At 47.3% G+C, this 57,671-nt stretch carries 51 protein-coding genes and 1 pseudogene (1 of these 52 only partly in view); 8 read left to right on the top strand and 44 right to left on the bottom strand.

All coding sequences use genetic code 11. The features are described 5' to 3' along the window. From NST99_RS10780 to NST99_RS10650, 26 genes and pseudogenes are all read right to left on the bottom strand, one after another. Positions 1 to 225, bottom strand: partial view of an Imm6 family immunity protein gene (locus NST99_RS10780; RefSeq protein ID WP_341091543.1) — the 5' end (the start) only. Its footprint begins 273 nt before the window's first position; 225 of the gene's 498 nt are visible here — the first part of the coding sequence; it begins with the start codon at positions 223 to 225; the stop codon falls past the left edge of the window. Positions 226 to 744: 519 nt separating this feature from the next. Next, positions 745 to 996 (bottom strand): annotated as a pseudogene (locus tag NST99_RS10775) (SMI1/KNR4 family protein); the annotation flags it as partial. Positions 997 to 1,386: 390 nt separating this feature from the next. Then, positions 1,387 to 1,695 (bottom strand): hypothetical protein, encoded by a 309-nt coding sequence (locus tag NST99_RS10770; protein WP_341091542.1) that lies wholly within the window; start codon positions 1,693 to 1,695, stop codon positions 1,387 to 1,389. Positions 1,696 to 2,209: 514 nt separating this feature from the next. Continuing rightward, on the bottom strand, positions 2,210 to 2,659 hold the full coding sequence (locus NST99_RS10765) for an SUKH-3 domain-containing protein (RefSeq protein ID WP_341091541.1): 450 nt from the start codon (positions 2,657 to 2,659) through the stop codon (positions 2,210 to 2,212). A 521-nt stretch (positions 2,660 to 3,180) separates the two neighbouring features. After that, the gene (locus NST99_RS10760; protein WP_341091539.1) at positions 3,181 to 3,558 is read right to left on the bottom strand and encodes a hypothetical protein; all 378 of its coding nucleotides are present in this window, start codon (positions 3,556 to 3,558) and stop codon (positions 3,181 to 3,183) included. 44 nt (positions 3,559 to 3,602) lie between these two features. Further along, positions 3,603 to 4,019, bottom strand: a complete 417-nt coding sequence (locus NST99_RS10755; RefSeq protein ID WP_341091538.1) for a hypothetical protein — start codon at positions 4,017 to 4,019, stop codon at positions 3,603 to 3,605. A gap of 343 nt (positions 4,020 to 4,362) precedes the next feature. Then, positions 4,363 to 4,698, bottom strand: coding sequence for a hypothetical protein (locus NST99_RS10745; protein WP_341091537.1), 336 nt, complete (start codon positions 4,696 to 4,698; stop codon positions 4,363 to 4,365). Positions 4,699 to 4,708: 10 nt separating this feature from the next. Next, the gene (locus NST99_RS10740) at positions 4,709 to 5,452 is read right to left on the bottom strand and encodes a hypothetical protein (RefSeq protein ID WP_341091536.1); all 744 of its coding nucleotides are present in this window, start codon (positions 5,450 to 5,452) and stop codon (positions 4,709 to 4,711) included. A gap of 317 nt (positions 5,453 to 5,769) precedes the next feature. Further along, positions 5,770 to 6,339 (bottom strand): suppressor of fused domain protein, encoded by a 570-nt coding sequence (locus NST99_RS10735; RefSeq protein WP_341091535.1) that lies wholly within the window; start codon positions 6,337 to 6,339, stop codon positions 5,770 to 5,772. Continuing rightward, positions 6,332 to 8,998: a phage baseplate assembly protein V gene (locus NST99_RS10730; RefSeq protein ID WP_341091534.1), complete on the bottom strand. Its 2,667-nt coding sequence runs from the start codon at positions 8,996 to 8,998 to the stop codon at positions 6,332 to 6,334. Before NST99_RS10730 ends, NST99_RS10735 begins: the two co-directional genes overlap by 8 nt. Before the next feature lie 22 nt (positions 8,999 to 9,020). Then, complete coding sequence (locus NST99_RS10725; RefSeq protein WP_052091975.1) at positions 9,021 to 9,506, bottom strand: DUF4280 domain-containing protein; 486 nt, start codon at positions 9,504 to 9,506, stop codon at positions 9,021 to 9,023. A 69-nt stretch (positions 9,507 to 9,575) separates the two neighbouring features. Then, positions 9,576 to 10,136, bottom strand: a complete 561-nt coding sequence (locus NST99_RS10720; RefSeq protein ID WP_341091532.1) for a hypothetical protein — start codon at positions 10,134 to 10,136, stop codon at positions 9,576 to 9,578. Then, positions 10,133 to 11,374 carry a pentapeptide repeat-containing protein gene (locus NST99_RS10715; RefSeq protein WP_341091531.1) on the bottom strand — a complete coding sequence of 414 codons (1,242 nt, stop codon included), beginning with the start codon at positions 11,372 to 11,374 and terminating at the stop codon, positions 10,133 to 10,135. The genes NST99_RS10720 and NST99_RS10715 overlap by 4 nt, the downstream gene beginning before the upstream one ends. 95 nt (positions 11,375 to 11,469) lie before the next feature. Further along, positions 11,470 to 12,894: a hypothetical protein gene (locus NST99_RS10710; protein ID WP_341091530.1), complete on the bottom strand. Its 1,425-nt coding sequence runs from the start codon at positions 12,892 to 12,894 to the stop codon at positions 11,470 to 11,472. Continuing rightward, on the bottom strand, positions 12,887 to 13,522 hold the full coding sequence (locus NST99_RS10705) for a hypothetical protein (protein WP_341091529.1): 636 nt from the start codon (positions 13,520 to 13,522) through the stop codon (positions 12,887 to 12,889). The genes NST99_RS10710 and NST99_RS10705 overlap by 8 nt, the downstream gene beginning before the upstream one ends. A 42-nt stretch (positions 13,523 to 13,564) precedes the next feature. After that, positions 13,565 to 14,341: a DNA and RNA helicase gene (locus NST99_RS10700; protein WP_341091528.1), complete on the bottom strand. Its 777-nt coding sequence runs from the start codon at positions 14,339 to 14,341 to the stop codon at positions 13,565 to 13,567. A 31-nt stretch (positions 14,342 to 14,372) separates the two neighbouring features. Next, the gene (locus tag NST99_RS10695; RefSeq protein ID WP_341091527.1) at positions 14,373 to 17,024 is read right to left on the bottom strand and encodes a molecular chaperone; all 2,652 of its coding nucleotides are present in this window, start codon (positions 17,022 to 17,024) and stop codon (positions 14,373 to 14,375) included. Between the two features lie 62 nt (positions 17,025 to 17,086). After that, on the bottom strand, positions 17,087 to 17,776 hold the full coding sequence (locus NST99_RS10690) for an iron-dependent peroxidase (RefSeq protein ID WP_341091525.1): 690 nt from the start codon (positions 17,774 to 17,776) through the stop codon (positions 17,087 to 17,089). Continuing rightward, positions 17,773 to 19,065, bottom strand: coding sequence for a normocyte-binding protein (locus tag NST99_RS10685; protein WP_341091524.1), 1,293 nt, complete (start codon positions 19,063 to 19,065; stop codon positions 17,773 to 17,775). Before NST99_RS10685 ends, NST99_RS10690 begins: the two co-directional genes overlap by 4 nt. Then, positions 19,062 to 20,801 (bottom strand): PP2C family protein-serine/threonine phosphatase, encoded by a 1,740-nt coding sequence (locus NST99_RS10680; protein WP_341091523.1) that lies wholly within the window; start codon positions 20,799 to 20,801, stop codon positions 19,062 to 19,064. The genes NST99_RS10685 and NST99_RS10680 overlap by 4 nt, the downstream gene beginning before the upstream one ends. Before the next feature lie 118 nt (positions 20,802 to 20,919). Continuing rightward, the gene (locus NST99_RS10675) at positions 20,920 to 21,789 is read right to left on the bottom strand and encodes a PP2C family protein-serine/threonine phosphatase (RefSeq protein WP_076110616.1); all 870 of its coding nucleotides are present in this window, start codon (positions 21,787 to 21,789) and stop codon (positions 20,920 to 20,922) included. Then, the gene (locus NST99_RS10670; RefSeq protein WP_038589064.1) at positions 21,786 to 22,319 is read right to left on the bottom strand and encodes an FHA domain-containing protein; all 534 of its coding nucleotides are present in this window, start codon (positions 22,317 to 22,319) and stop codon (positions 21,786 to 21,788) included. The genes NST99_RS10675 and NST99_RS10670 overlap by 4 nt, the downstream gene beginning before the upstream one ends. 27 nt (positions 22,320 to 22,346) lie before the next feature. Continuing rightward, positions 22,347 to 22,895 (bottom strand): FHA domain-containing protein, encoded by a 549-nt coding sequence (locus NST99_RS10665; RefSeq protein WP_341091520.1) that lies wholly within the window; start codon positions 22,893 to 22,895, stop codon positions 22,347 to 22,349. Between the two features lie 48 nt (positions 22,896 to 22,943). Further along, positions 22,944 to 23,366: a J domain-containing protein gene (locus tag NST99_RS10660; RefSeq protein WP_341091518.1), complete on the bottom strand. Its 423-nt coding sequence runs from the start codon at positions 23,364 to 23,366 to the stop codon at positions 22,944 to 22,946. Between the two features lie 126 nt (positions 23,367 to 23,492). Continuing rightward, entirely contained in the window at positions 23,493 to 23,918 is a 426-nt protein-coding gene (locus NST99_RS10655) for a hypothetical protein (protein WP_038589056.1), read from the bottom strand. A gap of 121 nt (positions 23,919 to 24,039) precedes the next feature. Beyond that, positions 24,040 to 26,208 (bottom strand): transcriptional regulator, encoded by a 2,169-nt coding sequence (locus NST99_RS10650; protein WP_341091517.1) that lies wholly within the window; start codon positions 26,206 to 26,208, stop codon positions 24,040 to 24,042. Between the two features lie 393 nt (positions 26,209 to 26,601). Between NST99_RS10650 and NST99_RS10645 the strand changes: the two genes are divergently transcribed. Continuing rightward, positions 26,602 to 28,635, top strand: a complete 2,034-nt coding sequence (locus NST99_RS10645) for a vWA domain-containing protein (protein WP_341091515.1) — start codon at positions 26,602 to 26,604, stop codon at positions 28,633 to 28,635. A 114-nt stretch (positions 28,636 to 28,749) separates the two neighbouring features. Here the strand turns inward: NST99_RS10645 and NST99_RS10640 are convergent, their stop codons facing one another. After that, positions 28,750 to 29,703: a serine/threonine protein kinase gene (locus tag NST99_RS10640; RefSeq protein ID WP_341091514.1), complete on the bottom strand. Its 954-nt coding sequence runs from the start codon at positions 29,701 to 29,703 to the stop codon at positions 28,750 to 28,752. 447 nt (positions 29,704 to 30,150) lie between these two features. Here NST99_RS10640 and NST99_RS10635 point away from each other — a divergent pair, with 447 nt between their 5' ends. From NST99_RS10635 to NST99_RS10620, 4 genes are read left to right on the top strand one after another with little or no spacing between them, the layout of a single operon-like run. After that, the gene (locus NST99_RS10635) at positions 30,151 to 31,344 is read left to right on the top strand and encodes a serine hydrolase domain-containing protein (RefSeq protein WP_341091513.1); all 1,194 of its coding nucleotides are present in this window, start codon (positions 30,151 to 30,153) and stop codon (positions 31,342 to 31,344) included. Next, complete coding sequence (locus tag NST99_RS10630) at positions 31,344 to 32,162, top strand: ABC transporter permease (protein WP_341091512.1); 819 nt, start codon at positions 31,344 to 31,346, stop codon at positions 32,160 to 32,162. Before NST99_RS10635 ends, NST99_RS10630 begins: the two co-directional genes overlap by 1 nt. Before the next feature lie 28 nt (positions 32,163 to 32,190). Then, positions 32,191 to 32,973 carry an ABC transporter permease gene (locus tag NST99_RS10625; protein ID WP_341091511.1) on the top strand — a complete coding sequence of 261 codons (783 nt, stop codon included), beginning with the start codon at positions 32,191 to 32,193 and terminating at the stop codon, positions 32,971 to 32,973. Next, complete coding sequence (locus NST99_RS10620) at positions 32,970 to 33,974, top strand: ABC transporter ATP-binding protein (RefSeq protein WP_341091510.1); 1,005 nt, start codon at positions 32,970 to 32,972, stop codon at positions 33,972 to 33,974. Before NST99_RS10625 ends, NST99_RS10620 begins: the two co-directional genes overlap by 4 nt. Positions 33,975 to 34,335: 361 nt before the next feature. Here NST99_RS10620 and NST99_RS10615 read toward each other — a convergent pair whose 3' ends face one another. Then, positions 34,336 to 34,923, bottom strand: coding sequence for an RQC-minor-1 family DNA-binding protein (locus NST99_RS10615; RefSeq protein ID WP_341091509.1), 588 nt, complete (start codon positions 34,921 to 34,923; stop codon positions 34,336 to 34,338). 167 nt (positions 34,924 to 35,090) lie between these two features. On the opposite strand from NST99_RS10615, the gene NST99_RS10610 reads away from it, so the two are divergent. Both NST99_RS10610 and NST99_RS10605 read left to right on the top strand, forming a co-directional pair. After that, on the top strand, positions 35,091 to 35,654 hold the full coding sequence (locus NST99_RS10610; protein ID WP_341091507.1) for a hypothetical protein: 564 nt from the start codon (positions 35,091 to 35,093) through the stop codon (positions 35,652 to 35,654). Positions 35,655 to 35,705: 51 nt separating this feature from the next. Continuing rightward, on the top strand, positions 35,706 to 36,971 hold the full coding sequence (locus NST99_RS10605; protein ID WP_341091506.1) for a TerD family protein: 1,266 nt from the start codon (positions 35,706 to 35,708) through the stop codon (positions 36,969 to 36,971). 135 nt (positions 36,972 to 37,106) lie between these two features. Here NST99_RS10605 and NST99_RS10600 read toward each other — a convergent pair whose 3' ends face one another. The 16 genes from NST99_RS10600 to NST99_RS10525 form a co-directional block, all read right to left on the bottom strand. Then, the gene (locus tag NST99_RS10600) at positions 37,107 to 38,948 is read right to left on the bottom strand and encodes a glycoside hydrolase family 127 protein (protein ID WP_341091504.1); all 1,842 of its coding nucleotides are present in this window, start codon (positions 38,946 to 38,948) and stop codon (positions 37,107 to 37,109) included. Between the two features lie 26 nt (positions 38,949 to 38,974). Next, positions 38,975 to 39,805, bottom strand: coding sequence for a carbohydrate ABC transporter permease (locus tag NST99_RS10595; RefSeq protein ID WP_341091503.1), 831 nt, complete (start codon positions 39,803 to 39,805; stop codon positions 38,975 to 38,977). Continuing rightward, a complete protein-coding gene (locus tag NST99_RS10590) occupies positions 39,802 to 40,689 on the bottom strand; it encodes a carbohydrate ABC transporter permease (protein WP_341091501.1) in 888 nt (295 codons plus the stop codon). Before NST99_RS10590 ends, NST99_RS10595 begins: the two co-directional genes overlap by 4 nt. Positions 40,690 to 40,731: 42 nt before the next feature. Further along, positions 40,732 to 42,141, bottom strand: coding sequence for an ABC transporter substrate-binding protein (locus NST99_RS10585; protein WP_341091498.1), 1,410 nt, complete (start codon positions 42,139 to 42,141; stop codon positions 40,732 to 40,734). A gap of 121 nt (positions 42,142 to 42,262) precedes the next feature. Continuing rightward, positions 42,263 to 44,035, bottom strand: coding sequence for a cache domain-containing sensor histidine kinase (locus tag NST99_RS10580; protein WP_341091497.1), 1,773 nt, complete (start codon positions 44,033 to 44,035; stop codon positions 42,263 to 42,265). A gap of 3 nt (positions 44,036 to 44,038) precedes the next feature. After that, positions 44,039 to 45,625, bottom strand: a complete 1,587-nt coding sequence (locus NST99_RS10575; RefSeq protein ID WP_341091495.1) for a response regulator transcription factor — start codon at positions 45,623 to 45,625, stop codon at positions 44,039 to 44,041. A 105-nt stretch (positions 45,626 to 45,730) separates the two neighbouring features. Then, positions 45,731 to 46,813 carry a Gfo/Idh/MocA family protein gene (locus tag NST99_RS10570; RefSeq protein WP_341091494.1) on the bottom strand — a complete coding sequence of 361 codons (1,083 nt, stop codon included), beginning with the start codon at positions 46,811 to 46,813 and terminating at the stop codon, positions 45,731 to 45,733. An 11-nt stretch (positions 46,814 to 46,824) separates the two neighbouring features. Next, positions 46,825 to 47,736 (bottom strand): AraC family transcriptional regulator, encoded by a 912-nt coding sequence (locus NST99_RS10565; protein WP_341091493.1) that lies wholly within the window; start codon positions 47,734 to 47,736, stop codon positions 46,825 to 46,827. Further along, positions 47,733 to 48,737: a Gfo/Idh/MocA family protein gene (locus tag NST99_RS10560; protein ID WP_341091492.1), complete on the bottom strand. Its 1,005-nt coding sequence runs from the start codon at positions 48,735 to 48,737 to the stop codon at positions 47,733 to 47,735. Before NST99_RS10560 ends, NST99_RS10565 begins: the two co-directional genes overlap by 4 nt. A 250-nt stretch (positions 48,738 to 48,987) precedes the next feature. Further along, positions 48,988 to 50,451, bottom strand: a complete 1,464-nt coding sequence (locus NST99_RS10555; protein ID WP_341091491.1) for a glycoside hydrolase family 1 protein — start codon at positions 50,449 to 50,451, stop codon at positions 48,988 to 48,990. Between the two features lie 27 nt (positions 50,452 to 50,478). Continuing rightward, the gene (locus NST99_RS10550; RefSeq protein ID WP_341091490.1) at positions 50,479 to 51,765 is read right to left on the bottom strand and encodes a PTS sugar transporter subunit IIC; all 1,287 of its coding nucleotides are present in this window, start codon (positions 51,763 to 51,765) and stop codon (positions 50,479 to 50,481) included. 3 nt (positions 51,766 to 51,768) lie between these two features. Then, positions 51,769 to 51,900 carry a hypothetical protein gene (locus NST99_RS10545; protein WP_341091488.1) on the bottom strand — a complete coding sequence of 44 codons (132 nt, stop codon included), beginning with the start codon at positions 51,898 to 51,900 and terminating at the stop codon, positions 51,769 to 51,771. Positions 51,901 to 51,976: 76 nt separating this feature from the next. Then, positions 51,977 to 52,765, bottom strand: coding sequence for an SDR family oxidoreductase (locus NST99_RS10540; RefSeq protein WP_341091487.1), 789 nt, complete (start codon positions 52,763 to 52,765; stop codon positions 51,977 to 51,979). Positions 52,766 to 52,789: 24 nt separating this feature from the next. Beyond that, positions 52,790 to 53,953, bottom strand: a complete 1,164-nt coding sequence (locus NST99_RS10535) for an SMP-30/gluconolactonase/LRE family protein (RefSeq protein WP_341091486.1) — start codon at positions 53,951 to 53,953, stop codon at positions 52,790 to 52,792. A gap of 32 nt (positions 53,954 to 53,985) precedes the next feature. Next, positions 53,986 to 54,996 carry a zinc-dependent alcohol dehydrogenase family protein gene (locus NST99_RS10530; protein ID WP_341091485.1) on the bottom strand — a complete coding sequence of 337 codons (1,011 nt, stop codon included), beginning with the start codon at positions 54,994 to 54,996 and terminating at the stop codon, positions 53,986 to 53,988. A gap of 1,173 nt (positions 54,997 to 56,169) precedes the next feature. Continuing rightward, complete coding sequence (locus NST99_RS10525) at positions 56,170 to 57,006, bottom strand: oxidoreductase (RefSeq protein ID WP_341091484.1); 837 nt, start codon at positions 57,004 to 57,006, stop codon at positions 56,170 to 56,172. Between the two features lie 91 nt (positions 57,007 to 57,097). On the opposite strand from NST99_RS10525, the gene NST99_RS10520 reads away from it, so the two are divergent. Continuing rightward, complete coding sequence (locus NST99_RS10520; protein ID WP_074107374.1) at positions 57,098 to 57,490, top strand: MerR family transcriptional regulator; 393 nt, start codon at positions 57,098 to 57,100, stop codon at positions 57,488 to 57,490. Positions 57,491 to 57,671 lie beyond the last annotated feature (181 nt).

Here is a 57,671-nt window from a genome sequence, read left to right as displayed (position 1 = left end):
TTGCATTTGTATAAATAATCCTCCGAACTCTGTGCCATCATCTAATAACTTGTATATTTCATCTCCAGTAGGAATTTTTGTTTCAAACCATTTCCAACATGTATTCAGAGTATTTCGAGCATCCACAAAAAAATCGTTACCACTTAATGATTGAACAATAATCTCACTAAGTCCCAAGTAATATATCGTCTTCTTTTTAATTGGTAATATAGACCAATTATTCAAAGTAAGTGCCTCCCTTTAATCGATTAGTTTTTCAACTTTAAGGGTGAATTCTAATTTACCAGCCAATTTTACTCCTTCTTCAACCTCAGAGGTCACTTTAATAATAATGTTTGGATACTTCTGAGACAACTGCATAAATATGCTTGCCTCAACATTAGGATTAGAAATCCCCTGTATACAGGCTGTACATACACCCTTGATATTAGATTGATGGATATACAATGTCCCTGTATTTCATTTTCCCTATCGGGGCGGCCCATTCTACAGTTGTGAGTAAATTTGAAAAAAAACGCAAGAAAACGAAGATAACAAAAAACAGATCCATTATGGTGGTATCTGACCATAATCGACCTGTTCAATGTAACGGAATAGCGTTATTTAGGTTATAAAATTAAAGCATTTGATGTGCGTACAACCGAAATCGAGAAATCTTCATACGGGTATTACAAGGGTTAGATGTGTTACTGGTTGAATGATAGGTTTGTTCGGCACTGGGTAGCCCCCCACCGATACTCAATCTTAGCAGTTAAAATATTCAACTAAAAAATCATAGAAGGTTGACCAAGTTTCTTTCAACTCACCTTTCTTTAACAACTCATCTCCACCTTCAAAATTCACCTTGTACACTCTATCTGTATTAGTATCGAGGACAAGCACAGCATTTGCTGACATCTCACTAAGAACGAGATACTGTTTTGGAAATTCGTGTTCTTTACGAGAACTCATGGTGTAGGATTCTATAGTATTAGTATCTTCAACAATATCTAACAATTAAGTTTTTTATACATCATTAACCAAATCCTTTCCAATCTTTTAAAGACCAGTTACCAGTTCTAACAAATTCAATGTATCTTTGTGCTTCGTAAATTTCGGCCTTAGTAAACCGATGCTTATCGCGACATCTACTCCCTTGCTTGCCACGGTTTTGATTGCGCCGTAGGCTTTGCTCGCCTGACCTGCCAGATCTATTTTCTGCAGTACTCTCCTGACTTTGTTTCCCAGCTTCCTCCGATCGCTCCCCAGCCTGCAAAGGGCACTGAAGCACCTCCGAAAGGAGGGCACTTGTATAATCCCCGCGCAGCGCATAGATCCCCGCATTCGCCAAATCCGCGATTTCCTCAACGCCCGGGATCAGGCCTGCCACACCCAGCACCGTCTGCCCTATATCCAGCGCTTTACTCTACTGTCTCCGCATTGCAGGAACAGAACTCCCTTCGCTTCGATCTCTATACTTTTCTCGCTGTCCAGTACCAAACCCTGCACGGTCTTCATCTGGATGCCGTTGTTACTCGTGATCAAGATGCCTCCGCCGTCCAGCGTGATGTACAAGCTCCCTTCAGTCGCGATCAGCGACATCTCCACATTGGTCATCCGCATCTCTTTCCCATAGTTCGTTCCCCAACTCTTAATCGCCGGGTCCGTGGTCTTCGGTGACGGACTGCTGCCCCGTCTCGCCGATCGCGAACACAACCGAAACTACTGCTTCTTGAAACAAGTCTTGCTTGTCTCGATGCTTCTTCCTCTTCCAGTTCTACAAATTCAATCTGACAATATAGTGGTCAGACTAACATGCAATTTAGGTTCTATGTCTCTAGCACTGCATTCATCGGAACGGCGTATTCTACAATTGTGAAAGATTTTGAATAATCGGGGCGAAAACGAAAATACAAAAAAACAGGTCAATCATGGTAATATCTAACCATAATTGGCCTGTTTATGTAATGCTATTACGTTACATAGATTATAAAATTAAAACATTGATGTACGTACAAATGAAATAACGAAATCTTTATACAGATTTTACTTGGACTCAGCCGCCCGACTCATTCGGCACTGGATGGGGTCTACTCACCAACAAACTGCGATAGGATACAAGACCAATGTACGGGCGGCTATCTCGCATTTTGCTTTGTTGTATTGTACGATCTTGTTGTTGGAGTTGTAATGACATTACACAAACTATTTTACAGCCCCGTTACGTCAATTACTCTATTTCTTTTCCTGGTTGAACTAAACACAAGTTATCTAATGCTTCATGAATATTATCCCCAAATTTAACTAAATAATAGCCAGATTCTCCATAGACCTTCCCAGATTCAGACATAAACATCATCATGTTATCATTTCTTGCCTGACCGATAGCAATTAAAGATTCCTTTACTCGCATTTCAATTTCATTAAAATCTTCTTTATCATAGTAGTCACCATAAGCTTCCTCTGGGTTTACATAAAAAGAATCTTCATCACCATTTGGACGTGTGAAACTACACCTTAATTTACTAAATTCATAAAGAACATCGAGTACACATGGAAACACTTTATAACCTTTAGATTCCAGAAAGTCAACCACTTCTTGTATATCAACTTTTCTTCCAGGGTACCATCCTGCATCAGATAAGATTTGCTCTGTGATTTCAGATATTTTTTCTCTCAAAATTTACCAACTTTTCACATATTATTATTGTAAATCATTAATAAAATCTAAAAAAGTTCGTTGGCAATTTGAACAAGGAGCTTTGTATTTACCTTGACCAGTAACTGTGCTAATTAATATATTTTCAATTTTGGCACCAGAATGTAAGAGCTGATTAACTGCTTGTATTTCCGCACAATTCTCTACATGCCAGTCTTCGAAACTCTCCTTTATGTCCGAATTTAATATTTGGAGTCGGATTTCTTACAGTTGTTATACCAACTGCAGCGATAGTAACCCCCGGCTTATAGTTGCCCCAACCAGACTCTGTTGTTGGAGTTGTAATGATATTACACAAACTATTATGTAGCGAAATAGCGATATTTAGGTTATCAAATTAAAGCATTTGATATGCGTACAAACAAAATGACGAAATCTTTATACGGGTATTACATGGGTTATAAGTGTTATTGGTTAAATGTTGGGTTCATCCGGCAATGGGTAGCCCCCACCAAAAAAAAACCTGAAAGGCATGAGACCAATCAAGGTTCAAACATTCCGTCATTTAAAAAATCGACGCTTATTCGATCTACCCTGATTTGAACATATTGTTCATCCAGATAACCGTAATCCATTAGAAACTCACTATCAATTTCAAAAGTAATACCGCCTGCATCTAAAGTTCCCCCATCAATATCTAGCTTTCCTTGTAAGGTGTAAGCGAAACTATTGTTCTCCTGGTATATCTCATACTCTTCCAAGTCCAGTTGCTTGATAATAAATTCATCAAGTATGGTCACATCGAGTTCAATCTGATATACTTCTCCAACAATGAGTTCAACCGGACATACATTTGCAAACACAACAATTTGAATTCCGTCAATTTCAAGCGTAACCTCTTCTTCAATTATGGGACTCATCGTAATAACCTTCGCCAAATATTGAATGGGGAAAACCTCCTCTTTTACTCTAACGGGTTAATAATTTTATCATGCTTGTTTCCATTCAATAATTTCCATAAATCTTCTCCACGTTTTACATGATAGGTTGTTATATTCCCGTTATTATTTGTACCAACAAACTCAAATTTTGCTTCATCTTTTTGGTTGTTACCCATAAATTTAACATAACCAGTCCTTGTTTCAACCGTTCCATTCTTTAACTTATATTCGTATTGAACTTTAGTACCACCGTTCATTACATCATTTGCCCCTTGAAGGTACTCATCAGCATTTTTATATGAACCTTTAAACTCTCCACCATGCTTCTCATAATGTCCTTCAAGAAGTGTTCGGTCAGCAAAGTTTGATGAAGTTTTACCCGTCCCCTCAGTTGTAATCTTAAACTTGGGAATAAAGAGGGTGGCAACCGATTCTGCCAATTATCACCACTTTATCAGTTTGCTTGACACTCTGTTCGATTTACCACTCGATACTCTGTCTTATGCTTCATCATGCTGTAGATGATTTTCACAAACCTTCTCATGATGCATATCTGGGCCTGCTTCTTGGTTTTGCCCTCCGCTAGCATGCGTACAAATGAAATGACAAAATCTTTATACAGATATGACTTGAGTTATGTCTCCTTGGACTCGGCCGCTCGACTCATTCGACACTGGGTGGCTTATCAACCCAAATGCAAAAAAGACCACAATACGGAGACTTACTCGCATTGTGGCTTCGTTCGTTGCATTGAAGATCGATATTTAGGCGTGTAAATAATCTTTAATTATCTAGTATTTTGAAATCATGGAAATCTGAAAAAAGTGTTTCTAAATACGCACTGAGATCATATTTTTCACCATTTTGAGGAACTCCTCTCAAAGGCCCTAGTTTTAGCTCAAACCATTCTTCTTCATCAAATCCACTATACCCACTCAATATAACTCTTAAACCTAGAATAAGTTCAGAAATATATATAGCCGGGATTTCTTCGTATATATATTCTTCCTTGCCTTCAAACTTTAAGCCCCCAATTAATCTTTCTGAAATTAACTTGCCTACCTCTTCAAGAGTCTGGCTTGATTGAAAAGCTACTGTTCCTGCTAAGTAAGGTATCATAAGTACACTCCTATTCAATTAAATTAATACCTTTATCGAGAATTTTATTATTAAATTCTTTTTCAGTAAATATTCTGAAAGTAAAAGGTTTTTTAGGTTCGTAACGATATCCCGGTAGAGAATCACGAAACATTTGTTCAAGATTATCTTGTAGTTTACTTAAATCATCGCTCATTTCTCTTGCTGATCTCCAATGCTCCCTTTTAGGAAAAGCCTGCGCTAACTTATCACTAACAATAAATGCATCAATATCAAAATCTGTCGGGTCAAACGGAGCATTCCCCTTATGTGGACCTTTCTGACCTGTTGCCAAGGAACCTCTATATCCCACTTTAGCTTCCGGGTCAATTTCTTTAATTTTCTTCACTGCCGGGCTTAATGTATCCTGAACAGTATCCTTAATGTCTGCTCTTGTTTGAACTTTTGGCGTCCCCCCAGGCATTTTCTTCGCTAAATCATCTTTGCCTGCCTCCATCTCACTCCAGAACTTCTTCTGCTGGCTATTTTGTGGTAGAGGATTATCCGGTTTGCTGAATGAAACATTAGAGGGACCATCCAGTGCTTTTTGTGGACCGGACAAACGGTTTTTTAGCCGAGTCATCGTATCGGATACCTGATCCATTACTTGATCTGCGGTTTTCTTCACTTCTTTTTTGACCTGCTGCTTCCATCCCGTCCACATTTCATCCAGCGCGGACACATTCTTGTGCAACGCTTTTTTCAGCTTGGACGAATTCGTCAGGATGGTATTCATGCCGCTCTTCAGCTTCCCGGCTAGATCGAACGTACTTACATTGCTTGCCAGCTTCTTCGCTTTAGTCAGCACTTTCCCTAGACCGGCATTCAGCGCATCCCCCGCAGGATCCGGTTATTTTATTCTTTTCTACCCATCAACTTATGAAAAAAACCACAATACGGCGGCTAACTCGTATTGTGGCGTTGTTGGAGATATTGTACGTTTTCAAAAATTACATTTTCTTGACAGTCTCGACCTAACATATGTGCAAAAACATTGGTCGATAGGACAGCCACTATAATTAAATAATACCTTCATTCGGAACTAAGTAGCCTTCAAACAATAGATTCTCTACTAACATTAAATGGATCAACATTCTTTTCTTCTAGTAGATCTTCAAATTTCTCCGTTCCATACTTTACAAAATACTCATATTCTGACTGTGAGATAAAAAAAGCTAATAGAATTTTTCCGTCTTTATCTTCACTTTTAGTCGGAACATGACTATATTCTTCTGTGAACGCAAATGGTTCAGTAAAGTAAACTACGTTTTTTTTATACTTTTGAACAAATGATTTCTCAATACTTTCAATGCCGCTAATTGCTATTCCTCGCCCTATTTGTACTTGGTTACCTATACAATAAAATAATGCATTCGCAAGAACATACCCAGCACTGCTAAATGCCCCATCAACTACCAATGAAATCTCAACATTATCGCCTACTACTTCCTCATACTTGCTAAATCCAAGAGTGTTATAAACTAAGCATTCTTCAAATACATTTTCGTATTTCAAAATTTGTATACTTGGCATTTCTTCATTATTTTTGAACACCTCTCGGTCAATTGGTTCACCTAAAAAATGGCTGTAATGGTCGTAGTAAAGTTCTCCATAGTTAATCATCCTTATTTACTCCTTTATGTGTTCCTTCTACTCCTTCATATTTATGACCGATATTACATTCATTACATTGAACCCTTAAACGCGCATTGTACTCATCCAACACTTCCACTCGTGTTGGTGGCACTTCACCAGCTTTCATACTTGCAACTCTTTCCGCCCAGGTATCTGGGTAATGGTCTAAGTCATATCCAATTCTTTTTACGGGGCCATTTTTAGTATTAATAATAATACTATCTGGGATGTCTTTTCCACAAGTAGGACAGATCATTTTTCCTGATGTGTTTTTTGGCGCCTCACTTTCCGCTTTAGCACGAGCGCCTTTTCTAAAACCACCTCTCTTATATAAACTATCTGTGGTAACATCACTCGTCCCACCAGGCATTTTCTTCGCTAAATCCTCTTTGCCTGCCTCCATCTCACTCCAGAACTTCTTCTGCTGGCTATTTTGTGGTAGAGGATTATCCGGTTTGCTGAATGAAACATTAGAGGGACCATCCATTGCTTTTTGTGGACCGGACAGACGGTTTTTCAGCCGGGTCATCGTATCGGATACCTGATCCATTACTTGATCTGCGGTTTTCTTAACTTCATGTTTGACCTGCTGCTTCCATCCCGTCCACATTTCATCCAGCGCGGACACGTTCTTGTGCAACGCTTTTTTCAGCTTGGACGAATTCGTCAGGATGGTATTCATGCCGCTCTTCAGCTTCCCGGCTAGATCGAACGTACTTACGTTGCTTGCCAGCTTCTTCGCTTTAGTCAGCACTTTCCCTAGACCGGCATTCAGCGCATCCCCCGCATTATCCGCTATTTTTCCGATCGCCCTTGCGACATCGGCTCCTTTGTCCGCCACTTTGTTTACGGCTTTGGTCGCCTTCCCCACCACGTTCGCAACCTTCATGAATTTCTCGCTCTTCATGAGTAGCTTCACTCCCGTCGGCCCCCAGCCCGCAAAGGGCACTGAAGCACCTACCGAAAGGCTTGCATTCAAATAATCCCCACGCAGCGCGTAGATCCCCGCATTCGCCAAATCTGCGATTTCTCCTACACCCGGGATCAGGCCCGCCACATCCAGCACTGTCTGGCTTACATCCAGCACCTTACTCCAAAACCCTTTTTTCTTCTTCTTCTTTGGTTGCTCTTCGGGGGCGGCCTCTTCCGGCACGGCCACTTCACTCACAAACGGAGCTTCGTATTGCGGCTCCAGGTCTTCGACCTGCACGGGCATCTTTATGATGCCATTCATCGTTAGGCTGCTTCCCCGCAGGTCCGACATCCCGTCCAGCACCAGACTGCTGTCTCCGCATTGCAGGAACAGAATTTCCTTCGCTTCGATCTCTATACTCTTCTCGCTGTCCAGTACCAAATCCTGCACGGTGTTCATCTGGATACCGCTGTTACTCGTGATCGAGATGCCTCCGTCGTCCAGCGTGATGAACAGGCTACCTTCGGTCGCGATCAGCGACATCTCCGCATCCGTCATCCGCATCTCTTTCCCGAAGTTCGTTCCCCAGCTCTTGGTCGCCGGATCCGCGGTCTTCGGTGACGGACTGCTGCCCCGCCTCACCGATCCCATCGCGAACGCGTCTTGTTCACGCCCGCTTCCGAAATACACCTGTACCGAATCTCCCGCTTGCGGCATGCAGTAGAAACCTCCACCGTCACTCGCATAGACCGCGGAGTACGGCATCCAGCTCGCTTCATTCTCCGCTTGGGTCGCATCCACGTTCAGATGTACTTTTACGGTATCCTTCGTGACCGCCAAGATCTTGCCTTCCAGCGAAGCTCCTGCCAGTTCATCGTTGCGGATTTCATTCTCCCGGATCCCGCTGTGGGGACTGAGGGTATACGTATGTATGAGCATGCCCTGCATTAGCCTGCTCTCTGCTGCTGCTACCCGCAGCTCCTGTCCTTGAAATTGTACGGTATCTCCGAGTCCGAACCAGCGCCGCGTCTCTACCCGGTAAGAGGTGAAGTCTGCTTCTTTTACGTCTGCGGCTCCCACCGACCAGGACATCTTCAGCGCGTGCAAATCTCTTGTTACTGTATAATTCTGATCCTTGAGTTCATGATATCCGCCATCCGGGACACCAAAATACAGCTTCGGCGCATCCGCCGTCACCTCCGGGATCACCACCGCTCCGAACCGGGATGCGATTCGCCGCAGGAACTGCCAATCCGTCTCGCGGTACTGTACCGTCAGCCCTCCCAGCTTCGTGCCGCTGCTCACGTAGTCGATGAGGTCAGACTTTGGGTAGGCTGATAATACCTGACGGATCACGTCCTCACATTCCATCTCGCTATGCTGAAACGAACGAATTCGCGGCTCGATGTCCAGCAGATACGAATAGGAGACGGCCTCCAGTTCCAGGATGTATACCCCCTGAACATCCCGGACGCCAACCTCCTGGATGATCCCCTGAAACAGCTTGCGTATTTCTTGGCCCCGTTCACCGGTCTCGATCAGGGAGATATTCTCCCCGTTTGCGGTCATATCGATTTCCCGGTCCTGTTGTTCTTCGGGAAGAACAGCGGTCAGGAACAAGCGTGCATGTCCGCCTGCCTTCCGCTCCATATGTATGCTCTGGATGCTGTGCACGGGATAGGGCGAATGGCACTTGAGGTTCCATGTGCCTGTTGCGGCTTCCACAATGCCCATTGTCTCACTCCTCTCCTTTACATTACCGGATGGCCCCGCCGAACCCGCTCGTCGTCCCCTCCAGGCTCGATCCCCCAAGCTCCTGACCGTCATCCTCGATCACAATCCGTCCCCCATAAACACACTGGTTCACACATGTGCTGAGCAGCGCGGGATGTCCCTCCACAAGCACATCTGTTTTTCCGTCCATCCACGAAGTCGAAATCCCCGGAACACACGGCGCCTTCTTCCGCCCTTCAATATCGAGTTTCCCGATCTGGACAGCCGGGTTCAATAGGCTGGTACAATTCCCAAATGGCATAATGTGGATCATCGGGTTCTTGTCCTCCACATTCAGCTGTGCTTTTTCTTTCAGGTGGACGCCGTGGCTATAAGGGATTTTCAAGCGATTCAGCTGAGTTCCGCATGTACAGCTTAAGATTGCCCCGGCAACCACGTAGCTCGGCTCTGCCCCTCCTCCATCCTGTTCCACAACATCCGGTCTCGTGATTCCTTTGATTTCTGCCATAGAGATTCCCCTCCTAAATTCAACTGCCTATGTCAGTTGAAATGCTATAATTAACGGCTTCCATTTATCTCATAACATCGGCTCCGCTGTTGTCATCTCTACCCGCTGCATACATAACCCGGTAAAGTCTCTGCGCAAAATGGCTTCCGCAAGTGCGAGGTTGATCAGGAACACATTCTCGTGCAGCCGATTATCCACGGCCTGGACAATCGGCCAGCCGCAGGTCTGTAAGCAGTCCGCATCCACCTTCAGCCGGGTGAGGCGGCCGCTGCTGTCGAACTGGCTGTCTTCGTGCAGACAGGCAAGCTGCGGTGGAACCAGGAACCAATAGGGGTACAGCTGCTCTCGTTCGGCGTCCATTAGTCCGGCCAGCCGGAAGATCAGACGCGGGGCAAAGGTCTGAAGCAGCTGCTTCAGAGGATCAGACCACAGCGGATAAGGCCGCTCAATGAGGTCCACCGCCAACAGCTGGTGACAAGGCTTCAGCTCAAAATGCAGATTGGACCGCTCCAGTTCCAGTAAATCCTCCCCCTTCAGCCATTCCGGACGGATGGCTTCTTTTACACCACGCGGTTCAAGTGCCCCCCGCACACGCATATCCTGTGAGAGCTGGAACCAGTCGCTTCTCATTGTTGATGTTCCTCCTTCAGCCAATCCATAATGGCTTCTTCCGTGAACGGAAGTTCCGGCATTTCCGGACGTTCGCTGAGCAAGCTGCACGCGCCCGTATCCATCTGCGCTCCTATTAAACAGGAGCCTGAGAAATTCGTTCCACGCAGATCAGCTCCCCGGAAATCTGCACCGGTCAGATCGCACCATCCAAGGATGGCTCCGGTAAGCTTCGCCCCCGTGAATCTAGCCCCCCGCAGCTTGGCCAGAACAAATTCAGCCTCGCTTAAGTCAGCTCCGGCAAAGGATATTTCATGGAAGCCCGGAATCTCCCACTTCCCCGGATCAGGAAGCCCGCAGGCCGCCTCCGCCCGATGAAATAACGCCCCCACCAGACGACAATTCTTGAAGCTTGCACCGTGCAGCCATCCCTGATTCCATTCCGTATCCGTCAAATCGCAGCCTTCCCAGACCGTACCCACCAGATTGCTCTCTGCGAAGCTGCTACCGCCAAAAGTGCTCTCGCGAAAGGCAGAATAACGAAAATCCATTTCACTGTAATCTCCGCCTGTCAGATCCAGCCGCTCCAGTGCGCCGTATCCGTAAGCACCTTCGATCCGCTCAGCCAGCCATTTCCGAATCTCGGTCTCATCCGCAGGGTCGCTGTCCTTGCGGTAGACAGACTCGCTGATATCGAGATACTCGCCTACACGCACTTCAACTATTCCGCATTGCTCCAGCTTACGAAACCCCTCGGTAAGCATCGCCTCCGGCATCGCCCAGCGGAGCAGTGCAATAACATATTGATGCCCATGCTGCGATTCACGCAGCAGCAGCTTCTCCAGTTCGGGACGGCTGATACCTCCGGCATACGGGGAACCCGGGCGTTGTCTTTCCTCCTCCAGCAGCAGCTGGAGCTCATCCAGGTAGCCGAATGCCCAAGAAGCATCATATTCACCCGCCACAGAAGCGGGGTCAAACAGCCACGTCTCATCCGAAGCCTCTACCAGATAAACTCCGCGTCCTTCCTGCAGCCGGGTCCGGAGCATCGAATAGGTGAAATGTCCGATGGCACCCTTCTCTCCTATGCTCTGCAGCTCCGCCACCTCCCGGCACAGCTTGTCAAAGTGGCGGATGAACGCCTCCTTTAACGGCTTGCGGTTGGCCTGATACAGCTGCTCCCAATGCAGCAGTACCCGGTTACGGACCGGCCCCACAATTTCTTCCATAAACATCTCCAGCACAGCAGTCTGAGCCAACAGTTTCCCCTCCTGTTATCGCTTGCTCCAGTTTTTGTTTTTCTTCCCAAAGGAACTAAACCGTTGTTCATAGGATGTTATCTGCATATCTTTACTTAGTTCGTACGTACTTCAGTTCCGCTTAAAGCGGTCGTGCCGTCCATCTTCAGGCTGCTGCCCTTGCAGGTCAGGCTGAGCTGATCTTTGGCGGAAATGACGATGCTTTTATCCGCGTTAATCATAATATCTTCCTTAGCATTGAGCTTAATCAGCTGGCTGCTGATAATCTCGATCCCGCCGCCCTCACTAAGCCGGATGAAGATCTTTCCGTCCTTTCCGGTCACAATTACCTCATCCGGGGTCATCTTCAGCTCTTTGCCGGCCGGTGTGCGGAAGAACTTGTGGTCAGGGTTGCTTAACTTGTTGCTCTCACCTTCTTCGGCATTCTGCCGCACCGAGCTGGTTGCTACACCTTCTTCCTCCTTGTTCCCCGGAAAATACACCCGGACATGATCGCCCTTCTCCGGCATGACGTACCAGCCGCTGTTGCCTTCTGCCGTGTACACAGATGAATATGGAAAGTCATGCGCTTCTCCCGCCTGCTGCTCCGAATCGATATAGAGGTGGATTTTGAGCTTATCCTTGTTGATCCCGATCACTTGACCTTGCAGCGAAACTCCGATGATTTTGTCATTATAAAAGGTGTTCTGGCGAAGTCCATGACGCGAGCTTAAAATATAGCGGTGACGAAGCAGGCCCTTCTTCATTTCAGTGTAAGCTTCGTATACATACAGCAGCTTGCCTTTGAATTCGATCGCATTGCCCAGATCCAGTACCCGGCCCGTCTCGACCTCATAATATATGAAATCATCCTCGCCTACCTTGGCTGACGTATTCTGAGTAGTGTAACGGAATTTGTCCATTCTTTTACGAACCCGGTAGTTAAAATCCTGCAGCTTGCCTTTCGAGGAGGTATCGAACACGCCAAAATAAAACTTAGGACTATCAAAGACCGATGCAGGCATCAGACCGGTACGCAGACGTGAAGCGATCCGCTTCAAAAACTGCCAGTCTGTCTCTTCATACTGGAGCGTGAACTTGCCGATAGCCGCTCCATCCGTTGCCGCGTCCATGATATCAATATTTGAATAACCCTCCGCGATCTGATCCAGAAGCTGCGGGTAAGTCATGCTGTGGTTCTGGAAGGAACGGCTTTTCTTGCGAATGTCCAGCTCATGGGTATGGGAGACCCCCTCCACTTCAAGGATGTGGACCCCGCGGTTCACCGACACACTCAAATTCAGAATAAGTCCGCTGAACAGCACCCAGCTGCCGCCTTCTTCATTCACCTGCGTGATCTCCACCACTGTATTTGATGAGCTTAACCGGACATAGCTGTCCTTCTTCTCTTCATCCACAATGCCGGTGAATTTCACATAGGTGTGCTCATTCATTTGCTTCGTAATGGTTAACTCCTGCAGACTGACCAGTTCAAAAGGGCTAACCCGCAGATTATCGTAAGACAAAGCTGGTTCACTCATGAGACTCGTCTCCTTCTTCCTGTGGAATGAACTGAATGGATTTCATCATGGCCAGTGCAATCGGCTTCCAGTCCTCAAGCTCCTCGTCCGTACAGTTAAAAGTACACATCAGCGCCCGATCCTCAAGTGAAGCGAACAGAATCAGATTATACAGATTGGCATTAACCGCCGGGGTTAAAAATTCACAAGTAGCGACCGGCTTGCCGTTAATGCTGAACTCATGGTCTCCATACCATTTCGTCAGCTTCTGCGTCCGGCGCAGCATCTGGATCATGGTCTTCTTGAAATCGGATAGCTCGTCCTCCGGCAGCGGGTTCTTGGTGTGATTGACGGCAATGTTAATTCTGGCATTGGAAGTCGTATATATAACGCCGGGTCGATGCTCAGAAGGATATTTCCGCTTTGCCATCTCTTTACTCATGAGCTTAAAGGTCTGCGGGAGCAGCATACGCATCGCACCGTCCAGCAGCTCCGTTTCCACAAAGGTGTGCGGCTCGTCTCCAATCTGCACCACGGGTGCGGTTAAATCCGGTCCAGCCTCTTCCGGAATCACTCCGTAATTATCCGCAGGCTGTCCGCCTGTATTGCCGTTAAGCATGGACACAATCTTCTCATCCCAATGCTCCATCTTCACCCCATCCTTCCAATAGTCGATTGATGCGCAGTCGTTCTACTCCACCAGCATCCGCTGCATACCCCCGTGAGCTTGCCCCTTATGACCCTGTCCCCCGCGTGCATTTGAGAGAATCCGGTCCAGATAGCGGTGAATCTGCAGGCTCGGATAATCCCGGTATTCCTGTCCCAGCCGGTTCGCAATATAATGCAGGATAACACTCCGGGTGATGACACCTTCATTCATACACAGCATGGCGAACATCACATCATGCGGATCCGGCGTACCGGTACGCATAAGGCGCTGAGCATAGTCCTGAAGCACAGCCGGAGGAAGGGTGCTGGCACCGGGAGCCGCATAGGGAACCTGCAGCACCTGGAGCGTATTGTATTCTGTGGCCAGATCCGCGAAGCTCTGGTAATCCTTGCGCAATCTGGCCCCTTCCTTCAGCTTGAAGCGGGCGAGCTCCATCTCATGGGAACCGCTCCCGGACGCCGCATCTTCCAGTGCAAGCGAGGTCTGCCCCAGAGACAGGTCATGACCTGTCTCCAGCTCGGTGAACCGGAGCTTCAGAACAGTTTCTTGACCTGTGGCCTTATAAGCAATTTCCGCCGGCTCCGTCATCATATAGAGCCGCCTCTCATGCAGCAGTATGCCGGGGCTTACCGATAACCGTTCGGCGTGTACCTCCACCTCTGCCCCAGACACAATTCCATCAGCATAATCCCTGTAGTACATCTCCCAAAACTGCCGGGGGAAATCACGCAGATCCTCAAGCATACGGGTCTTTAGAATCCGCCCTTTATGAAACTCAGGGTAAGTATAGGTGAACATTTGCGGCGCTCCTTTCCCAGACTTGCCTTTTTTACTTCAGTCCATCAAAAAAGTCTAGTTCCGAGGATTCATTCTCATAGGCGAACAGTCTTTTGTGACCCAGCAGCAATTGCTCATCACGGCGGGCCACAGGCAGGACATGGAAACCCCAATGCGAATGATCCGCGAACACGAAGAACTTTGTCTCCCCGTTCATAATGGAATCCGTATCGTCCTGCGGAATCTTCGTACCAAAGCGGGACTGGATGTCCTCATAGACCACCTGCTCGTAATTCTCCTTACGATTGACGTATACGCATTTTTGCCGCAGGGTCCCGTCGCTGCCGCTTACATACAGCTCGACCTCGGCCGTCTCGAACGGCCGGGAAATGCTGCCGGGCAGACCGTCACTCCGCTCGAGACTGTTAATCAATACCTTCTGCCGGAGGTTGTGGGTATACGCGCTGACCGTATAAGGAATGACCGCCGCCTCATGGGTGATTTCCGCCTGAATTGCCCCCGTCTTTCTGGCACTGAGATAGCGGATCGCTCCCCGCAGGCATGCCAGCTTCAGATCAGGAACACGGCCTTCCGCCGGTTTCTGGCGGAATTCTATACTGCGCCCAGGTACGAACTCCTTCAGCGCTTCCCGGAAGACATCAATCCGGCAGGACTGGCCCGTCAGCTTAATCATCGAATACTGGCCAAGCCTTCCCTCCCGGTAGAACTCCTCCAGGAACTTGCGGACCACATCATAAATATCCGCCTTGATGAGCTGGGTGATCTCCTTGATGTTAAAGACCACATCCGGAAATTCAAATTCATCACGGAGTTCGCCGTTCCGCACCACGGACAGGAACCAGCGCTCCATCGTGGTAATCTGCAAATCGCTGTCCTGTCCGTCCTCAATGGCGGAGTGGAATCGGTTGCGTAGCATGCCGGTCTTGCGGAAGAATTGCTGCTTCATCTCTTCAGCAATCTCCCAGAGGAAATGGAAATTTCCGCGGACCCGCAAATATTCGTCCCGTGAACGATGCTCCCGGTGGGCGTAGGCCGTAGGAATAATCTGCTCCGCCTCCAAATACCGGCGGTCGAGCTCCGCATATACACTCTGGACTCCCGCTTCATCGACCTGGCGGAACACATCTGCCCCCGGTGCTGCAATCAGGCTGTCAATATCGGTTGCGGCCCGCCGTCCGGAGTAATAATCCGCGAAGACAATCTTCATGAACTGCATAATTCTGTAAGTGATATTATTGCCGCCGAAATTGGTATCCCCATTCTCGTAGGTGGTGTGGATGTCCAGCTTGTAAGCAATCTGTCCGTCTTCCACAGTAAAGCGGCAGGAGGAAAGGTCGGTTGTGCCCCCGCCGCAATCAATTACCAGAGCTTGATACGGCACGCCCTCCATAAAGGCATTGCGTTCGATACCGTCGGCAATCGTGTTGTAGAGCACTGACATTCCTTCATCGAGGGAATGCTCGCTCTCAATTTCATATTCGGGCAGAATCTCGCTGAACATCTCAAGGAACTGGGCCTTCATCTTCACAGGAGCGGACAGATGCAGCCGTTTGAACCTGCATTTGAACTGGTGCTCCGCCGTCAGAATTACATGTTCAAGGTAGGCGCGCACAATATCCAGACGCGTCACTACAGCTGCATTGCCCTGGGCATCTACTACTTCCTCCTGTTTACTGTAATCGCTAATCCAACGCTTGATGCCGCGGAAGACACTGGCCCGGCTGCTATAGCCCCCCCTGCGCATGCTCTTCAGCGCTTCATATCCGAATTCGTACAGGATATTGCCGGGTTCCGAGCAATCAGCGATGCTGACTGCTGTCGGGAGCACTTCAATCCAGTCCGTATTCTTAAAGGTTGTATCCGGAAAAGTCACATAATTAATCTCCTCCAGGCGGACACGTCCGTTCAGCAGGTCCTGGCTGCTGGGTTCCTGAATATAGCCTCTATGCAAATAAGCACCCGCCGTCGTATTGGAGGTGCCAAAATCGATGGCAAGCACGGCTTGCGTCTGTTCCAGCTCACGGATGTCGAGATGGGCTAGCGGAATTTTGGTATATTGAATGTTAACAGGCGGCAGCGGCTTGTCTGAATAATAAATCTTGTACAAATACTCCGAGTCACGCTTGCGGAAAAACAATAGACTGTACTGGCGGTTCCTGCTTCTCTCCCATCTCGCTCCACTGTCGGCGGTTAAGTAGAAGGTGCCCGGCACGGCTTCATCCTGCTCCAGATTAAGAATCCCGCACAGCTCCATACTTTCGTTCACCAGCAGCACATTAGAGTCCGTAAGTCCTCCTGCTGCAGTAACGATATAGCGGTCCAGCCTGTCCACCTTAAGGCCTTCGTACAGAATCAGACGGGCGGGAACACTAATCCCGCCATCACTGCTTAGCGGCGAGGTCATATGGCGGTGGATCGCCTGCTGAATCCGTTCGAACCCGCCCTTATGCACACGGCCGATACACAGTACATCATCCGCTCCCAGAAATTTCAGGATAATCCGGATCAACTCTTCACGGTCCGTCTGCGGACCCAGCCCTTCTACCATCCGTTCTTTGTAACAAATGTTGCGAAGCTGAAAGGTCGTCATGTCCATAAGCTCTGCCCGCGTATACCGGGTGGTTCCCCGAATGCGTTCACGGCCCGCAGCGTCAGGATGCAACCTGTATGTATAACCGTTCATGTTCGTAACCTCCTAGGCGGCTGCTCCCGCAGCATCTGAATCTGCCCTCTCTTCTTGCTCCTTTAATACAAGGCAATGCAATCCTGAACCATCGTGTGATCCACGTCGATAATGCCGAAATGGCGTTTCCAGTAAATCTCCGTTTCGAAGCGTACCGGTAAAAAAAGCTCCAAAATCAGTTCCAGCTTCTCCCTTGTCTCCGGGCGCTCTTCCTCACCGATATAGAGCAGCAATTCGTCTTTATCCTCACAATTCGCATACAAGGTGGAACGCGGGAACATCCGGACCAGCAGCTCCCGCAGGAGATGCACCGCTTCGCCGGTATCGAACAGCCGCAGAACATGCCCGGCGATGACCTCCTGCTCTTCCCGTCCAAACAGCTTCAGCCGCTGCCGGATACGTTCTCCGAAAACTCCCTCCTGCATCTCCCGCAGTGTGAAGCGGATTTGATATTCCCGTTTGTTCATCCCCTGCATCAGGTCCAGTTCAGCCAGGAAATGAATGATCAGATCGAATAAAGTCTCACGCAGTTCGGAATCCTCAGTGTTATTAGGGTCGAACAAGTCTCTGAAAATATCGTAAAAACGATAGTACGGGTTCACCTCAACCTCCTGCTCCACAGCTGCCGCATTGAGATCGGCATGGCTCAGCTCCATATAAGGTGAATACACCTTCGCCGGAACAAAGTGAATGTCACTCCGCTTCATTCCCGACCGCCCCGACCGAACCAGGAGATCCCAAATATAGTTCATACCCAGGCTCCTTCACAGCGATACTCCGGAAAGACCAGCTGAACTTCAGAGACGAGGAAGCTGAGCACATCGTCACTTAGATAGGATCCGGCAAGTGACCGATCCCTGGCCACAGCTCTGAACAGAAGGCGCATCCGGTACTTATCCGTCTGTACGCGGACCTGGTCGCTGACGAAGCTGTTCAGTTCATAAGTCAGCGGAATCTCCTGTCCCGGCGGCAGAATCTTGACATCCTCCAGTTCTACCTCCCGTGAAACCTCAAATGCCCCGGTCAAACGGGCAATGCCCCCTTTGGATCGAACCGGACTGCCGGACTGCCGGACATATCTGCCGATATACCCCTCTTGTCTGCGGTTCGACAAAAGTGGATAATGCATCCGGCCAATTCCGGAATTCATGGGCCTCGTCACCTTCAGCATGGTCCAGGAATCCGATTTATCCAGCGGAGATACAACTGTAATCTCTTCCTCCGAGCGTTTAATATAACGGATATTTGCTTCCTCGCCATCTACAAGATATCCGTGTTCTGTGCCTGTTCTTCTTAGCGGCAGCACATGCTCGTAATTCACCCGGTCAGCCGCCGGAACGGGAAAGCCGCCGATCTTCATCTCCATTCTCTGAATATTCCAGATCGGCACCAGATTCATATGTTTATACGGTTCCAATTCCTCCAACTGTATGGAAATCTGCTTCACCGTCTCCTGGTTGTCCCACTCCGAACCGCAGGATATCAGGATGCAGTCCATAAATTTGTAGGCATAAGGGATGTGGACTGTTTTCCACGGCAGGCTGTTTTTACGGAATATCCGGTACAGTTCTTCAATGCGTTCGGTGTACATTGAGCTCTGCTTCAGCCGGACTGTTATCTCATACCGGCCTCCGCTGGTGATCATCTCACCCTTGAACTGGCGCTTGCTCCGGGTAAGCGAGCGAATCTGTGAGGTATCGCACTGGAGGAACAGCGTACATAACTTCATTTCCTCCTGCTTCGATAAGGCAGCCGCAACTTCCGCCAGATTGATAAACTGCGGCTCTGAATCGCCTGGGACCATGGGGTACAGGAATTCATGCAGTGGATCAAGCTCTTCGCGGGGACAGAGTGACGCATACACATCATGCCGCACCTCCTCCGGCTCCAGTTCATTGAAGACGCGCTCCTCAATCTGCCGGTTCAGCGTCTCTTGATATTCCACCAGATTCAGAAATAAACCGGTCATTACATCCTTCAGCATCCGGCGCTGCTCCAGATCCTCCATCTTGTTCAGACGGTCACGAATGATATCTTTCATGGCTGCACCTCCTCTTCAGCGGATTTCTGGACCGTTTCCTCTTTCGGCAGCACGCCATCTACGCCGCTGCCCGGTTCTGTGCCCGCTGCACCTTTTGCGGCACTTTCCTCTAAACCCTTACCAGCTTCATTATTACTTGAATTTCCTGTGATATTTCCGTTGTTATCTGTACTTTCATCTGGAGTCACCAGAGGCAAACCCATACTTCCCGTAAGGTCTGCAGCTCCGGCAGCATTCGGATCTACAGCAGGTACAGGCGGGTTCAATTTCTCTTCCAGCTTGGAGATCTTCCGCTCCATTGCCAGTACCCGTTCCAGCATATCAATACTCTGATAGACCTCTTGTGCAGCTGCGTAAGCATCGAGCGCCCCGCTGTAATCAGCGGCTTCATTGTAACGGTCGCCCTTTGCTTCCAGCTTATCGGCCTGGAGCTGACTTACTTGCCGTTCCACATCCGATTTTTTGGCTTCCGCCGTTTCCAGCTTGGTTGTAATTTCGGCAAGCGCTTCTTTATAGGCGTTCTCTGTGGCGGAGGACCGCGCCCGCAGGTACAGCGTAATGGCGCCGCTGGAGTCCCCGTTCTGGAATTTGAGATCTGCTTCCCGAAGCCAGTCCTGTACCTTCTGGAAGGCAGTCATCTGTCCCAGTCTGTCTTCAATCGCCTGCCGCTTGAAGATACTGTACGGCTCCGAAAGTTCCAGCGCTTTGGTATAACTCGCTTTGGCTTTTACAATATCCCCCTCCTTGAGGTGGGCTTCGCCGTCAACCAGCTTTTGCGCAGCCGCCATTTTGTCTGTCAGCAGCTTTTTATGAATCCGGTCCTTGAGCTTGATCGAGTTGTTGCGGCCCAGACTATAGTCGGATACTGCCTTGCCATACTCCTGCTCTGTAACATACACGTCAGCACTCTGTTCATACTGGAGCATATCGGCAGCTAATTCGGCCTTCTTAGCCGCACTTTTGACCTTATAGAAGATCCCGGCGCCACCTACCAGAAGCACCGTCAATAGAATAATAAGAATGCGTTTGATCCATTTCTTGCGGTTCTTCGGCTCTTCCTGATAGGTCTTATTAGCGTAGATACATGCTGCCGTATAATTGTCTATCCGCATCCGCTGTTTGCTGAGCATGACTTCCTCAAGCGTATCCGCCAGCATGACCGGATCATTAGCCGCCTGGACAGAATCAATCATCTCCGCATCCTCGACAGCCTGCCACAACCCGGAGGTGCACATCACCAGCACATCGCCATCTGCCAGCGGAATCTTCCCGGAGACATAAGGCTTCAGCTTGCCCGGCATCCCGGCATATTGCAGCAGATTGCCACGCTCATCATTCGTATCGATCTTGTCCTCGGCAATTTGTCCTTCGTCTGCCATCTGCTGGGCAAGGCTGTGGTCCCGGCTTTTCAAGATCAGGCGCTCCCCGCGAAAATGATAAAGTCTCGCATTCCCGGCCGATGCCCATACCATCTTCGTATAATCCGTCACCACAATTAGTATACTGGCCTTCAGACGGACTCTTCGGCTCTCATAATGCAGCCACTCATGGGCAATCCGGATGTAATCGGTCAAACGCCGCCGGGAGAGGGTGGGTTTCTCCAAAAAGCTCTCCAGAATCGTCTGCACAATCATTTCGGCACTGTGAGCCTCTTCATCTGAATCCAATCCGTCGGCAATGATATAACAGGCCTTATCCTCCAGCTCAACGCACCCGAAAAAATCCCGGTTAGTCATAAAAGAACCCGATTCGGAGACGAAACTCATTAAAAAATCGCTGTTCTCCTTCCTCATGCGTATCCCCATTTCCCGTATTGATGATTTATGCTATGTACCCGGCGGGACATCTCCTGTTCTACCAACGCCTCTCCACAATAATGACTGTAGCGTTATCCTGATGTACAAGCCTTTTCTCCTCTATCAAATCAATCATGGCCTGAGCAGCATCATAGGGTGACAGCGGCCGGGACAGTATCGTCTCCATTTCCATTTCCGTGAGCGTGTTGTATACCCCGTCGCTGCACAGCATAATCTTGTCCCCCTTATACAGCTGAAAAGGTTCTTCTGCCAGCTCCATGCTCCTGAAATTCTCGGACCCGAGATAATTGACCAGAGTCTTGCGCTGCGGATTGCCTAGCGCCTCCGACTCGGTAATCTCACCGGACAGATACTGTTCCTGCAGTGTGTTCTCCAGCGTATGCTTATGGTTAACCGGAATCAGAATACCGCCGCGGTATACGAACAACAGGCTGTCCCCTACCGCCCCCCAGTAGAGCATACTACTGCGGATCAGCGCCGCTACCAGCGTGGTCCCTCCCTGCACTCCGTGCAACTGGTTCATGATCTCTCCATTGGCGTTCATTGCCGCATCACCGAAGAATTCCGGCGGATCGGGGAAGCGCTCCAGTTCCCGAAATTCTTTAACAAAAGTATGGACGGCCGCCGTACTGGCCACCCTTCCCCCGCTTAAACCGCTGATTCCATCCGCAAGCACAGCTAGCAATCCAAAAGGCATATTGACCGTCGCAAAATAGTCATCCTGCTCTTCACGCGCACCGATCGTCTGGCCGTTCCCGATTCCGTCCCCGGAACCGGTGCCAGCCTTCGGCATCTTTTGAATACGATGCCTGAACATAATCAGCGGCCAGATCAGCAATATCCAGACAACAATCATCCAGTATGGGGTCAATGCACTATCATCCAGCAGTTGCTTCAGCGTATTCATTGCTGCTGCTCCCATTCAAAGTGAACACCGCACAGGGGAACAAAAATAAACTTGCTTCGTCCCAGCTGAATAACATCATAAGCAGCCAGCTCTACCGGGGAATATACCGCCTCGTTATTGTGATAGGCAAGTCCGGAAGCATCACCGGGCAGCAAGTAGAAATTGCGTTTCTTCGGATCATAGACAATCACCGCATGATTGCGTCTGGAGATCGTATTGTCACCCAGAATGCGCACATGCATCTCTTCCGAGCGGCCGATAAAATTCTTCTCCGCCATAATCCGGTAGTCCTGTCCCATTTGTGCCCCTTCAATACAGACCAGCCAACCCGTCACCGGTTCAATTCCGGTAGCCTCTCCCAAATACGGCATCGTTCTGTCATCTTCGGAAGGACGGGACGCCATAGCAATGGCTGCTCCCTTGCTGCCGGACGGAGCCGGGCTCTCCACGGTAAGATTACAGTAAGGACACGTGTTGCCGTGTCTTCTTGTGCTGAACATATGTCCGTTAGCGCATCTTGTCAGACTCATTCGCTCTCATACCCCCGCATGTGTTGTTCATTTCACCAGAATCCTCGTGTTGGCAATATAAATTAAGTCCCCCGCCTCAAGCAGGCTGGGTTCCTCGATTTCCAATTTAACTGCTTTGCTCTGATTGCTTTTCCGTATACCCACACCGCTGGAGGATTCAATATCCTCTATGTACCATTTGCCGGATGCTTTGTTCAGCACAGCATGCTGGGCGCTGATCAGAGAAGCATAAGGTGTATCTGACAGATCTATATCCGCTTCACCGTGCCTTGAGCTTTTGCCGATCAGAACACTTGTCTCGCCTTCTATGTACCATTCCTTTACACTTTCACCGTCTTCACTCAGCAGCACCAGCTTTACAACCTTGCTGCCGGGTTTGACCTTATTCTGCACCTTGATCTTCTTGGGTCTTGTTCTGACTGCAATTATGACTACTGACAACAAAAGGATTGCTGCCGCAACCACCTGTGCCCCCCTAACCTTTGCAACCACAAATATGTAATAGAATATTACAGCCGAGATGGCTGTTATCAATAGATCCAGCACCAGGGTCCAGACCGACCTTCCTTGTTTCACTCCCATAACCTCCGCCTTACCGGGCTACGCCCCAGAATGACTGCCGGATCACTTCTTTCGGATTCCAAAATAGCGCTCAAACAGCTCCGATGACTCCATACTTTTTGCTGGCTCAGAGCGTTTGGGGATGCTCCGGTCACTCTCCTTTTTCGGCTGGAAACCAAAAAAACGTTCGAACTGCTCTTCCATATTTCCCGGATCAAAACTGACCCGCTCCTTGCCTGCGGATGGCTTCTCCGGCGGCTCTCCGGATGCCCGGGTTGTACGCGACTGCGACTGATAAGCCGTCCTTGACTCTTCATTACCTAGTACCTTATAGGCCTCATGAACCTGCTTAAACCGCTCGGCGGCCTGCGGATCTCCTCCGTTCGTATCGGGATGATACTTTTTGGCCAGCTTCCGGTAAGCTTGCTTCACTTCGGCGGATGATGCATTTGGGGCAATACCAAGCACTTCATAATAATCTGTCAAACGCCTCACCGCTTCCCGTTACGATTTAGAGATAAATAAACATTAAGAGGCGCATAAAGGCCCCTTAATGTTCTGAACATCAGGGCAGACACAGCCAGCCCGATGTCCCAGTCCGATTACCTAATATTAGGCCGAGAATCCGCCATCGATTTTGGTAAGTTCGGTTTTGTCTTTCTTTTGTTTGATGTACAGTGTGAACTCACCAACACCTTCGGTGTCCCCGTAACGTTCTGTGTAATCCACAACGAATGCGTTAGGGAAATGGATCTTGCGCACTACTTGGTCTGCTGCAATAACTTCAAGCGTTACCTTGCGGTAGCAGTCCGCTTTTTCAGCAGGAACAATAGACCAGAGCGCCAGCTTGATGGTGTCATCTGCATTATCGCCGTCAGTAGCCGTGATAATTTTACCAGTGATGCGCAGGGTTGCTCCAACATCGGTCGATCTTGCGTTTGAATCATCCGGAGTGTCCGTGTCGTACACAACAGAACGAATATTGTCCATTCCCAGTTCGATTGTTTCTGCACCTTCAACTTTTAAAATAAAACCCATAAATAAAAAACCTCCTCGAAAAATAGTGTTGAAATATGTATAAAGGCTAGCTCGGATGAACAAGCCTCTGATACCTTAATAAGTTCTGTAATATAATCTTTTATCGTTGTTATATGAATGTTTAAGCCTTAACAGTGCTGGTTCCCTTGGTTATCATGACCTCAAGATTCTTCACATTGCCGTTGAAGACCAGATCTATATGGCACAGGTTACTCTTCTCGTCGATAATATAGCTCATATCATCGCCTTCTTGAATGATCGAGTTAACCGATCCGCGTTTGCCCAACCAGCGGCTCTTCTGGCTGCTCGGATTGTTGCTGAAGAACTTCACTATGTTCTCATGCTTGAAATCTCCGGTCTGGAAGCGCAGGAAACGTTCGATATAGGTACTCACCTGTGTTTTGTAAATGGAATCATATCCGTCCTCTGACATAGCCATACTTCTCGATTTATATACGGTAATACGTTTGATATCCGTATCCTGAAGCTGTGCGTTCTCAGAGGAGAAAATAAATCCGAAGTTCTTGCGGTTAATGGAGTCCTTGATTGTATTCGTGAACCCCGAGATTTCCTTGGTCATCGTTGTTACGGAGCGCAGACTGTTGTCTCCCGCTTCGATATCGAAGCGTACTCCCGGAAATTCCCGGTTTACATTCTTAAAGTTGCTTCTCAGATATTCAGGACATTGATAAGCAGCTACAATACCAGCGGCAACATAAGCGGCTCCGATATAGACACCCTCGATCCAAAGCTTCAGAATGTCTTCTTTATCCTTGGACAATTCCACACCGTTCTCGGTCTGCAGCATTCTGCTGTCAATGATAACTCCGGACTTCTCCTTAGGAATCACCGTGAAATTCGGTGCACTCGGGATCGCAAATTCACTGTATTCCTTCCGTGTCAATCCTGCACATTTGTCAATGTACTTGTCGATTCCGGCAGTAGCCATACTGCTGAATGTAGTGTCCTCGCCGGACTCGAAGCTGAAGAACAACTGCACCTTGTAGTCCTTGATGACTTGGAGCAGCATTGTAAGTGATTCCATGCTGTTGCCATCCTGCTTGACCACTTTGTCGTTTCCGCGAAAACGTTCCCGGCTAACTTTGACCTTGCCGGTTGTCTCTAGCTCAACGGAAGGAACAATCCCGTACCAGATCGTATCGGAGAATTCATTTTTCGAGTTCACTGTGTTCAAATATGTCTCCAGCCGCGGGATATTGCTGCTCTTCACGAGCATATCCAGCTTGCTGTTGGCAATCAGCATCGAAGGCTGCATCCCTTTGTTTTTAACCGCATACTGGTCGAAGAACATCTTAACACCCAGTATTTTTTCCACTAACGGCTTAACCGTCTTGACGAAATCATCTTTGGCATTCTTATAGAATTCCAGGTATGTATTGTAATTCTGTACTTCCAGTGCGGCGTTGACTTCAGCCCGGACCGCCGGAAGCGGACAGAATGTGCGTACTACCAGGTCCTGCACATAAGTAGACGGAGATTCTGACAAAGAGCCGTAATCTTCAGCAAATACCTGTGTGAGGTCTGTATTCGTGCTTTCATCCAGAAGCATGAGGTCGGTACTGTCACTCTTGGGAGCCTCGATGATCTTCAGTTCACCGCTCTCGCCGATGGTAAGCTGGCCTACTTGAATCAATTCGGAAGATGTATCCTCCTGCGCCCGGCCGAGCAGCAGCCGAGTCTTGATATCCTCGATGGCCAGCGGCAGCATAGCCATGACATTGTTATAGTTGCGGCTGGCTTCCTCGAACATAATATTCAGTTTATCGCCGACATCCAGTTTTTTGGGATCTCCGTCATCCAGCTTGTCGTACTGGCCGTACATGTAGTGAATCTCTTTGCGGACCTGGCGGATATCATCCATAACCTTCTTTGGAGAGATCATGTCCAGCAAATTTTCAAATTTGAAATCAACATTCGTAATCCCTTGGCTTCTTTTCGTATCGATCAGTGTGAACAACATTCGCAGGAAGTCATTGCTCTGATCAATCTTAATCTCCGAAATGGTATCATCCGGAATGCCTTCAGGCTTCTTAAGCGTATACATTACTTTCTGGTTCGCCGCATTAAAAAAGGAGTAAATGCTCGGTGAAAACTTGTCGAGGAACTCATCAAAATTGTGCACAAGCAGATGCTCATTAATCTCTTTGATCTTATCGTCACTCAAGCTGTCGATACCTTTTACATCCCCGACGATGGTGATCAAATCGAGCTTTTCCGGGTTGATTTCCTCAAAAAGCAAGGTTCGGTTCGTTTGATTGATAATGTCCATTCAGGCAGCATCCCATGTTAAAAAAGGCTCATGAGGATGCCTTCCCCCCTCCATTATTTTCTGTTACCCGGCATGCATTCGTGAGTCTTTGGTTACACCATTCGACTAAATACTGCCATTTGAAGCGATATTTTTTAGATTCATGGGACCCATCTTAACCAGTAAAGATAATTTTTGTCAATATAAAGGCATATAGTTCCATTTAATCATTTTTATGACTAACTAGACTAAAAGGACTATTTTGTAATTTTTCCTTATTTTCCCTCAATGAGCCACCGATGATAACCTTATCCCAGCATTTTATGGAGCTGCATCAATAACTTTAGGCCTAAACAGATACAAGGGGGGATTCCGCAGCTTATGTACTTTAGATCACTCAGGAAAATTGTAGTAGTGATAATACTGATTTCAGGTTGCTTGGCAGGAAACGGCGGGACTTCCAGCTACGCATCATCCGGCAAGAACAATTCCGCTTCGGCAGGAGGTCTGGATGCCATGTTTGTGCTGGATGTCAGCTACTCCATGAATCAGACGGACAAGGACCGGATAGCCGATGAAGTTATCCGCATGTTCATGGATATGAGCGGGGGGCAAAAAACCAGGCTGGGCTTCGTGGCCTACAACGACCGGATCACCTCTTCTGTCCCGCTCACGGATATTACGTCTTCCGGCGCACGACAGCAATTACGGAGCAAGATCGACAGCTTGAAGCGGACTGGCTACACAGATCTTGGCCTTGGACTGCGGCGCGGCGCTGAACTGCTGGCGAAATCCCGGGCAAACGGTAGACAACCCTTCCTCATCCTTCTCTCCGACGGAGAGACCGATATTGGGAACAACTCCGGTAGACGGACTTTTGCTGATTCTGCAAATGATGTGGACAAAGTTATTAACATGGCCCGAAAGTCAGGATACCCGATTTACACCGTTGGCCTTAATAATGGAGGCAAGGTCAATTCAAGTGAATTGGAGCGGATCTCAAGTGAGACGGGCGGTACCTCTTTTATTACCGGAAGTGCAGACGATTTGCCTGAAATATTTAACCAGATCTTTGCCAGTCAGATTCAATCCGTACTTACATCCGTAGCAGCCGTTACAGCAAATGGCTCCCTTCAGGAAATCACAGTGGAGATTCCAAACTCCAGCATGGCTGACGCCAATATTATCATGTTGTCGGAGCATCCGGTAACGGAGGCCCAGCTCTATTACAAATCAAGCAATGTAAGCTTCATTCAATCGGATAAATACTCGCTGATGAAAATCGTCAAGCCGGTTAAAGGCAATTTCGTGCTGAAATTCCGCGGACATGCCGGTGATCTTGTCAAAATCAATCTGCTTGGAAATTACAATATGCGTGCCGAAGCCGCTATATCCGGCGGACAAAAGGTGCTCAAAGGACAAGCTACCGTCTTCGAGGCTGCACTATACGGAATAAACGACCGTTCTAAAGTTCAGGATACCGATATTTACAATCGGCTAAAAGCAGAACTGATCGTAACACCCAAAGAAGGCAAAGTTGAACGGATTCCACTAACCAATACGGGAAGCGGCTTTAAGGGCACCTACATATTTCCTAAATCAAATACATACCAATACCATATCCGTGTAGACGGTTCGGATTTCTACAGAGAAGGCAAGACTGCAGTCATCGAGATTAACAATCTGCCGCCGGTCGCTTTGAATAAATCCATTGATTTATCCAAGGATGACGGAGCTGTTAAGCTTGACTTAACCAGCTACTTCGAAGATCCTAATAAGGATTCGCTTACTTATACCGTGGATACAGAACAAGGAGATCGGAGCCTGGCTCAAGCAGACATCAAAGATGGACAACTCTTATTGTCTTCGCTGCATTCAGGAAAGTCCTATCTCTCAGTAACAGCCACAGATGATGAAGGCGCCAAAGTAACCGCCCGAATCCCTGTACATATCACTTCCATGGTGGAAAAGATGCTGCGTATTGGCGTACTCTCCGTACTGTTGCTGATCGCTGTTGGACTGCTGTACTGGTTCGTGCTGCGGCCAAAGCCAGTATTTCGCGGCAGACTGGAAGGTTATTTCCTAAGTACTGCAAGCGGTACGGATATTCCTGTGACCCACTGGCCGATGACCTCGTTTCAACAGCGCAGAATGAATCTGGCTGAATTGCTTAACATGATGGAGATCCGGGAACATGTTCCGGAGGCAGGGAATATCTGGTTCAAAGCCGGCAAGAATGAAACCTTGATCGTCCGGCATGATTCCCGCTGCACCGTCGTACATGGGCGAACCCCTGTGGAGCGTGGCAAGCAGGAAGTCCTTGAATACAACGACCGGCTCTATATTACGTTCGAAGATGGTCTGACGGAGATTGAGATTCGTTATAAGGCCATTAAGCCAAAAACTAATATTTATGTAGGCCAGCAGAGGGATTCGGAAGTTATATAAGCTGTGGAGAATAACCGGGGATTCCGTGCGAGAGCTGCTTCCAGACAAAAGAAAAGTGACCCTCAAGTCAGGATCACTACCGGTTACCGTATGGGACAACCTTTAGAGGTTGTCCTATTTCTTTCCGGACGACAGATCCATCGCTGCCTTCCCAAGTACTGCTGTACCTTTCCACTTCCATAGAAAAGACTGAACTTGCAGTGCCCTCCTGAACTTGGCGAGTGACGGGCAACGCTGTTCCTGGCGCATGGCCAGTCCCCAATGAACGGTTCGCGACAGCCAGCGGCTGACTTCCGGATTCTTGGTCCTAACCGCAGGAATTTGTTCATCGAACAAGCGCAGCTTCACATCGGCAGGTGCTTCACCACAGAAGCAATAATGTAATAACGCAGCCAGACTGAATATATCAGACATCTCATTATGAGGTGACAATTCAGAGTAAAGCTCCAAGGGAGAGTAGCATGCTGATGTAAAGATTGTCTGCTTCTCCCCTTCCTTAAGCGGAAGCCGGACTGCAGACCCAAAATCAATAAGCTTCGGAGTGCCATCTTCCATAATCATAATATTGGAGGGCTTAATATCCCGGTGAATAATGCCTTGAGTATGTATGTATTCCAGCGTCTCCACCAACGGTAGTAAGGTATGATTGATGAATAACGCGCGGTCAACCGCTCCACGTGCACTCAGCCACTTATCCAGAGATGTTCCCTGGCAGTATTCCATAACAATATATCCTGTCCCGTTAGCTTCCAGATGAGCAAGATACTTCAGAAGATGAGGATGCTTCAATTCAGAAAGAAGCTCCGCCTCTTGCATAAACGAATGCAGAAGCTCATCATATTTGTCCAGACTATTCCCCAATCGAATTTCAACCGTACGCTTATCAGCTTTTCGCCGGGCCAGCACCGCCGGATAAAACTCCTTAATTGCGACTGGTTTTCCCGTCTCCTTTTCCCTTCCCAAATAGACGATTCCAAGCTCACTGCGTGATATTACTTTTTTGATCTGATAGACGCCATTCAGCAATGTGTTACGCGGCAAGGCAGAAGCATTTGATTTTCCGTCCACAGCCAGCCCTCTCTTTTGTTAGAATTCTATTAGACTGCATGCAAATCGAGTGAATATGAATATTGCATTATTCGTATATGATGTTTATCGACCGCTGTTGCTCAATTTTTTAATCAGTCACCAAAAAAATATAAAAATGTTGTCAAAAATCTCTACCGGACAAGTCACATATATATTTATACCTTTTTATATGCCATTCTTGCAATCTTTTTCTCCTTTGTTAATATCATCCTTTATTAAGATTCATACACAACACATCACCCGGGCAAGTATGGTTATATACAAATTCGCCATTGTAACATCCAATGTCTGGAAATATACTTAAGTGGTATCGTGCTGAAAGCTATTACCATGCAGAGCGGCACGAATAAGCGAGTTCCTGTGAAAGCGCTTAGATAGATTAGGTATCCTTGCATGGTGCTAATAATTTCAAGGAGGCATATATGTATGCTGTTTACGCCAGGCATTACCGACTGTTCACCGGCAGAGGTAGGTTATGATACTTCGAGAATCGGGGTTTTGCACAACCACTTCCAGAACCTGATTGATCAAAATAAAATCCAGGCCGCAGCTTACTGCGTCTCAAGGTATGGAAAGACATTTATGCACGGTGCTATGGGACCGCTTTCGTTCCGGGAAGACAGGGCCGAGCCGCTTTTACCGACAACTGTTCATAATATCGCATCCATTACTAAAGCCGTTACCTCAGTAGCAATGGCCAAGCTTGTGGAGGACGGTATTCTCCGGTTTGACCTTCCTGTCAGCACGTTCCTGGAGCAGTTTAACGTGGACCCTTTTAACAAAATCGATATTTACAGCCTTCTGACCCATACCTCGGGCCTGTTTCCCGACTGTGCGGGCAGCTTAGTTCCCTATCATAAATCTTATTGGCAATTAATCGGTGAATATTTCGAAAAGTATAACCCTGAGAATGGGGATCCGGACTGGATCACAGCCGCGCTGAGCTGCGGGGTCAATAAAAAAGTCGGCGAGGAATGGCAGTACTGCTCATTTGGCTTCTGCCTGCTCGGAGAAATCATCAAGAAAGTGACTGGCGTAACCGCGGAACAGTACATAGAAGAGCAAATCCTGAAGCCTCTTGGCATGAAGGATACTGTTTGGGAACTGACGCCGGAGCTAGCCGGACGCGCCATTATAAGAAACGAGAGACGTGAGAAGCGGCTGAACGATCTAATTAACGGTAATCTGCCTGAAGTCTCTCCAGAGGAAAAGCTGTGGGATACAGTCTCCAGCACCGGCGGAGGCCTGGCCTCTACGCCAGCCGACCTCATCCGGTTCGCCAACATGCTCCTCAGCATGGGAACACTGGGTGATACCCGTATCGTCGGCCGTAAAGCGGTTGAGAAGATCACGACCCGCACCCTGTACGGGGTTCCCGATTATTGCTGGGATAACGATGTCAAAGACCGGAGCTATGGCATTGGACTGGATATGAGGAGAGGCCCCGCCTTCCTCTACTCTCCAACCAGCTATTTTCATGAAGGCGCTGGAGCCTGCTGCATGGCCATCGACCCTACAGAGCAGCTTGCCGCTGTATGGTTTGTGCCTTTTACCGGTGATAATTGGTACGCAGAGGGCCTATTTAATGTAACTAATATCATTTGGTCTGGACTCACCTGATGAATAGCCTGCAACGCAAATGGCTTATTTGCCGGACGGTGGCGGAGGTAACTTACAAGGAATGGAGTGCCTACCGCACTCATTCCATGGTGTCCATTATCGTCGGTCCTGTATATTTTATGGTGCAATATTATATCTGGACGGCGGTATATGGAGATCATGCTTCGCTCGGCGGTATCGGACTCCCCCAAATGATCCGCTATTTCGGCGCTACTGCGCTTATCGGTTACCTGGTCATGGATTTTGCCGATTGGAACTTATCCATGCTTGTGCGCACCGGTAAGTTTCTTACCTTTCATTTGCGCCCGATTCATCACCGTTCTTTCGCTTTGTTTCAGAAGATCGGGCATCGGTCTCTCGGTTTCCTGTTTGAATTTTTACCCTGCCTATTGATCTTCATTTTTATTTTTGGAGTTGATATGCGGCCGGCAAGCTTTCCATGGATGCTTCTGTCGGTGCTGCTTGCCTTTCTAATGATTTTTTATGTGAACTACATGATCGGCCTGACTTCATTTTGGCTTGTCCAGTCAGCTGGAATACGAAGCGCTTTTATGCTGGTGTCGGGTATTTTTTCGGGTGCGCTTATTCCGCTTGATTTTTTTCCGCACTGGCTTCAGGTGATCCAGTTCTTCCTGCCGTTCCAGTACATGGCCTACCTGCCTGCAATGGTTTTTACCGGCCATTACTCCCTTGGAGGCGTTGAGCTTTCCATTGAGCAAGCCGTGGGCATACAGGCGGCGGCCTTGTTCGTTACGTTCGGATTAAACGAGCTTGTTCGCCGTCTGGCCATGAAGCAGTTTACTGCTGTCGGCGCGTGAATGCCCCCATGAAAGGACAGTTTTTTACATGAAACGGTATCTGGATATTTACAGGCAGTGCATGTATTCTGCTTTGCAGTCGGCTGTGGCCTATCGTATGAATTTCATTATCAGCAGTCTGATCACCCTGGCCGGCAACATTCTGTTTCCGCTGGTGACCCTGCTTATTTACCGGGCGGGCACCAGCTTTCCCGGTTGGAGCTTGTTTGAGGTGTTGTTGATCCAGTCTGTATTCACCATGTCCAGCGGCCTTTCTAGCCTTATTTTCGGCGGCGTTCTCTGGACCACAATGTCGCATGTCCGTGAGGGAAGCTTCGAGGTTATTCTTATGAAACCGCTGAATCCGCTGTTTTTTATTGTTGCCACAACATTTTCTACCGAAAGTGTTGGCCTGTTTCTGGGCGGGGTTTCGCTATTCATATTCTCCGCTATGCATGTCGGCACCATTCCGGTCCTATTCTGGCTCCAATTTGCCGGGATGTTTATCGCAGGGACGGCGGTCCTGGCAGGACTATCTCTAATGATGGCCGCTATGTCCTTCAAATGGGTGGGCAACTCGAGAATTTCCGAACTTGCTGACAGTGTGCTGCACATTGGAAAATATCCGCTGCCCATATTTCCGAAGGCTGTACAAGCTTTGGCCACGATGATAATTCCTGTGGGAATGGTAGGCTTCTTCCCTGCTTCCGCTCTCCTAGGACGGGTGCATGCCAGCGATTTCGCTGCTGTTCTGCCCTGCTTTTTATTTCTGGCGGCAGGAGTATGGATTTACCGGCATATGATCAGATTGTACGAGGGGGTAGGCGGATGATGCCGGTTATTGATGTGAAGCATTTGACTAAAACGTATAAAACCTATAAGCGGGGCGCAGGTATGGGTCAGACCTTTAAGAGCTTCTTCCAGCGTGAAGAGGTCGTGGTCAACGCCGTCAACGATATCAGCTTTGCCATTGGGCAGGGGGAAATCTGCGGTATTCTGGGTCCCAATGGGGCGGGGAAATCAACGGCGATCAAAATGCTCTGCGGTGCGCTGTTTCCCACAAGCGGTGAAATTCAAGTTCTTGGTTATTCGCCTGCCCGGGACAGGAAGCGCTATGTCGGCAAAATCGGAGCCGTATTCGGTCAGAAATCCCAATTGATCTGGGACATTCCGCCTATCGACAGCTTCAACATGAACAAGGCAATCTACGGAATCGCCAATCAGGACTTTAAACGCCGTCTGGAAGAGCTGACGGGGATGCTGGATATTGCACATGTGATTGAAAAGCCCACACGAGTGCTGTCCCTTGGCGAACGAATGAAATGCGAATTCGTCATGGCTATGCTGCACCGGCCGGAGGTTTTGTTTCTGGATGAGCCGACCATCGGGCTTGATGTGATCGCCAAGGTCAAAATCCGCGAATTCATTCACCAGATGAACAAGAAGCATAATATGACGTGTATTCTGACCACCCATGATCTTGAGGATGTGGAGGAGCTTGCCCACCGGGTCATTGTCATTAACCACGGGGAAAAGGTTTTTGATGAATCGCTTCAGCAGCTGAAGCTTTTTCTGGGGGATAAGAAACGGGTCAGTTTTACTTTTGCAGAGTCTGTGCACAAAACCATCTTCGACAATGCCTACACCAAGGTGGTCGAGCGCCCGTCAGACTTTCAAATTACGCTTGAAGTGGATACGGCACTTATTTCAATCAGCGATTTTATTGAAGAAATCTCCAGGAAGCACCGCTTCTCCGACATTTCGGTCAAGGAACTGCCGATCCAGCAGGTGGTCATGAATATTTATGAGAATGCGGGTGGGGTGCCCGGCTAGCGGTTTGACTCCTGCTGGATCATATTACTGTAAGGTATGGTGAAGGAGTCGTGTGAATTACTACGGACCTAGGAGCCTTTATTTCCACCATAAACACTGTTTTGTCTACCTTCCGGACTCAGATGCAGCTAATTGCTGACCTTCCGCGTGAAACATGCCTGATGGAGGGGAATAAGTGCAGCACGGTCCGTTAGCATTGCTAAATGTGTCAATTAGAGAAAATAAAGGCTGTGGGGTCCGAAGTTCAGGAGAAGGAATTCAGGGACTCGATAACCTATCGCAGAAGCTGGTGTTTGGGGCTTAGGGTTGGATCAGGCGGGCGCGAAATAGTACCAACCCATTGCTTTTTCTTCCTCGCACATCACTTAATCTGGCCTTCTTTTAGCAAATACTGTACAGCACTTTGGAGTTCTGCCTGCACCTTCTTGTATTCTATGGCTTGCCAGGTTCTAAGCAGGGGCACAAAACGGGCATTGCCTGTCCCTTTGATCTTCTCAATCAGTAGAAGGATCATTCCGCGATTGCGATCCTTAAGCGTTTCTACATAAGAATAGTCATGCCCGTCCAGCAATGAGCCAAGCTTGAGCAGTAACTCCTCAGCATATGTTTCACGTTCTATAGCCCACCCTTTTTCCGAAAAAACTATCAACGGCAATCTGTCGCTATATTCGATTTCCAGATACCCTTTGCGGATCATCCAGTCGATTCGATGCATAATATCCTCCAGCTTCAATTCATGATAAAAGCCATAGACGGGAGATAGCTGAAGCTCATGCTTTAGCACACTCTTGTCTTTAGAGCCTTTCAGAATTTTGGCGAGCAGGTTCCTCCCTCCAGTCATAATTAGTTCATCAGCAGCACGAAGGATGGCTTTGATCTCTTGGTCTGCCAGAGTGCGAATATCTCCAGAATCCAACTGAACTTTGACTTTCGGGCTTTTTTTGCCCATCACCTCTCCTCCTACCCATTGGGATGTACATGTACTTTTATACATTACCAAATCTCTAAATCCGTTGTAAATAATAAAGGGGAAAATCCGCTCTCCCAAGATTCCCCATATTCTGCTATGCTAATATAATTACAAAGAACAAAGAAGCAGGAGGCGCAAGTAGAACAATGGATGCATTTCAATATGAGCTTACTTCAGAGACTGCTATCAATCTGAAATATGAATATGGAGGTGAATACTTCACGTTCAGCCTGTACCGGGATGACAGGGGATGGGTTCTTCACCCTTTTGATGGTATGCTGCTGGGGAATCAGGCGATGTGCGCTCTTGTCGTACAAGAGTTGTTCAAGCACAAGCCTTTTCAGGTAATGCTGGCGAAAGAAAGTATTCTCTTTTCCGATATACGTTCTACCGTTAACCTCGAGAATGTTAACACTCCGATTGCTGCACGCAATGAGCGGGAGTCACACGATAGCCCGGCCGATGACATGATGGATTTTGTTGAGCAGCACACGGTTGAAGAGGTCATTGATTACGAGTGTGGGCTTATCGGAAGCCGCATTTCGTTTTATAAGGAAATCCTGCAGCGTATGTTCATGGACAATCTGGGTCCTTCGGATCCGGAGTTCCAAAAGGTGCAGGATATTGTACGTATTTACGAACATTCCTTGGAGAAGCTATCCAGTCTGAACGGCCCGAATCTCGACGCCGGAAGACGTGGCAGATTCTAACCTGCTCAGGTATTGATCCAGCGCTACTAATCTTTTGAAAGGCTGATTCTAATGACATTTGATCTGATTAAGGGACAAAAATGTAATTTAACGAAAGACGAGCCTTTACTTACCCGTATTATAGTAGGAATGGGCTGGCATAATACCAGATCTGAGGTTGAGGTTGATTTTTCTGCTTTTTTGCTTACGCCGGCCCAGACAGTCTCTAAAGATGACGATCTTATTTTTTATGGCAACCCTTCTGCTGCGAATCAATCCGTAGCTGTATTACTGTCCGATAAAAGAGCCTACGCGGGGTTAACCGATAACACCCAAATCGCTGTTGAGCTTCGGCAAATTCCTACGGACTACGAACGGATTGCATTTGCGCTAACGATTTATGAGGGTGAAAAGCGGCAGCAAAACTTCTCGCTACTGGACGATGCGTATTTACGGATTATCAACGCCGCTGATGGAACAGAACTTATCCGCTACAGGCTAGGTAAAGCTTTTTCTGTAGAGACCGCCATTGTCGCCGGAGAAATCTATAGATACAATAATGAATGGAAGTTCAGCGCTGTGGGTTCCGGATATGCAGGAGGCTTAGCTGCCTTATGCGAAAGTTATGGAATAAAGGTTAATAACATAGTGCCGTCAGTTCTACCCTCTAGCCCAGTAATTCAATCGCAGCAGTCACCCATTCCTCTCCCAGAGCTGCGGTCACGGCCTAAGGCCCCTCCTCTAGATCTCAATACCATCTTGCTTAAGAAACGCGGGGAGATGATCAATCTCCAGAAAGGGACGGAATCCCTGGGCGAGGTACTGATTAATCTCAACTGGTATCAAAAAAAATCATCGGGCTGGTTCGGCAGTAAAGGCATCGATCTTGACCTTGGTTGTCTGTTTGAATTAAAAAATGGCATTAAAGGCTCTGTCCAAGCACTCGGAGAATCCTTCGGAAGCTTGAACAGACCGCCTTATATCTCCCTAGACGGGGATGACCGCACCGGATCCATTGTCACGGGCGAGAATCTGCGGATTAATGGCCATTATCTTTCCGAAATCAGCAGAATTGTTATCTTTGCTTTCATCTATGAGGGAATTACGAACTGGTCGGAGGCTGACGCTGTTGTAACCATCAATCAGCAGAGCGGACCAGAGATCGAGGTCCGGCTGGATGAGCATAACAACAATAAGGGGATGTGTGCCATCGCCATGATTCGTAATCACAATGATGAGACATTCAGCGTGGAGAGACTCGTAGATTATTTCGCCGGGCACCAGGAATTGGATCAGTATTATAACTGGAATCTAAGATGGGAAGCCGGTAGCAAATAGCGGCATTCGGAATCGTTGGAGGGAAAGTTATATATACGTCATTCCTTCCGATTATCCGTTTATCGGAAGGAATGAACCTTAACGGAAGACTATGATTGAAGTATGCCCTTCAATGAAGATCAACTCCTCTTTCTCTTAAAAGCTATACAGCCCCTTATCTTCCGCTTTCCGTATCCAAACCTGCATGTATCCTGATTCCCTGTTGTCCCAGGCATAATAAGGGATGAATTGACAAGGTCTACCTTCCCCATCCTTGCCTTTCAGAACGGCAACGCCGCCGAGCAGTTCCGGTTGATGCTCCACCAGTAACGTCTCATGGGCAGAAAATGAATACCCATCATAGGAAAGCCGGGAATTATCCAACTGCTCCAGGCAATACACGATAGGACCTCGCTGAATGGCAACCCGGCCTTGATTGTCCAGCACCTCCGGCCTCGCCTGAATGATTTCTACAGGCATATCCAGTTCAAGTTCAATCGTATCGTTCTGTGACCAAGCTCGATGAATAGCGATATAACCCTGCTCAGTCAACGCCTCAACTCCCGGCAAGGATTTACCTCCAACCTTAACCTTATAACCCCTGCACCAGCCAGGTATCCGCAAATAAATGCTGAAACAATCACTTTTATCCGCTTCCACCGTAAGCTCAATTTTACCGTTCCAAGGATATTGAGTGGTTTGCTTGAGCTTAACGCCCAGCCCACTCTCCATTACGATCTCTGCTTCACCATTCATATATTGATTGACTGCAATGCCCTGACCGGTCTGAGCATATGAATATTGACCAATAGACGGGAGGAACCGTGCCAAATTCGTCGGACAGCACGAGGTGTCAAACCAAGGCACCCGGTGGTGATCGCCCTTCGAAGCCAGTGGATTAACATAGAAAAACTTGTCTCCGGTCAACGATATTCCTGCCAAAGCGCCATTGTACATTTCCCGCTCCACCACATCCGCATATTTGGCATCTCCAAACAACAGATTCATGCGATGATTCCAGAAAACCATGGCGATAGCGGCACAGGTCTCACAATAAGCGGATTCATTCGGCAAATCATAATCATGTGTAAATCCTTCATTATGGCCGGATGGACCAATCCCCCCAGTCACATACATATTGCGCTCTACCGTATGTGACCATACTCTATGCAGGGCATCAACAAAATCAGGTTCCCCCGACACGTGAACCACGTCCGCCATAGCGGTATATAAATACATCGCCCGGACAGCATGACCAGTCACCCGCTGGATGTCTCTGACCGGAACATCGTCTTGGCAATACGCAGGGCCCCACTCCTTAGTGTCCCATATTTCTCCAACTCCATATCCATGTCCACGTTCCTCAAGCAACCACAAGGAGAGCTTCCAATATCGTTGTTCCCGGGTAACACGGTAGAGCTTTACAAGAGCAAGCTCAATTTCCTCATGGCCTTCCACCCAATGGCGTTTGCCTGGACCAAACAGACTGTCATAATGATCCGCCAATTTACAAGCGACATCAAGAAGCTTAGGCTTGCCGGTTGCCTCAAAATAAGCAACCGCTGCCTCGATTAAATGCCCTCCATTGTACATCTCATGCTTCTCCATATCCGTCCATTTGGACTCGGGTGCTTCAAGCGTATAATAAGTGCTCAAATAACCGTCCGGTTCCTGGGCGGAGGCTATAAGGTCAATAATCCGGTCCGCTTGCGCTTCCAGCTCCGTATCCGGCTCCGACATAAGCGAATAGGCAATACCTTCGATGACCTTATAGACATCGGAATCATTGAAATAAATGCCTTCAAAAGTCCCTTCTATTAAGCCTCCCGCTTTGGCGAAATTCGATATACGCCCTGTCTCCTCACATTTCGTGAGGCAGGCAGGCAGCGTAACCTTTTTCAACACCTCCAGACGCGGACGCCAGAAAACATCCTCAATGGTTACATTCGTGAACGGCACACCCTGCCAATTACTTAGATGTGTTTTAATTTTTGTCATTATGAGGTATCCTCACTTTCCTGTCATTACCCCTTCAGACCTGATAATGTAATCCCCTCAAGGAAATATCGTTGTCCGATTAGAAATACGATTACACAAGGCAAGACAACTGCTGCTGAAGCCGCCATAAGCAAATCCCACTGCGCAGTGTACGAACCTTGAAACATTTGCAGCCCAAGCGCCAAGGTAAAGAGATGATCACTTTTTAAATAAATCAGGGGGCCCATGAAATCATTCCAGGAAGCCAGGAAGCTGAACAGTGCAACTACGATAACCGCCGAACGGCTTAACGGAAGTATAATTCTCGTGTATATTTGTAAATAGGTAGCTCCATCCACGAATGCCGCTTCATCAAAGTCCCGTGGGATCGTCAAGTAAAACTGGCGCAATAAAAAAATGTTGAAAATTCCCCCACCGAAATAAGCAGGCACGATTAATGGATAATACGTATCGTAGAAACCAAACATTTTCCAGCCAAGAAAGCTTGGAATGATTGTTACGGCAGCAGGCAGCATCATACTGGACATAAGAATAGCGAATACTGTATCCCTGCCCTTCCACACGATCCGTGAAAATCCGAAGGCTGCTATGCTGCTCGTTAAGACTGTACCTACAAGAACACTAGCTACAATAATAATCGTGTTGGTGAAAAAAGTATCGAACGGCAGCACAGTAAGGGCTTTATGGAAATTATCCCAATGAAACGGCCTCGGAATCCATTCCGGCGGCATCGTAAAGATTTGCGATAAATCCATGAGCGAGCTGCGGATTAACCAGACGAACGGTACGATAAACAAAAGGGAGATGAATATAAGCGCTGCATAACCAGATCCAAGGGAAAGCTTTGACTGTCTCAAGTACGCTCCCCTCCTTCGTAATACACCCATGACTTCGAGGTTTTAAATACAATAACCGTAAAGAACATGATGACGATGAACAGGATCCACGCCAGAGCAGATGCATACCCCATTTCGGTATCTCTAAAGCCTGTACGCCAGAGGTAAAATACATAGAACAAGCTTTTGTTATTCGGTCCACCTTCAGTTAAAATATAAGCTTCGTTAAATACCTGGAAGGATCCGATGATGGTCATGATGGTATTAAAAAATATCGTCGGTGTAACCATTGGAATCGTAATATGGCGCAGCTTGCTATACCAGCCTCCACCATCCACATCAATCGCTTCGTAGTACTGTTTGGAAATACCTGATAGGCCTGCCAGAAAAATAATCACCGTACTTCCAATTCCCCATAATGTGGTTAGTACAACAGACGGGATAACACTATTCTCCGCATATAACCAGTTGCTGGTTGGTAAATGAAGCCAGCTGAGCACGGAATTGATCAGTCCCAGGTCGGGATTCAGCAGCCACATCCAGATCATCGCCGATGCCACGGCTGGCACAATGCTGGGAAGATAGATAATCGTCCTAAATATGGCTCTGCCCCGAACGTTCATGTTCAGCAGCAAGGCAATACAAAAAGAAAGAATAATAACGGCTGGCACCCGAAGAATAACGAAATAGAAAGTAACCCCTAACGATTTGAAGAACAGCTCATCTTCACCTGAGAACATTCTCGAATAATTCTGAAAACCAATAAAGGAAGTTTGCTCCTTAAATACGTTATAATCCGTCAAGCTAAGCACCAGACTTGCAATCATGGGACCCAGTGTAAAAATAATAAACCCGAGTATAGCCGGAGACGTAAATAATAGTCCGTAAAACAGTCCCTTTCGCATAGCTGCCTCCAATCTTCTATAATCCGAACGCCGTCTCTTCGATTATTGTGCGATATCCCGGCGTCCTTGAACTTGTTCTTGTGCTTTGGCTGCTATGGAGTCCATTGCTTCTTGCGCGGTCTGTTGACCAAGCCATACTTTATCCAAGGCCGGATTCACGATATCCATTATTTTATTGAAATTTTTCACATAACCCGTTGGTGTCTGATGACTTTTCGTCAATAGCACATCTATAATAGCTTCTTTATAAGCCGAAGGTCTTGCATCCAGGTTCTCCGTCCATTTAGCCAACAATGCCGGGTCCGTATACCAATCCTTGTAGGATGGCATCCATGTGCCTGCAGTGATCATATCAATAGAAGACTCTGGATCAAGCAACGCCTTTAACAACTCCCAAGCCTCCTGCGGATGTTTGGTTGACTTAAAGATAGAGAACATTCCCGCAACAACGGTAGTTACTGGCTCTTTCAAGACTGGCAGTACCCCTACATTAAAGTTAAACTTCGATTGCGCCAAGGCTGCGCTTGCCCATTGCCCGTCTATAGCCATCGCTACCTTTTTGGTTTGAAGCGCTACATTCGTCGCCGGTATATTTTTGGCTTGCACGGGTGATGGCGAAACATGGTGTACATTCATTAAATCAGATACCTTCTGCAACGCCTCGACAGCTTCCGGCTGGTTAAGCGCAAACGTCTTCCCATCCTCCGAGATAAAATCTCCGCCGTTGGAGTATATAAAGTTGCTGTAGGCTCCCCACCAAGTGGAAGCATTAACACCATATTGCTTTATATTTTTAGAATCAAAATCAGCATCCTTTGCCGTTCTGCCTTTCGTATCCACAGTCAGTTGTTTAGCAACATCTACAAATTCATCCCATGTCCATGCTTCCGAGGCTTTAGCAGGCGGAGGTGAAATCCCCGCTTCCTTAAAGATATCTTCGTTATAAAAAAGACCAAAGGATTCGGGGCCTGGTCCTATACCAATCACATTACCAGGCTCAAGAGAATACATAATATTGGGCACCAGTTTGTCTACGTTGATATCCGGGTCTGAATCCAGAAATTCCTGAAGGTTATAGAATTTCCCTTGTTCAGCTAATGGAAAAGCAATGGTACCCGATTCCATCATGGCAACATCGGGTACATCATTCCCCGCTACCATTGTTGTCAGCTTCGTATCATAATCTGTTGCAATATGCTGAAGATCAACTTTGACATTTGGAAACTTCGCTTCAAACTTCTTAATCGCTACCTTGTAAGCAGCTACTTCATCGGGTGAACCCCATTCTGACAGGCGAAGGGTAATGGGATCTTGTGATTCTGCATCGCCGGATGCTGAGGGTGCCGCGTTACTATTGCTGCCGGTATCGGATTTCGAGCATGCAGATAAAATGGTAACCAGCATCAACAACAGAGCCGTGAGCACAAATTGCGATTTCTTTTGTCGTGTCATTTCTCAAACCCCTTTCAATTTCAATCCCGCTTGGTTCATAGCTGCAGTCTATGATGCTTATATTATAAGGTCCGTAATAGCGCTTACATAACCCGAACCTTTTTAGATTAGTGGATTATTATTAGGTATTCAGGGGTAAGGTGATCACTATCATGGTTCCTTTTCCCGGCAAGGAATTAATGGCAACACCATAGCTGTCGCCATAAGTCATTTGAATACGTGCAATGGTATTCTTAATGCCTATCGAAGTGGATTCCTTATATAAAATCTCATGGATCGTGGCATTACTCATGCCTCTACCATTATCTTCAATAACATAAGTACGTTTTCCGCTGTCGATCCAGCCACGGATACTGATCACCCCCCCTGCTTCTGTCTGATCAAAGCCATGCATGATAGCGTTTTCAACAAAGGGTTGAAATAGAAGTCTGGGCATTTTGTACTCGTAAAGCTCCGGTTCAATTGCATAATGTACAGTGAACTTGTCCTCGAAACGAACGGACATAATATAGAAGTAGTTGTTCATCCACTTGATTTCCTCTGACAAATGAACAGCACTCCAGTCTTTCCGTGAAGTATAATGCAGCATATTGGATAAACTGACCAGCATTTTGCTTAATTCCTTCTGATTGTTTTCAATAGCCGTCCAGTTCATTACGTTGAGCGTATTATACAGAAAGTGAGGATTCATTTGCATACTCAGCGCTAGAATCTCGGCTTCCTGTTCTTTTAATTTAATCTCGTAATTTTCTATAACCAATAGCCGAATCCGGTCGTTCATCTTATTAAAGCGCTGAAGAAGTATGCCAAACTCATCATTTGTTTCAACATCAACTTGCTTTTGAAAATCCCCTCCACCTACGGATCTCATGGCAGCAAGCAGCTTCTTAATGGGCTTGGTAATCCTGCCTGCAATAAAAAAAGCACAAATGAGCGCCACAAGTCCCATAATAGCGGCAAGGAGGACAATAGATGTCTGGATGCTTTGCAACAAACTGCCAACCAGTGAGGACTCCGGCATCCATACAATGGATATCCAGCCTGTCACCTCCGAACGGTCGAAGCAGACGATTACAGCTTGGCCCTTCAGTGTCATTCTTCGTGCACCGCTGCTTTCCAGCTCCAGTTCCTCTACCCATGAGTCTGAGAAGGTTTGTGTGATTTTCCCTGGTTGACTGCCCGAAACGATTTTTTGATCCTCATCCAGCACCAGGAAGTCCGAGCCTTCGGGGATACTTTCGTCATATAGAGATTTCAAAGCTTCCGCTTTAAAGCTAATTGCTAAAACGGGCCGTTCCACCTGAACATCCATCTTCTCGAGTGTCGTATTGCTCAGCAGAGAGAAATCAAGCAGTCTGGTCGCAGAAAATAAATGGCGGAAATCCAGATTGCCGGACTCTAAGTAGGGCTGATTAAACATATCAACAAAATTATATGTAGGGTACCATACCAATTTCCCACCTGCCTGCTGTGCCTTGTGGTATATATCCGATTGAGTAGGATCTCCTTGCGGCAGCAACTGGCCGAAAGTAAAATAGGAAGTCCATAACTGATAAGCATACACATCCTCATTGTTGGAAAAATATTTACTTAGTATGGCAGTTACCTGACGGTCTGCTTCAAACAGCTCTACTTCGTTCTGGGGATCCATTTGGTTAAAAATTCTGAATAAATCCTTATCTATGAACATTGCCTGGCTGTTCTGATCAATGATCTGCAGCTTAATGTCCATAATCTCATTATTTTTCCTGACAATCTCATACACATTTTTCTGGGCTTGTTCCGTCACGACCTGCAGGCTGGTCCGATAGAAAAGAGACCCCAAAATAAGGAGTGGAATTCCGATCAGAAAGATATAGCTGACAAACAACCGGGCTCGAAAGGTCATCTTCATTCCTCATATCTCCTCTGTAGACGTGAAGTGTTTAAACGCTTCGGGTGAGATGCCATTGTATTTCTTAAACACCCTGCAGAAATATTTGGTATCCTGATAACCACACTCTGCGGAGATTTCATATATTCTGAGCTTGTTCGCGGACAGCAGCAATTGAGCCCGCCTCATTCTGGCTTCCGCCACATGATCGGAGAATGTTTTTCCCGTACGGTTTTTAATCAACGTACTAAAATAGGAGGTATTAAAAGAAAAGTGTGCGGCTGCTCGTTCAAGAGACAAATCTTCCTTCAGATTCTCCTGAATCCAACTCAAGCAGCCCGTAACGATAATTTCGTTTTTATCCAGCCGTGCCTGTTGTAATGCATAATGAACCTTCTGTAAAGTAACCTCTACCAGCGCAATCAATTCTGTATAAGATCCACAAGCTTGAATTTCCATAATCGCCGTTTTCGTTAGAAGATCCCCAAGCTGGCGGTCAACGATATTTCCCGCCCTGCTTTTAACCTTCATAAGCAGCAGCGAGGCATTTTCTTTTAAAATAATCGGCTCTGTATGCCCATCATCTGAAAGCGCTCTGAGCGCTCCAATACACATTTCTATAGCCATGTCCGCATCATTTCCCTGCAGAGCTTCAAAGAGTTTATCCATGTCAAGTGTCATTAGATGCTGGGACAGCCGCAGCTCATCCTGAAACAGAATCCCTTTCCAGCAGTCATGAAAGTTAAACTTATTTACGGTTTGGGCTGCCCTGTAAGCTTGCGGTGCTTCTTCCAATAATGATTTACATTCCAGTCCTATCCCGTGGGTAAGCTGACCTGTATTCTCCCATTCTGAGGATAGAGCGGAAGCGATGGCACGAATTTCATTTCTTTTCTCCGGGGTAAGGGTGGCTTTACGGATAATTGTGACGGCTTGGACTCCATTCTCCAGAAGTACATTCAAAGGAATCGTAACAGCTTCCCCCGCTGCCATCCATCCTTGCTCCAGGCTTCGCAGGAAGCAAGCGCTTTCAATATTACCATGACGGTCGGGGCGGATTCTGAGCTCTGAGAAAATAACCACTCCGCCACCCTGCAGCCAATCATACGTATCCAGTTCATCCCGCTCAAGATTCGTTAAGCTTCCGTTTAGCCAGGTTAAATATAAGCGGTTTCTATAAGCGGAGGAGGTATGGTGAAGGCGCAACTTCAACTCCTCTGCTTCCAGGTTCAGCATCGATTCTGTGAGCAGCTCCTGCTCTATACGCCGCAATACATCCTCTATCTTCTCTGCCTCTACAGGTTTTAATAGATAGTCATATGCACCATGTCTAACGGCAATCTGGGCATACTCAAACAGATTATAAGCTGACACCATCACAACCTTCGTTTGAAGTTCTTCTTTTTTGAGCTGCTGCAAAAATGTAAGCCCGTCCATATTGGGCATACGGATATCTGTCAGCACGACATCCGGACGTTCCAATCTGACAAGCTCTAACGCGCTGGACCCGTCTTTTGCAACCAGGACTCGAACGTTAGGACGCAGATTGTTGATTAGATTCGCCATTCCTCGAAGGTGTCTGGGTTCATCATCAGCGACCACTATTTTCATCCCATTCAGCCCCCTGTTCAATTTGGTGAAATGTTTCATTTATTGTAACGGAAAAAAGCGCCTTCATGTAATAAGGCGCCAAAATTCCGCTCAGGCTTATTGACTTTAATCGAAGTAAACAGCTTTCCCTGTGCGTGCAGATTCATAAAGTGCCTCCAAAATCAAGGAAACTACATACGCCTGCTCAGGTCTTACGAGCGGTTCCTTATCCTGCTCAACCGCTTCAATCCACTTTCGCATCTCCAGGTCAGGCGCACTTACCTGAGTGCCATCGTAGAATGCTACTCCGCCTGCGTTCAGCTCAATCTCATTTTTATATAAGCGGCCATGCTGTTCTCCGTTAATCCGCAGGCCCTCTTTCATATCCGCGCCGGCTTCCGTTCCGCTCAAGCTGCATTTTGCCTCATCCACCTCCAGCGAGTTCAGGGCCCAGCTGGATTCCAGCATGATTGTTGCACCATTCTCCATAACAATCATTCCAAACGCCGAATCCTCTACTTTAAATTTAGCAGGATCCCAGGGTCCCCAGGCATTTGCAGCATTCTCCCGTTGGGACAGCTCATGATATTTGGTTCCCAAAACGACCTTAGGCTGGTAATTGTCCATCATCCATAAGGTCAGATCAAGCGCATGGGTTCCTATATCGATGAGCGGTCCTCCACCCTGCTTCTCCTCATCAAGAAAAACGCCCCAGGTAGGTACTGCTCTTCTTCTGATGGCATGTGCCTTAGCGTAATAAATATGGCCTAATTCTCCTGCTTCGCAGAGCTTTTTCAGAAATAGACTATCCTCTCTGAAACGGTTGTTATATCCTACCGTTAGTTTTTTCCCGGTTCGCTTGGCTGCATCAACCATTCTTTTGGCCTCTGCTGCTGTCTTGGCCATCGGCTTCTCACACATGACATGCTTGCCGGCTTCTAGCGCAGCGACAGAGATTTCCGCATGAGACTCATTGGGAGTAAGCACATGAATAATATCAAGTGTGTCATCTTTAAGTAACGTTTGATAATTGGTGTAGACTTTTGCGTCTTTGCTTCCATATTGTTGTGCTGCTGCTTCAGCCCGCTCCTGAACGATATCGCAAAACGCAACCATTTCAATATTGTTCAGCTTGCTTAAACTTGGCAGGTGCTTCCCGTTCGCGATTCCGCCACACCCGATTATGCCTATTCGATACACTTTACTCATACCTATCATCCTCACTTTATCGTATGTTTCCCGTTTCTATAGGTCGCGGGAGTTATTCCTAACCGCTTGCGAAACACATTATGCAAATAGTTAGCATTCGTAAAACCTTCAGACTGTGCAATCTGTTCAATCGGCTGGTTGCCCTCCGACAGCTTGCGGCAGACACCTTCCAAACGGATATTCTCAAGAATCTGGGAGAAGGATTGATCAGGATTGACCTTATTAAAAATCCGCTGCAGCTGTCTGGAGCTGATATTCAGCTTTTCTGCAACATTGTCCAGCGTGACAGCCCCGGAATAATTAGCCCTGATATACTGAATAGCGTATTCATATCTGTAGCTCAGCATATCCCGCACCGGCGCTTCCGCTCTAACCCCTTCCGGATCATACGCTCTTGCTGTTTTTAACAAAATACTGATTACAAACTGTTTGATGGCTGTATAATATCCGGTGAACTTATCCTCACAAGCTTCATAGGCTTCCAGAAAGCAATTCATGGCATGATGCCGGTCATGGATCGGAATGAGGGGGAGTTTCCGCAGTTTGTCGATACATTCTTCCGCTTCTGCCGCCTCCCACGGGTCCACTTCCGCTCTGCTTTTCTGTCTAATATCAATATGGAGGCAAAGTTCGTCCATGGCTTCTTCCGGGTCAGCCTCCTGGAAATGCATCACACCCGGCCCCGTTAAATAAAGCATCCCCTGCGATAATGGGTACTCCTGCTCAGCTAGAATCACTTTTCCTTTACCTTTAGGAATAAAATGAAACTCAAACTCTGCATGATTATGGAAATCTATGATTTTTCCGGCCGGGAATGAGGTTAAATGGAACCTGAGTACAACAATCTCATAATGTCCCCATTGAACTGTAATATCGAGTCTCTCCAGCAAATCCGGCTTTTGAGACATCGTTTGGTAGATCATGCCCTTACATCTGCTAACGGGATGACCCGTCCTTCTTTTGCCGAGCGATTGGCAGCTTCCATTAATCTGGTCAGTTCTATGGCAGTCTGAATATTATTATCCGCAAAAGTATCACTCTGTATATGATTGACCCATTGATGAAAGGCACTGTCGTGATTATCTTTTATTGGAATCTCCGTCCAGCTAGCCGTGGTACCCTCAGGTTTATTCGTCTTAAGAAGTAATTTATCCTCCGGCGTTCCGAAGAGCAGCGTTCCTTCTGTTCCGTGAACCTCGATGGTAAACGGCGAATGGCTGTTCACAAATCCGGCCTCTACCACACCGATCGCCCCCGAGGTTGTAAACAGGGTTGCTACTGCATTGTCCTCCACGTCTTTCCCTGTGATATATCCAAAATTGGCACTTACACCCGTCACATCCTGACCTAAAAATAGGCGGGTTAAATACATAGGATGGCATCCCAAGTCGATCAAAGCGCCTCCTAAGCATTGTTCCTTATTATAAAAGTGCTCAGGCAGCCAGCCGGCAATGGCCCCATTGTGGGATAAGCGAACTCTGACATACGTTATCTCTCCCAGTAGCCCCCCGCTAATCAACTCCATAATGGACAAAGTGTACCCGTCGTTCAATCGCGGCAAGGACACGGTAATTATCACTTGATTCCGATTTACCTCGGTAATAATATCATCCACTTCCTGCACTGTCGGAGTGATAACCTTCTCGGTAAAGATATGTTTGCCTGCTTTGGCGGCGGCCACTATTACCTCCTTATGAATGTTTGTCGGCGCATCCACGATGACAGCGTTAACATCCTCCTGGGCCAGCATATCATCGAGAGACTCGAAGTAAGGAACCTTCAACGTTTCAGCCGCTTCTTGTCCTCTTATCACGTCTTCGTCCCATACTGCAGCGATAAACGTATCCTCATGCGCCTGCGCTTGCTTAACATAGTCCCAAGCATGCACATGCCAAAAGCTGACTAGACCAATGCCAATGCTCATTTTCCATAACCTCCAACATATAGTATTCTGACATCCCACTATAAGGTAACATATCTGAGCCGCTTTTTTTAATAGGAAAACACGACAAGTTATATATAATATTACGACATAGTCCAAATTATTATCTAGTAAAGCTTACTGTGACCAACGTGTGACTACGGCCCTTTTTCACGAAAAAAACACAGCACAAAAACGCCCCCGGACATTTCTGCCCAGAAACGATTTTTGTGTCTTTGCCAGACTTTCCAATTTAAAGATTTGCAAGATCGGTCCCTCTGGAGGCGATGACTTTCTTGTACCAATAGAAGCTTTTTTTGCGTATGCGTTCCAGGGAGCCGTTACCTTCATCGTCCTGATCGACGTAGATATAGCCGTAGCGTTTTCGCATCTCTGACGTGGAAGCTGAAATCAGATCAATGCAGCCCCAGCTTGTGTAGCCCAATAGTTCCACGCCGTCGGCAATGGCCTCGGCCATCTGCTCGATATGCTGAGCCAGATATTCGATGCGGTAATCGTCCTTGATTGTACCGTCCGCTTCAATAACATCTGCAGCACCGAGACCGTTCTCCACAACAAACAGCGGGATCTGGTAACGGTCGTGCATCTCCTTAAGGACAACCCGCAGACCGGTCGGATCAATCTGCCAGCCCCAATCCGAGGTCTTCAGGAACGGATTCACCAGCCCCGACGACAGATTGCCCTCTGTCCGCTCTGTGATACTCTCGTCCGTACTGACCGTTGAAGACATGTAGTAGCTAAAGGAAAGGAAATCAACCAGGTTACCCTTCAGAACAGCTTCGTCCCCCGGCTCCATCTCAATGTTTACTTCATAATCAGCCAGATGCCGTTTGATGTATGACGGATAATACCCCCTGACCTGAACATCGGAACAGAACTGGGCCATTTGGTTCTCTCCCTGTGCCTTCAGCACATCCCCGGGATGGCAGGAATACGGATAGATCAGTTTGCGGGCCAGCATGCAGCCTACCTGGAACTCCGGATTAATCTCCCTTGCACGCTTGATAGACAGAGCACTGGCAATGAACTGGTGATGCAGCGCCTGAAACGCAGCCTGCTTCTCATTCTCTTTACCTTCGGTCAGCACACCTCCCCCCAGAAACGGAAAGCGGATTACTGCGTTGATTTCGTTAAAGGTCAGCCAGTACTTCACCTTGTTTTTATAGCGCAGGAAGACCGTGTCCGCATAACGGACGAACAGCCCGACCAGTTCGCGTGACTCCCACCCGTTGTAACGGGTAACAAGTTCCACTGGCATCTCGTAGTGCGAGAGCGTAACCAGTGGCTCAATGCCATATCTGTTCAACTCATCAAAAACATCATCATAGAAGCGTAATCCCGCTTCATTCGGCTCTTTCTCATCCCCGTTTGGAAATATACGGGGCCAGGAGATCGACATCCGGAACACTTTAAAACCCATTTCTGCGAATAAGGCAATGTCTTCTTTGTAACGGTGATAGAAATCGATCCCTCTGCGTTTGGGGTAATTCCCCTCCTTCGTATCCGAGATAGCGGCAGTAAGCTCCGCTCTGGAGATGCTGAGAGCATGCTCAAGAGCTTTGCGCTGTCCCGGCGGAACGTATTTGACCACATCTGCGGTAGACAACCCTTTGCCGTCCTCGCAATACGCACCTTCAACCTGGTTGGCTGCAACCGCTCCGCCCCACAGGAAATTCTCCGAAAACTGGTTAGGCATCGGATAAGCCTCCCTTATTCATTTAATTTACTGCGGCCGCCGTCTTAGACTCAGCCTGCTGCTCCAGCTCATAGGCTTCGAAATCGGCTTTTTTGAAGATGGATAATAAATTGCAAAGCTTACCCCGATCATTACCAGTTGGAACGCGGATACGCGCCAGCCTCCGTTCATCCAGCCATTAACCAGCACCGGAATACCAAGCGGCACTTGAATACCGTGCAGAACCGGCAGAATTCCGATCGAAGTCAAAAGAATAGCCAATCCGCTGCTCACCAGTGGGGTTAGAATAAACGGAATCATGAAACGCACGTTAAGCACCAGCGGCATCCCGAAGATGACCGGCTCGTTAACTCCAATAATACTTGGAATAATTGCAAGCTTGCCCAGCGTTCTATACCGGGTAGACTTGGCGAACAGCATGGCAATAATCAGGCCAAGCGTTGCACCCGCACCACCAATCAGCACATAGACCGGGAAGAACGGCGAACCGATAATATGAGTGCCTTCTACACCTCTTTGGTAAGCATCCAGATTCTCAAGTCCAAGCGCTACCCAGATCGGTCCTACTACGGAGTAAACCACCAATGTACCGTGAACACCGAAGAACCACAGCAAATGGATTAAGAAAATACAGATCAGCATTGCCCACCACGTACCACCGAGACTCGTTAGCGGCAATTGGATAATGAAAAAGACAAACTCATGCATATTTCCATATTTCGTCGCTCCGAAAATCGCTGTCAGGATCAGCATCACGAAAACAATAATGAAGCCGGGAGTCAATGCGGCAAAGGATTTCTCAACAGTAGGCGGAACACCCTTTGGCATCTTGATATAGATTTTTTTCTCCAGCAGGTAAGTATACAGTTTGCCGACAATGAGGGCTACAATAATGGCTACGAACAGCCCCTTGGCTCCCAGCCAGGAGTAACCAAAGGCTTTGGTGGCGCCATCGTCCAGGAGCCCCTTTGGAGTAACCAGCAGAAAGCTCATCAGTGCGAGAATTCCTGCCGAGAATCCCTGTTGTTTAAGCTGTACCGCAAAATTGTAAGCGATGGAGAACACTGCATACAGAGCGACTAAATCGGTTGTTATCGAAGCCGGAATCGCAGTGTACGTCTTCAGGCCGGAACTTTCCAGGAAGTTCTGGTAAGGCTCCAGCTTCAAAGCATTAATCAGGGAAAATATCGCACCCAGGATCAATATCGGCATCAAAGCCATCAGCCCGTTGGAAATAGCACTGATATAATTATTTTTCTGAATCTTGGTACTGGCTTTCTGGATTTTGCCCCTCCATTCTGCGCCGCTTGCCATGAACTAAGCCCCCTTCTCCATAAGTTCAATTGCTGTATCCAGCACTTTATCCCCATCCATCATGCCATAAGCCATCATGCCATAAGCCATCATCTCAATTGTCGTTACCGGGATACTAGGATATTCGGCAGCCAAATCTCCTTCGGCGAAAAAAACAAAAGATCCGTTGCCAAATTTGGCACGGATCTTTTATTACTATTTGGACATCGTTTTATTTGAACCGCTGGGCTTGCCTTGAAGGCATAATGGTTAGTTCCGGAATGCTGACATGCTCAGGCTGCTCCAATGCATAAAGTGCTGCCTCTGCAACATCATCGGGATGTAACGGCAGAACTTTCGAAGCAAATGCCCTTATCTCATCCTCGGAATACCCGGCCACCTGAGAAAATTCCGTTGCCACCGCCCCGGGCAGAATCGTCGTAACGCGAATCCCCTGATCGATTGTCTCCAAACGTAATGCAGACGCTATGGCGTTAACGCCGTATTTGGTAGCGCTGTATGGACCTCCTCCGGCAATCACTTCCTTGCCTGCAATGGAGGAGATGATGATGACATCTCCCTTACCCTGACCCAGCATTGGCGGAAGCCCGTAGTGCAGCGTTAACATTAGACCGTGTACATTCGTCTTGTACAGCTCCTCCCATCTTTCCAGATCCACTTCTACCAATGGACTTCGATACCCGAATCCGGCATTGGCAACTATAATATCGAGACGGCCCCAGCGGTTAATCGTTTCATTGACCACATGCTGTACTTCTTCAGCCTTTTGAATATCAGCAGGTACCGCCATAACCTCGTATAATCCCTCTTTATGCAATTCCTGAACCAGCTCATCCAATCGATCCTGCCGGCGTGCCACTACAGTCACATGGGCGCCGCGTTTTACCAGTTTCCTGGCGATCGATGCCCCGATTCCGCTGCTGGCGCCTGTCACCAAGGCCACTTTACCGGTCAGACTCTCCTTCTCATTCCAAGATAGCTCCAAATCATCCAGATTCATTTTGCACCCTCCCAGATTCCAATCTTATTTTGTTAAAAGCACACGATGAACACCCTTGCTGCCTCCAGGTGCCGTTCCAATATATAAATAACCATTATGGCTTGCAGCCGTAGTTACACCATACAGTTTGCCTTCCGGATCATGCCAGCTTCCGATTAGCTCTCCCTGCGGACTGAACTCCGCAGCAAGCCCATGCTTCGCCGGTGCACTTGCGCCGTTAAGCAGCGACTGCGGCACTTTAGCCATGGTACTGGCCAGCCAAGGGTTGCTATGCATCTGATCTACAAAAGAAAGGCGAGTCGTGAAGATACCGACCCAGAAATGACCTTGGTCATCACGCGTAATGTTGTCTGGAAAGCCTGCGAGATTGTCTGCGAAAATATCCGATGTACCCTTCTTCGGTCCTTTGATCCAGTATCTGGTCAACTGATAATGATACGATTCTGCCACAAGCACAAAATCTTCATCCGCAGACAAGGCAACCCCGTTTGCAAAATAGAGACCTTCTAACAGAACGGTCGTCTTCTTGGTCATTGGATCGTACTTCAGCAAACGTCCATGCGGCTTGTTCTCGGCCATTTCTTTGAAGGTCACTCTACCATAATTAGAAGTATCGGAGAAATAAATGGAGCCGTCCTTGGCAATATCAAGCTCATTAGCTAAATAGATCGGCTTGCCGTCCACTTGATCGGCCAATACCTCTATGCTCCCGGATGGGTTTATAGACAGCAGTCCCCTCTGGACATCCGTAACGATCAAATCGCCTTTGGCATCGAATATAAGTCCATTAGGCGTTCCCTGGGTGTCTGCAAACAGTTGTGCTTTTTGCGGATTGCCCTCTGCATCGAAAGGAACCCTGTAAATTTTCCCGTCTGAATCTCCTGTATATAGCTGGCCTTCTTTATCGAATGTAATGAATTCCGGGAATTGAGGGGCATCAGTAACTAGCTGAGCCGAACTGAGTTTGTTGTTCTGTTGCCACGGACCCGCTTCCTCAAAAGAGGGAGCCGTCGGTGCGGACCATTTTAACGGTTTGACCGGTGAAGGATAAAGTAAGAAAACGAGTAATCCTACAACGAGCACCGCGAGCAGTGATAGAACCCATCTGGATATCCTAGCACGCAGTGAGCGTTTAGGACGATTCACACCTTCAGTAAGTTTAACGGAGTTAACTGGTTTATTGGGCATTAGAGTGCCTCCTGTATCATTTTTGAGTGATTTTAGATTTGGACTACGATTTTACCAAAATATTGCTTTCCTTCAGCCAAGAGCGCGAATGCTTCTGCAATTCGCTCTAGAGGGAATACACGGTCGATGACGGGATGTAAACGATGATGGGCAATCGCCCGATTCATCTTTTCAAAGTGATCCCGGTTGCCGACTTGACTGCCGCGAACTGTTGCGGCTTTGTGCAAGATGCTGGAGACATCGTATTCCGGAATGGTCAAGCCTGATAAGAACCCGACCATACTCACCGTCCCTCCAGTACGAAGTGCATTTATGGATTTCCCCATCGTTGCCGCACCTCCAACATCCAGAACATGGTCGACGCCGCCAGTCAGCTCTAATACTGCCTTATCCCAATCAGGAACCTCCGAATAGTTGATTGTTTGCCATGCGCCAAGAGTTTTTGCCCGTTCCAGCTTATCGTTGCTGCTCGACGTGATGATGACTCGTGCTCCGGTCATAAGCGAGAATTGAAGCCCGAAGATGGAGACACCGCCTGTTCCTTGCAGCAGCACAGTATCACCCGCCTGCAAACCACCGTATTCGATTAGCATGCTCCATGCGGTTAATGCCGCGATCGGCAAAGTGGAGGCCTCCTCATAAGTGAGGTGATCGGGAATAGCGACGACTCCGTCTTCATGAAGAACAACATACTCGGCCGCTACTCCATTCAACGGACCTCCCAGACTTTCTTCTAACACCCCTGGTCTTGGGCTGCCGCTAATGAAGCGCTGTTGAAAATTACCTGCTACTCGTTGTCCGGCCTGAAATCTAGTTACTCCTGGGCCAATGGCTACAATTTCTCCCGCTCCGTCTGATAATGGAATGAAGGGGAATTTGACTTGGATCGGCATTAATCCGCCGAGGACCACTAAATCCCGATAATTGAGAGAAGCTGCCCTCATGCGGATTAGCACCTCCTTAGGGCCTGGCACTGGTTTGCCAAGTTCCGCCATGGTTAATTCCTCAAAGCCGAAGCCGTTTGTCAGTTGTATAGCTTTCATTGTATTGTCCTCCCTGTAAGATCAGATTGATTACCCGGATTCTTATTATTGCTGCTGTATCCTTCACGCAGACGAAGCATGCTTCCAACAAGCCGAAGACTTTGCTTTGGTGTAATAAAACGTGATAACTGCGCCCCCAGATAATTCTGTACACGCGAATTGCTCTCGAATACCGGAAGAAGTTCCCGTGACGAGCGCCTATTCCCCCTTATTTGTCATAGTGGTGCTCTCCTTTTTGATACTATGTTATAATATAGAAACACCGTTACCATTACTCGAAAGTAATTCTTGTTTTTCAATGTTAAGTACCGTGTATTCACGGTAACAGTGTTTCCTTTAGGTATCATTGTATCCACTCCATTTCAGAAAGTCAATATGATCTTTGAGCTCCATCGTTTATTGACAAGTGAAGGAAGGACAACTGTATACAATTCCTGGTAACGAAAGTTGAAAACCTACCGAGAAGGTCGCATGCAAAATACTGAAAATCTCCACAAGCTCGACGAGGAAGCATGCGCCGTACTGTAAACGCCATGAGGCAATGATTAACCATGATCAGCAACGCGCAAGAACAAGGACTAATTCACACCGAATCCGATGTCCCTATATTCTGGAATTCGCTCCACGGCGTCATTTTGAAAGATGGAGGCTGTTTTTAAGCCAAGCTGTTGTAATGTTCATGGTACTACTACTGTGAATTTCCGGTTGCGTAAACGGTACGAAGTTATTTTTTACAGTACAGTGATTACAGACTACTGCTTGAGGAGCATCCCGATGTTTTCGACTATCAGCAGACGCTAAATGATGAAATGCTGATTGTAGTCACTAACTTCTCTGCACAAGAGCAGACCGTCGTCTTGGATGCCGCCTTCAAAGCCGCTTCTGGTGACTAATTATCCTTCCTCAGAGCGAACCCGAAACAATCTGAAGACAGGACAAAGACCGCCTTATGGATTACATGCTTTCCATCACAAGGCGGTCTGTAGGTTCCCAGAACCCGTTGCAGTATCTTCTAATTATCTACAATTGCGTTTGACAGTCTCGTTCATGTCAGCGATTGGAACACCGGTCCCGTTCGCGGAATGTCCACACCAAGCGCTCACGTCGACCTGTGTAAAAAACGAGGGCATCCCAACCAGCCATTCATGGCTTTAGGAACTCCCCCCATTACTTTTAATAATCGGTGCTAATTGTTATATCATGGTAGGTCGAAAATAACTTTTGCATACCCGTTAACTTTTCCATTGCCCGCTGATAGGCATCACTCCCTAAAAGAATTCGCAAAGGAACATCACCACGATTCACCAGATCATATATTACCTTGGCAGCTTTGTTAGGGTCTCCCGGCTGGTGTCCAGATAATTCTCTAAGGTTTTTGATATTTTCACCTGCCGTTGCTTGATATGCTTCAATAATATTTTCATTTTCAGTTGCAGATCTGCTTGCAAAATCCGTGTTAAAATCCCCTGGTTCTACCAAGGAAATATTAATTCCTAGAGGCTTAACTTCTTGACTTAAACTTTCGGAAAAGCCTTCTAAAGCGAACTTAGTGGCATGATAGTATCCGAAACCTGCAAATGCACGTAAACCGCCTAGAGAAGATATATTTAAAATAGTTCCGCTCTTTTGCTCTCTCATAATTGGTAGCACATGATCTATCATGTGCTTGACTCCCCAGAAATTAACAGCAAACATATTTTCAATTTGCTCATCATCAGCATTTTCAACAGGTGAGAAGTAGGCATAACCTGCGTTATTAACAAGAACATCAATTCCGCCAAACTTTTGCTTGGTTGCTTCAACAACACTTTTAATGTGCTGACTGTTTGTGACGTCTAACGGTAAAACCAAAAGATTGTCATTCTCCTGAGCGCCAGGCAGGTAAAGTTCTATGTCTAGCGGATTACGCGATGTTGCTACTACTTTGCACTTTTTAGCTATTAGCTCTAAAACTATGGCTTTCCCTAGTCCAGTCGAAGCTCCCGTAACAAACCATACCTTATTTTCCACCAATCATTATCCTTTCTCTATCAAGCATTTATAAGTTATGATAAATATACAACCTGAGAGTTACTCTCAGTCAAGAGAAAGGAAGCATATCATGTACACCATTAATGAGGTAGCAAATTTTACAGGGTTATCTCCCCATACTGTAAGGTTCTATGCTAAAAAAGAGCTATTTCCAAATATAATCAGAAATCATCAGAATGTACGTCTTTTTTCCTCAAAGGACGTGGAATATGTTGAAATCGTCAAAGCACTGCGCATGACAGGTATGTCGCTTGAGAATATCAAACAATACATCGATTTATGCGAACAGGGTTCAGATACAGTGGAAGAACGCTATAACATCATAAGAGATCAACAATTATTGGCAGAAGATTACCTTCAAGAAGTCACACAACAAATTATGTTGCTACGAAAAAAAGTTAATTATTATCAACAAGCTATTAAAGAGGGTGAAGAAAATATAATTTGGAATCCTCACATATGAAAGTTGAAAGACACAAGTGGTATGAAAAATGGATTGTCCCAACTGTTCATTAAACAAACGTTTTGTGAAATTCTAAGAAGAAATGAACCAGTGGTTTTAAACAGATCTGTGTTCCCCGCTTCTGCTTCATCCTCCCGCTTCCCGAAACAGCAAAGAAACGGCATTTCTGCCGTTTCTTTAG

The organism is Paenibacillus sp. FSL L8-0470, assembly GCF_038008625.1.
Lineage (GTDB): Bacteria > Bacillota > Bacilli > Paenibacillales > Paenibacillaceae > Paenibacillus_AQ.
This window is presented reverse-complemented; position numbering and strand designations above follow the sequence as displayed.

Bases quoted from the DNA above. Each gene is read 5' to 3' on its own strand.
- NST99_RS10760 (WP_341091539.1), bottom strand. From the start codon at position 3,558: ATGAGTCCCATAATTGAAGAAGAGGTTACGCTTGAAATTGACGGAATT.
- NST99_RS10745 (WP_341091537.1), bottom strand. From the start codon at position 4,698: ATGATACCTTACTTAGCAGGAACAGTAGCTTTTCAATCAAGCCAGACT.
- NST99_RS10740 (WP_341091536.1), bottom strand. From the start codon at position 5,452: ATGAATACCATCCTGACGAATTCGTCCAAGCTGAAAAAAGCGTTGCAC.
- NST99_RS10735 (WP_341091535.1), bottom strand. From the start codon at position 6,339: ATGATTAACTATGGAGAACTTTACTACGACCATTACAGCCATTTTTTA.
- NST99_RS10730 (WP_341091534.1), bottom strand. From the start codon at position 8,998: ATGGGCATTGTGGAAGCCGCAACAGGCACATGGAACCTCAAGTGCCAT.
- NST99_RS10725 (WP_052091975.1), bottom strand. From the start codon at position 9,506: ATGGCAGAAATCAAAGGAATCACGAGACCGGATGTTGTGGAACAGGAT.
- NST99_RS10720 (WP_341091532.1), bottom strand. From the start codon at position 10,136: ATGAGAAGCGACTGGTTCCAGCTCTCACAGGATATGCGTGTGCGGGGG.
- NST99_RS10710 (WP_341091530.1), bottom strand. From the start codon at position 12,894: ATGAGTGAACCAGCTTTGTCTTACGATAATCTGCGGGTTAGCCCTTTT.
- NST99_RS10705 (WP_341091529.1), bottom strand. From the start codon at position 13,522: ATGGAGCATTGGGATGAGAAGATTGTGTCCATGCTTAACGGCAATACA.
- NST99_RS10700 (WP_341091528.1), bottom strand. From the start codon at position 14,341: ATGTTCACCTATACTTACCCTGAGTTTCATAAAGGGCGGATTCTAAAG.
- NST99_RS10695 (WP_341091527.1), bottom strand. From the start codon at position 17,024: ATGAACGGTTATACATACAGGTTGCATCCTGACGCTGCGGGCCGTGAA.
- NST99_RS10690 (WP_341091525.1), bottom strand. From the start codon at position 17,776: ATGAACTATATTTGGGATCTCCTGGTTCGGTCGGGGCGGTCGGGAATG.
- NST99_RS10685 (WP_341091524.1), bottom strand. From the start codon at position 19,065: ATGAAAGATATCATTCGTGACCGTCTGAACAAGATGGAGGATCTGGAG.
- NST99_RS10680 (WP_341091523.1), bottom strand. From the start codon at position 20,801: ATGACTAACCGGGATTTTTTCGGGTGCGTTGAGCTGGAGGATAAGGCC.
- NST99_RS10675 (WP_076110616.1), bottom strand. From the start codon at position 21,789: ATGAATACGCTGAAGCAACTGCTGGATGATAGTGCATTGACCCCATAC.
- NST99_RS10670 (WP_038589064.1), bottom strand. From the start codon at position 22,319: ATGAGTCTGACAAGATGCGCTAACGGACATATGTTCAGCACAAGAAGA.
- NST99_RS10655 (WP_038589056.1), bottom strand. From the start codon at position 23,918: ATGGGTTTTATTTTAAAAGTTGAAGGTGCAGAAACAATCGAACTGGGA.
- NST99_RS10650 (WP_341091517.1), bottom strand. From the start codon at position 26,208: ATGGACATTATCAATCAAACGAACCGAACCTTGCTTTTTGAGGAAATC.
- NST99_RS10635 (WP_341091513.1), top strand. From the start codon at position 30,151: ATGCTGTTTACGCCAGGCATTACCGACTGTTCACCGGCAGAGGTAGGT.
- NST99_RS10630 (WP_341091512.1), top strand. From the start codon at position 31,344: ATGAATAGCCTGCAACGCAAATGGCTTATTTGCCGGACGGTGGCGGAG.
- NST99_RS10625 (WP_341091511.1), top strand. From the start codon at position 32,191: ATGAAACGGTATCTGGATATTTACAGGCAGTGCATGTATTCTGCTTTG.
- NST99_RS10620 (WP_341091510.1), top strand. From the start codon at position 32,970: ATGATGCCGGTTATTGATGTGAAGCATTTGACTAAAACGTATAAAACC.
- NST99_RS10615 (WP_341091509.1), bottom strand. From the start codon at position 34,923: ATGGGCAAAAAAAGCCCGAAAGTCAAAGTTCAGTTGGATTCTGGAGAT.
- NST99_RS10610 (WP_341091507.1), top strand. From the start codon at position 35,091: ATGGATGCATTTCAATATGAGCTTACTTCAGAGACTGCTATCAATCTG.
- NST99_RS10605 (WP_341091506.1), top strand. From the start codon at position 35,706: ATGACATTTGATCTGATTAAGGGACAAAAATGTAATTTAACGAAAGAC.
- NST99_RS10600 (WP_341091504.1), bottom strand. From the start codon at position 38,948: ATGACAAAAATTAAAACACATCTAAGTAATTGGCAGGGTGTGCCGTTC.
- NST99_RS10590 (WP_341091501.1), bottom strand. From the start codon at position 40,689: ATGCGAAAGGGACTGTTTTACGGACTATTATTTACGTCTCCGGCTATA.
- NST99_RS10585 (WP_341091498.1), bottom strand. From the start codon at position 42,141: ATGACACGACAAAAGAAATCGCAATTTGTGCTCACGGCTCTGTTGTTG.
- NST99_RS10580 (WP_341091497.1), bottom strand. From the start codon at position 44,035: ATGAAGATGACCTTTCGAGCCCGGTTGTTTGTCAGCTATATCTTTCTG.
- NST99_RS10575 (WP_341091495.1), bottom strand. From the start codon at position 45,625: ATGAAAATAGTGGTCGCTGATGATGAACCCAGACACCTTCGAGGAATG.
- NST99_RS10570 (WP_341091494.1), bottom strand. From the start codon at position 46,813: ATGAGTAAAGTGTATCGAATAGGCATAATCGGGTGTGGCGGAATCGCG.
- NST99_RS10565 (WP_341091493.1), bottom strand. From the start codon at position 47,736: ATGATCTACCAAACGATGTCTCAAAAGCCGGATTTGCTGGAGAGACTC.
- NST99_RS10560 (WP_341091492.1), bottom strand. From the start codon at position 48,737: ATGAGCATTGGCATTGGTCTAGTCAGCTTTTGGCATGTGCATGCTTGG.
- NST99_RS10555 (WP_341091491.1), bottom strand. From the start codon at position 50,451: ATGCCTAACCAGTTTTCGGAGAATTTCCTGTGGGGCGGAGCGGTTGCA.
- NST99_RS10550 (WP_341091490.1), bottom strand. From the start codon at position 51,765: ATGGCAAGCGGCGCAGAATGGAGGGGCAAAATCCAGAAAGCCAGTACC.
- NST99_RS10540 (WP_341091487.1), bottom strand. From the start codon at position 52,765: ATGAATCTGGATGATTTGGAGCTATCTTGGAATGAGAAGGAGAGTCTG.
- NST99_RS10535 (WP_341091486.1), bottom strand. From the start codon at position 53,953: ATGCCCAATAAACCAGTTAACTCCGTTAAACTTACTGAAGGTGTGAAT.
- NST99_RS10530 (WP_341091485.1), bottom strand. From the start codon at position 54,996: ATGAAAGCTATACAACTGACAAACGGCTTCGGCTTTGAGGAATTAACC.
- NST99_RS10520 (WP_074107374.1), top strand. From the start codon at position 57,098: ATGTACACCATTAATGAGGTAGCAAATTTTACAGGGTTATCTCCCCAT.